48 protein-coding genes (2 of these 48 cut by a window edge) are annotated in these 57671 nt (G+C 38.6%); 24 read left to right on the top strand and 24 right to left on the bottom strand.

Translation table 11 applies throughout. The features are described 5' to 3' along the window. Positions 1-407, top strand: the 3' portion of a protein-coding gene (locus tag CBM24_RS05615) for a DinB family protein (RefSeq protein WP_075991343.1). It extends 67 nt beyond the left edge of the window; only the last 407 of its 474 coding nucleotides appear in the window; its start codon lies beyond the left edge, outside the window; it ends in the stop codon at positions 405-407. Positions 408-411: 4 nt separating this feature from the next. On the opposite strand, the gene CBM24_RS05610 is transcribed toward CBM24_RS05615, so the two are convergent. Then, complete coding sequence (locus CBM24_RS05610) at positions 412-798, bottom strand: winged helix-turn-helix transcriptional regulator (protein ID WP_075994659.1); 387 nt, start codon at positions 796-798, stop codon at positions 412-414. Between the two features lie 158 nt (positions 799-956). On the opposite strand from CBM24_RS05610, the gene CBM24_RS05605 reads away from it, so the two are divergent. The 6 genes from CBM24_RS05605 (at position 957) to CBM24_RS05580 (ending at position 5709) form a co-directional block, all read left to right on the top strand. After that, positions 957-1949 carry a zinc-binding alcohol dehydrogenase family protein gene (locus CBM24_RS05605; RefSeq protein ID WP_088160478.1) on the top strand — a complete coding sequence of 331 codons (993 nt, stop codon included), beginning with the start codon at positions 957-959 and terminating at the stop codon, positions 1947-1949. Then, positions 1946-2413 (top strand): cupin domain-containing protein, encoded by a 468-nt coding sequence (locus CBM24_RS05600; protein WP_088160477.1) that lies wholly within the window; start codon positions 1946-1948, stop codon positions 2411-2413. The genes CBM24_RS05605 and CBM24_RS05600 overlap by 4 nt, the downstream gene beginning before the upstream one ends. A 113-nt stretch (positions 2414-2526) precedes the next feature. Next, complete coding sequence (locus CBM24_RS05595) at positions 2527-3093, top strand: Crp/Fnr family transcriptional regulator (protein WP_075994658.1); 567 nt, start codon at positions 2527-2529, stop codon at positions 3091-3093. 58 nt (positions 3094-3151) lie between these two features. Further along, positions 3152-3733, top strand: a complete 582-nt coding sequence (locus tag CBM24_RS05590; RefSeq protein ID WP_088160476.1) for an NAD(P)H-dependent oxidoreductase — start codon at positions 3152-3154, stop codon at positions 3731-3733. 122 nt (positions 3734-3855) lie between these two features. Then, positions 3856-5130 carry an adenylosuccinate synthase gene (locus CBM24_RS05585; protein WP_088160475.1) on the top strand — a complete coding sequence of 425 codons (1275 nt, stop codon included), beginning with the start codon at positions 3856-3858 and terminating at the stop codon, positions 5128-5130. Between the two features lie 12 nt (positions 5131-5142). After that, on the top strand, positions 5143-5709 hold the full coding sequence (locus tag CBM24_RS05580; RefSeq protein WP_088160474.1) for a Crp/Fnr family transcriptional regulator: 567 nt from the start codon (positions 5143-5145) through the stop codon (positions 5707-5709). Between the two features lie 111 nt (positions 5710-5820). On the opposite strand, the gene CBM24_RS05575 is transcribed toward CBM24_RS05580, so the two are convergent. The 3 genes from CBM24_RS05575 to CBM24_RS05565 all read right to left on the bottom strand — a co-directional run bounded on the left by CBM24_RS05575 (position 5821) and on the right by CBM24_RS05565 (position 12145). Beyond that, complete coding sequence (locus CBM24_RS05575; protein ID WP_075991338.1) at positions 5821-7056, bottom strand: porin; 1236 nt, start codon at positions 7054-7056, stop codon at positions 5821-5823. Positions 7057-7352: 296 nt separating this feature from the next. Then, the gene (locus CBM24_RS05570; RefSeq protein ID WP_088160473.1) at positions 7353-8888 is read right to left on the bottom strand and encodes a RagB/SusD family nutrient uptake outer membrane protein; all 1536 of its coding nucleotides are present in this window, start codon (positions 8886-8888) and stop codon (positions 7353-7355) included. 11 nt (positions 8889-8899) lie between these two features. Then, positions 8900-12145, bottom strand: a complete 3246-nt coding sequence (locus CBM24_RS05565; RefSeq protein WP_088160472.1) for a SusC/RagA family TonB-linked outer membrane protein — start codon at positions 12143-12145, stop codon at positions 8900-8902. Between the two features lie 474 nt (positions 12146-12619). Here CBM24_RS05565 and CBM24_RS05560 point away from each other — a divergent pair, with 474 nt between their 5' ends. Continuing rightward, positions 12620-12979, top strand: coding sequence for a VOC family protein (locus CBM24_RS05560; RefSeq protein WP_088160471.1), 360 nt, complete (start codon positions 12620-12622; stop codon positions 12977-12979). Between the two features lie 55 nt (positions 12980-13034). On the opposite strand, the gene CBM24_RS05555 is transcribed toward CBM24_RS05560, so the two are convergent. From CBM24_RS05555 to CBM24_RS05530, 6 genes are all read right to left on the bottom strand, one after another. Beyond that, a complete protein-coding gene (locus CBM24_RS05555) occupies positions 13035-13727 on the bottom strand; it encodes an energy transducer TonB (RefSeq protein WP_088160470.1) in 693 nt (230 codons plus the stop codon). A 66-nt stretch (positions 13728-13793) separates the two neighbouring features. Next, entirely contained in the window at positions 13794-14654 is an 861-nt protein-coding gene (locus tag CBM24_RS05550) for a DUF1735 domain-containing protein (protein WP_088160469.1), read from the bottom strand. Positions 14655-14666: 12 nt separating this feature from the next. Continuing rightward, positions 14667-16289, bottom strand: coding sequence for a SusD/RagB family nutrient-binding outer membrane lipoprotein (locus CBM24_RS05545; protein ID WP_088160468.1), 1623 nt, complete (start codon positions 16287-16289; stop codon positions 14667-14669). Between the two features lie 11 nt (positions 16290-16300). Beyond that, positions 16301-19438: a SusC/RagA family TonB-linked outer membrane protein gene (locus CBM24_RS05540; protein WP_088160467.1), complete on the bottom strand. Its 3138-nt coding sequence runs from the start codon at positions 19436-19438 to the stop codon at positions 16301-16303. Between the two features lie 465 nt (positions 19439-19903). Beyond that, positions 19904-21157 carry a FecR domain-containing protein gene (locus CBM24_RS05535; RefSeq protein WP_088160466.1) on the bottom strand — a complete coding sequence of 418 codons (1254 nt, stop codon included), beginning with the start codon at positions 21155-21157 and terminating at the stop codon, positions 19904-19906. 11 nt (positions 21158-21168) lie between these two features. Next, entirely contained in the window at positions 21169-21735 is a 567-nt protein-coding gene (locus CBM24_RS05530; RefSeq protein ID WP_088160465.1) for a sigma-70 family RNA polymerase sigma factor, read from the bottom strand. Between the two features lie 291 nt (positions 21736-22026). On the opposite strand from CBM24_RS05530, the gene CBM24_RS05525 reads away from it, so the two are divergent. After that, complete coding sequence (locus CBM24_RS05525) at positions 22027-22584, top strand: MauE/DoxX family redox-associated membrane protein (protein WP_088160464.1); 558 nt, start codon at positions 22027-22029, stop codon at positions 22582-22584. Between the two features lie 167 nt (positions 22585-22751). Then, positions 22752-23075 carry a hypothetical protein gene (locus tag CBM24_RS05520; RefSeq protein ID WP_088160463.1) on the top strand — a complete coding sequence of 108 codons (324 nt, stop codon included), beginning with the start codon at positions 22752-22754 and terminating at the stop codon, positions 23073-23075. Positions 23076-23145: 70 nt separating this feature from the next. On the opposite strand, the gene CBM24_RS05515 is transcribed toward CBM24_RS05520, so the two are convergent. Genes CBM24_RS05515 through CBM24_RS05500 form a run of 4 tightly spaced genes read right to left on the bottom strand, consistent with a single transcriptional unit; the run spans position 23146 to position 30151 of the window. Continuing rightward, the gene (locus CBM24_RS05515; RefSeq protein ID WP_088160462.1) at positions 23146-24489 is read right to left on the bottom strand and encodes a RagB/SusD family nutrient uptake outer membrane protein; all 1344 of its coding nucleotides are present in this window, start codon (positions 24487-24489) and stop codon (positions 23146-23148) included. Between the two features lie 19 nt (positions 24490-24508). Further along, complete coding sequence (locus tag CBM24_RS05510) at positions 24509-27703, bottom strand: SusC/RagA family TonB-linked outer membrane protein (protein WP_088160461.1); 3195 nt, start codon at positions 27701-27703, stop codon at positions 24509-24511. Then, a complete protein-coding gene (locus CBM24_RS05505; protein WP_088160460.1) occupies positions 27696-29762 on the bottom strand; it encodes a TlpA family protein disulfide reductase in 2067 nt (688 codons plus the stop codon). The genes CBM24_RS05510 and CBM24_RS05505 overlap by 8 nt, the downstream gene beginning before the upstream one ends. Positions 29763-29776: 14 nt before the next feature. Further along, positions 29777-30151 carry a hypothetical protein gene (locus CBM24_RS05500; protein ID WP_157698376.1) on the bottom strand — a complete coding sequence of 125 codons (375 nt, stop codon included), beginning with the start codon at positions 30149-30151 and terminating at the stop codon, positions 29777-29779. 670 nt (positions 30152-30821) lie between these two features. Between CBM24_RS05500 and CBM24_RS05495 the strand changes: the two genes are divergently transcribed. The 4 genes from CBM24_RS05495 (at position 30822) to CBM24_RS05480 (ending at position 32760) form a co-directional block, all read left to right on the top strand. Then, the gene (locus tag CBM24_RS05495) at positions 30822-31274 is read left to right on the top strand and encodes a helix-turn-helix domain-containing protein (RefSeq protein ID WP_088160458.1); all 453 of its coding nucleotides are present in this window, start codon (positions 30822-30824) and stop codon (positions 31272-31274) included. 84 nt (positions 31275-31358) lie between these two features. After that, positions 31359-31871 carry a hypothetical protein gene (locus tag CBM24_RS05490; RefSeq protein WP_088160457.1) on the top strand — a complete coding sequence of 171 codons (513 nt, stop codon included), beginning with the start codon at positions 31359-31361 and terminating at the stop codon, positions 31869-31871. Positions 31872-31883: 12 nt separating this feature from the next. Further along, positions 31884-32324 (top strand): helix-turn-helix transcriptional regulator, encoded by a 441-nt coding sequence (locus CBM24_RS05485; protein ID WP_088160456.1) that lies wholly within the window; start codon positions 31884-31886, stop codon positions 32322-32324. 1 nt (position 32325) lies between these two features. Beyond that, positions 32326-32760 carry a hypothetical protein gene (locus tag CBM24_RS05480; RefSeq protein WP_088160455.1) on the top strand — a complete coding sequence of 145 codons (435 nt, stop codon included), beginning with the start codon at positions 32326-32328 and terminating at the stop codon, positions 32758-32760. Positions 32761-33819: 1059 nt separating this feature from the next. Here CBM24_RS05480 and CBM24_RS05470 read toward each other — a convergent pair. The 4 genes from CBM24_RS05470 to CBM24_RS05455 form a co-directional block, all read right to left on the bottom strand. Further along, positions 33820-35277, bottom strand: a complete 1458-nt coding sequence (locus tag CBM24_RS05470; protein WP_088160453.1) for a SusD/RagB family nutrient-binding outer membrane lipoprotein — start codon at positions 35275-35277, stop codon at positions 33820-33822. A gap of 18 nt (positions 35278-35295) precedes the next feature. Further along, on the bottom strand, positions 35296-38529 hold the full coding sequence (locus tag CBM24_RS05465; protein WP_088160452.1) for a SusC/RagA family TonB-linked outer membrane protein: 3234 nt from the start codon (positions 38527-38529) through the stop codon (positions 35296-35298). A gap of 646 nt (positions 38530-39175) precedes the next feature. After that, the gene (gene serS / locus CBM24_RS05460; protein ID WP_088160451.1) at positions 39176-40447 is read right to left on the bottom strand and encodes a serine--tRNA ligase; all 1272 of its coding nucleotides are present in this window, start codon (positions 40445-40447) and stop codon (positions 39176-39178) included. A gap of 311 nt (positions 40448-40758) precedes the next feature. Further along, positions 40759-41832, bottom strand: coding sequence for a class I fructose-bisphosphate aldolase (locus CBM24_RS05455; protein WP_088160450.1), 1074 nt, complete (start codon positions 41830-41832; stop codon positions 40759-40761). A 111-nt stretch (positions 41833-41943) separates the two neighbouring features. Between CBM24_RS05455 and rsmI the strand changes: the two genes are divergently transcribed. The 4 genes from rsmI to CBM24_RS05435 all read left to right on the top strand — a co-directional run bounded on the left by rsmI (position 41944) and on the right by CBM24_RS05435 (position 46353). Then, on the top strand, positions 41944-42609 hold the full coding sequence (gene rsmI, locus CBM24_RS05450) for a 16S rRNA (cytidine(1402)-2'-O)-methyltransferase (RefSeq protein WP_083663502.1): 666 nt from the start codon (positions 41944-41946) through the stop codon (positions 42607-42609). 36 nt (positions 42610-42645) lie between these two features. Next, positions 42646-43353: a PH domain-containing protein gene (locus CBM24_RS05445; protein ID WP_088160449.1), complete on the top strand. Its 708-nt coding sequence runs from the start codon at positions 42646-42648 to the stop codon at positions 43351-43353. Positions 43354-43376: 23 nt separating this feature from the next. After that, the gene (lnt, locus tag CBM24_RS05440; protein ID WP_088160448.1) at positions 43377-44999 is read left to right on the top strand and encodes an apolipoprotein N-acyltransferase; all 1623 of its coding nucleotides are present in this window, start codon (positions 43377-43379) and stop codon (positions 44997-44999) included. 217 nt (positions 45000-45216) lie between these two features. After that, positions 45217-46353 carry a cysteine desulfurase family protein gene (locus CBM24_RS05435; protein ID WP_088160447.1) on the top strand — a complete coding sequence of 379 codons (1137 nt, stop codon included), beginning with the start codon at positions 45217-45219 and terminating at the stop codon, positions 46351-46353. Positions 46354-46447: 94 nt separating this feature from the next. Here CBM24_RS05435 and CBM24_RS27180 read toward each other — a convergent pair whose 3' ends face one another. The 3 genes from CBM24_RS27180 to CBM24_RS05425 form a co-directional block, all read right to left on the bottom strand. Continuing rightward, positions 46448-46630, bottom strand: a complete 183-nt coding sequence (locus CBM24_RS27180) for a hypothetical protein (protein ID WP_157698375.1) — start codon at positions 46628-46630, stop codon at positions 46448-46450. Positions 46631-46922: 292 nt separating this feature from the next. Next, entirely contained in the window at positions 46923-47342 is a 420-nt protein-coding gene (locus CBM24_RS05430) for a copper resistance protein NlpE (protein ID WP_075991319.1), read from the bottom strand. 84 nt (positions 47343-47426) lie between these two features. After that, the gene (locus tag CBM24_RS05425) at positions 47427-47759 is read right to left on the bottom strand and encodes a tetratricopeptide repeat protein (protein WP_088160446.1); all 333 of its coding nucleotides are present in this window, start codon (positions 47757-47759) and stop codon (positions 47427-47429) included. A gap of 401 nt (positions 47760-48160) precedes the next feature. Between CBM24_RS05425 and CBM24_RS05420 the strand changes: the two genes are divergently transcribed. From CBM24_RS05420 to CBM24_RS05400, 5 genes are all read left to right on the top strand, one after another. Then, the gene (locus CBM24_RS05420; RefSeq protein ID WP_088160445.1) at positions 48161-48898 is read left to right on the top strand and encodes an electron transfer flavoprotein subunit beta/FixA family protein; all 738 of its coding nucleotides are present in this window, start codon (positions 48161-48163) and stop codon (positions 48896-48898) included. 20 nt (positions 48899-48918) lie between these two features. Continuing rightward, complete coding sequence (locus CBM24_RS05415) at positions 48919-49893, top strand: electron transfer flavoprotein subunit alpha/FixB family protein (protein WP_075991316.1); 975 nt, start codon at positions 48919-48921, stop codon at positions 49891-49893. Positions 49894-50008: 115 nt separating this feature from the next. After that, complete coding sequence (locus CBM24_RS05410; protein WP_088160444.1) at positions 50009-50635, top strand: bifunctional nuclease domain-containing protein; 627 nt, start codon at positions 50009-50011, stop codon at positions 50633-50635. Between the two features lie 45 nt (positions 50636-50680). After that, positions 50681-52051: a nucleoside permease gene (locus CBM24_RS05405; RefSeq protein WP_075991314.1), complete on the top strand. Its 1371-nt coding sequence runs from the start codon at positions 50681-50683 to the stop codon at positions 52049-52051. A 39-nt stretch (positions 52052-52090) separates the two neighbouring features. Further along, positions 52091-53416 (top strand): mechanosensitive ion channel family protein, encoded by a 1326-nt coding sequence (locus CBM24_RS05400; protein ID WP_088160443.1) that lies wholly within the window; start codon positions 52091-52093, stop codon positions 53414-53416. 387 nt (positions 53417-53803) lie between these two features. Here the strand turns inward: CBM24_RS05400 and CBM24_RS05395 are convergent, their stop codons facing one another. From CBM24_RS05395 to CBM24_RS05385, 3 genes are all read right to left on the bottom strand, one after another. Next, positions 53804-55363 (bottom strand): calcineurin-like phosphoesterase C-terminal domain-containing protein, encoded by a 1560-nt coding sequence (locus tag CBM24_RS05395; RefSeq protein WP_075991312.1) that lies wholly within the window; start codon positions 55361-55363, stop codon positions 53804-53806. A 339-nt stretch (positions 55364-55702) separates the two neighbouring features. Further along, complete coding sequence (locus CBM24_RS05390; protein ID WP_228280036.1) at positions 55703-56206, bottom strand: hypothetical protein; 504 nt, start codon at positions 56204-56206, stop codon at positions 55703-55705. A 91-nt stretch (positions 56207-56297) separates the two neighbouring features. Further along, complete coding sequence (locus CBM24_RS05385) at positions 56298-56870, bottom strand: C40 family peptidase (RefSeq protein ID WP_075991311.1); 573 nt, start codon at positions 56868-56870, stop codon at positions 56298-56300. A 307-nt stretch (positions 56871-57177) separates the two neighbouring features. On the opposite strand from CBM24_RS05385, the gene CBM24_RS05380 reads away from it, so the two are divergent. Continuing rightward, positions 57178-57671: the 5' portion of an EamA family transporter gene (locus CBM24_RS05380; RefSeq protein WP_088160442.1), read on the top strand. The gene runs 403 nt beyond the window's last position; only the first 494 of its 897 coding nucleotides appear in the window; it begins with the start codon at positions 57178-57180; its stop codon lies off the right edge, out of view.

The following is a 57671-nucleotide window of genomic DNA, read 5'->3' as shown; positions in this document are numbered from 1 at the left end:
ACACCAACTATCAGGAACAACTATTGAACACGACCTGGAAACAAGCCATAATCAAAATAAATGATCTGAATTCCATCGCTGCCCTAACCTATCATATCAATTATTACCTCGAGGGGTTACTGATGGCATTTAAACACGGAAAATTGGAAATCAGCGATAAGTATAGCTTTGATATCCCGCCTATCCGATCCAAAGCAGACTGGGATACACTCGTAGATCGATTCCTAAAAAACGCAGCCACATTTGCCAACAGCATTGCCCAATTTGAAGAAAACCTCTTCGACCAGCCATTTATTGATAAAAAGTATGGATCTTACCTCAGAAATATCGAAGCTGTAATCGAACATAGCTATTATCACCTTGGTCAGATTTCACTGATCAAAAAGGTAATTCGTCAATCGGAATAAATTGTTATTTCGCTAGTACAGCGAGTTCCTGTTTCACTTTCTCTCGGTATTCCAAACCCCAACTGACCAAAGATTCGGTGACGGGGAACACACTTTTACCATAGGCCGTAATTTTATAAAACACTTTTACGGGGTCTTCACTTGGCTGGCGGGCGACTAACAAGTTTAATTCAAGGTCTCGAAGTTCTTTTGTCAACACTTTTGCAGAAATTCCCTGAATCTCCCGTTCCATTTTTTTGAAATGGATTTCCTGCAACTCCCGATTAGCCAAATAACGTAATATCATCAATTTCCATTTTCCACCCAAAATATCCAGCGCGTCACGCATAGCGCGCAATTCTTCTGTACAACTCGCCTCCCGCATTTGATTTCCGTCAAAAACTTGTCCCATATTGATTTCTAACAACTAGTTACCACTTGTTAACTACCAACAAATATATAGCAAAGGAAAGGTAGATTTGTCATAACAACTATATAAGATGTAAAATCTATGGATGCAGTGTAAATTATTTTCAATTTGATTTTTCATCCCTTAAAATAGATAGAGTTATGAACGCCGTTATATTAGATCAAGACAATCATTTGATAAATGCCAACGTTGACCTTCCTCCATTGAAGCCCAACGAGGTGAAAATTAAAATAATAGCTTCCGCAATCAATCCCATAGACTACCAAATGCGTGAAAATGAATTTGAACGACGTTATTTATATTCCCCCATACTTGGTAGAGAAGGGGCAGGAATTATTACAGATAAAGGTTCAGAAGTAAGTGAATATGCAATTGGAGATGAAGTGTTTTTTGCCTGTGGTAGCATGGGCAGCAACGGGACCTATGCAGCATACATTCATTTACCAGCCGGCCTCGTTGCCCCTAAGCCAAAAAATATTTCTTTTGAGCAAGCAGCAGCACTTTCTACCGCTGGCATCACCGCATTACAGGTTTTCGACAGAGCAACAATTAATCCGCAAGACCATATTTTCCTAACCGGCGCGTCTGGAGGCGTGGGTCTTTTTGTATTAAAATTACTCCTGGCTAACGGCATTAAAAATATCGTGGCAACTGCAGGAAGTATAAGCAGTATTGAAAAATTACACCAACTAGGACTGCAAAAAGACAGCATCATCAATTATCGAAAAGAGAATTTAACGGAAATAATCAAGCGTAGAAGTAATCAGCAGGGTATTGATGTCGCTATCGATGCGGTGGGTCAGCATCTCTCGGAAGTTGCCGCCGCAGTACTAAAACCCTATGGAACTTATATCGACATCACACATTTTACGACCGCGACAGCAAGAGGCCAACTATTTAGTTCGGCCGCACAGATCATCAATATATCCAACTTTATCCACGCGCAAAAACTAAATTATACCTATTTCAAAAATGGGCTGGATCGGATCAGACACAATATTGAGCAAGAAATTATTCAATCCGCCCCTATTTATCTTATTGGTAAACTGAGCCCCGAAACAATAGAAAAAGGGCATCTAATGTTGAAAAACAACCAGACTCAAGGCAATAAATTAATTATACAAAATCAATGAGAACTATACCTAGACGAATCGTGACAGGCATACGTGCCGGCAAATCCTTTATCGAAGCGGATGCATTGGTCGATAATGTATCGGAGCACTATCCCAATCTCGTTATTTCCGATATCTGGCAAACCAGTCAAATGCCGGCCAAGTTTGAGAAAGAGCATCCCATAGAAAACACTGCTATACCCCAAGTCATCAAAAATGGCACGTACTTCCGCTATGTACAGATCCCACCTGATCGGGACCTTGGTATAGAAACAGCGATTGGCACCTCTCATCCCCTCATGCATCAGACAGCAAGTTTAGATTACATCGTTATTCTTTCAGGGGAGATTTACTTGATTACAGACACAGAAGAAACGCTTTTACAGGCCGGCGATATTGTCATCCAGCGTGGCACGAATCATGCATGGAGCAATCGTTCCGATCAAATGTGCCTGCAATTGGCAATTCTAATCGATGCGAATTAAAACGCGAATTAAAAATCTACCTATTGCTCAATCGGCAAACTAAACATAGCGTCGATTGAATCACATCGAATTTATTTTGCATGAACACCGCAATTTTTCTAAGTTTGGACTTCATGATAGCAGCATATTTTCGGTCTTTGCATCTGTTCGAGGAAGAAGAGATCAATCAAATTGTTCAGCTTTTTGAATACAGAAAGCTGAACAAAAACGACTTTTTTGTTAAAGAGAATCAACCTTGTCATGAGGTTGCTTTTATACAATCAGGGATCTTCCGTTCTTATTATAGCAGTGCAAACAAGGAAGATATTACCTATTGTTTCCGCTTTCCCAATACTTGGATAGCGGCCTACTCCTCCTTTATTACAGGCGGGCCGAGTACGGAGACCATGCAGGCCATCACCCCTGCCGAACTATGGACGATCAAAAAAAACACCATTGATACACTCGCTATAAATAGCCTAAAATGGACAAAGTACCTTAAAATGATTGCCGAGGAACAATATCTTGAGCTTGAAAAGCGCGTCTTTCAATTGCAAAAAGAAACCGCATCACAACGTTATGCCAATTTACTCAAAGATCATCCTGAGTTTATCCAACAACTTCCTTTACAATATCTTGCATCCTATTTGGGCATTACACAACGTCATTTAAGTCGTATTCGCAGCGAAATTTCTTTTTAGACATTTGTCCTATAAAGACGGTGGTTCTATCGCTACTTTTGTGATGTAATACGACATCATGCAGAAAAAAATACTGATTATCAATGGTCACCCGAATCGGGAATCCTTCAATTTTGGCATTGCAAATGCTTATCAAGAAGCTGCGGTAGCGTCCGGAGCTACAGTACGAACAATCCATATTATTGACCTGGACTTCAATCCAAACCTTGAATTTGGTTATCGTAAACGGACAGAACTTGAGCAGGACCTACTTCTTGCCTGGGAGGACATCTTATGGGCCGATCATTTGGTCTGGATACATCCCGTTTGGTGGGGCGGTCTTCCTGCCTTGATGAAGGGCTTTATCGATAGATTATTTTTACCTGGACGGGCCTTTCAATACCGCGAAAATTCTCTTTTTTGGGACAAATTGCTAAAAGGAAAATCTGCCCGAATTATTACAACCCTCGATCAACCAAGTTGGTATTATGCATTAGTTTACGGCAGACCAAGTGTTAATCAACTAAAAAGATCCATCCTTCAATTTTGTGGAATATCGCCCGTTAAAGTCACCTATATCGGAATTATCAAAACTTCCGATCCTATTAAACGGAATAAATGGCTACAAAAAGTACAACAGTTGGGACACAAACAAGCTTAAGCGCAATCTAAACGCATTAAGACTGCTTGTCAAATGATAATGAGGAGCACTTTTTGCCAAATGGCAATTGTCCTCCGCTTTGCAAGCCCTAGCTTTGACCATAAATTCAAGACAAACGCAATATGGACATTCTAATTGGGCTCCAATGGGGAGACGAAGGTAAAGGAAAATTCATTGATCTGATCGGAAGCGACTATGACATTATCGCTCGATTTAATGGAGGCGCGAATGCCGGACATAGTATTTATTATCAAGGTAACAAAATTACGCTTAAACTACTCCCATCGGGAATTTTTTCGTCGCATGTCAAAAACATTATTGGCACCGGTGTGGTGGTTGACCCATTAGCATTCAAAGCGGAAATTGAAGAACTAGCGCACATTATGCCAGATCAAGATCTCTTCAATAGGATTTTGATATCCCAAAAAGCGCATCTCGTTTTACCTACCCATCGCTATTGGGATATCTATATGGAACAGTCTCCATTGTATCGCACGATAGGAACGACCAAAAATGGAATTGCGCCAAGCTATTCCAATAAAATACTAAGACAGAACCTTCGTGTTGGTGATATTCACTCGGATAGTTTTAATACGGACGTATATCAAATTTTAAATCGTCAATACAATGAACTACAGCTTCTCGGGCAAGAAATGCCTGCATTCGAAGAGCTCTATCACGATTTTATTCAAGGATGCACTTCGTTAAAGCAAGTATCAATTATAGATACTGAAATCTTTCTTAACAAGGCTATCCAAGATGGCAAGAAGGTATTGGCGGAAGGTGCGCAGGCAACCCTACTTGACATCGACCATGGAAGTTATCCCTATGTGACCTCATCAAATACGATTGCCTCCGCAGCCTGTGTAAGCTTGGGCGTGTCGCCTAAACTGGTGGACAAAATTTATGGCGTTACAAAAGCCTATTGCACCCGTGTGGGTAATGGCATTTTCCCAACCGAGATCACAGGACAAGCTGCCAATGATTTACGGGAAAAAGGAGCTGAATTCGGTTCCAATACCAAGCGTCCCCGTCGTGTCGGCTGGCTGGATCTTCCAGCATTAAAATATGCCATCATGTTAAATGGAGTCACTCAGCTTGTTCTTACGAAAGCCGACATCTTAAACGAAATGGCTGCCATCCCCGTCTGTACACATTATGAAATAGATGAACAAAAAATTTCCTTAGCATTTCCCCAATCCGCTGAACAAGAAATTAAACCGATCTGGAAATATTTAAAAGGTTGGAATACCGATTTCTCTAATATCAAGCAGGCAAAGTTACTTCCAGAAACCTTTGGTGCATTTATCTCCTTTTTAGAAGAAGAATTACAAGTTCCCATAAAGTATCTTTCAACAGGACCTCAACGTGAAGAATTGATTAACTTAGCGAAGTAATATACAGGTAACATGGAGCAATTACTGGAATACATCCGAAAATTTGGACAGCTCGATTTACGAGAAGAGAACTTAATTCGACAGGCATTCGAAAAAAAGCATATTCCAAAGTCAAGCTATTTTGTCGCTTGCGGTAAAGTAAACAATAGCATTGCTTTTGTGGAATCGGGGGTATTCCGTTCGCTCTATTACAACAGTAAAGGCGATGATTTTACACGTTATTTTATTTATGAAGGTCGTTTTATTGGAGATCTTCAGAGCTTCTTGGATCGAACACCGTCCAATGACTATATAGAATCCCTCACAGATACCGAGATCTGGAGCCTTGATTTTGACAATTTTACGCTCCTTGAAAAGGAAATTAAAGTTTGGCCATTGTTAATGGCCAAACTTTATGGTTTTGTAGTGGAAAGTAAGCTAAAAACGGCAAATACCATGATGAATCTCGATGCCAAAGACCGTTACCTCCTGTTCTTAAAGCTTTACCCTGGTTTGGCCAATCGTGTTCCATTAGCCATGTTAGCATCCTATTTAGGGATTACCGCATCATCCCTGAGCCGGATTCGGAAAAATATCTAATCCCCTCGCAGCATCTAAATTAAATCGCGCCCCCTAATGCATTAGTCACACGAATACGAATCCTTTCGATCAACTCCGATCATTGCGATAAAACCTTAGCCCCGAACCAACTTACCAACGATAAAGCAGTCTTGTTGTGAAGACATTATCTTTCAAATCAGCAGAAAAGTTTGGTAAACTTGTGGTTTCGTTTGTTACATGCTCATTATATACGGTCAATTTTATCCTATTGTTAATCTGATAAGCAAGACCATAGCCCAGCGTACTAAACTTAACATCTCCGTCGGCCGTAAAATTATCGGGCATGCCGATTGTCATGCCACTTGCTTTAGTATTTGGATCATAGACGTCATACGCTAATAGCGCAGTTATACCGGTCTTAGCAATCTCTTGCGTAAACCAAAGGTAATATCCGTTAAATTTCCGCTGATAAAGGTCTGTTGTCGGTTGGGTCGTAAAACTTCTGCTTGCGTAAGGTCCTTTGATATCGGCACCACCCGCTACCCCTGGCTGATCACCAGCAACATATTCTGTTTTAAAGCTGGACTTTCCCAAGCTACTATCAAATTCCAACTGTAAATTGGCGCCATAATAATTCCGACCGATCGCCCTGCCTTCATTCTCGTCGCTGGTATGTGCTGTATAACCATTGCTGTTGGGCGTATAATAAGTTTTCGTATCATTACGAACCGAACCTTTATAGAATGAGCCACCAAATCCCAAATGAAGTTTTTTATCCGCTAGGCTATCAAATTTAAAAGCAAGATTACCGATCAGATCTTTTTTGGAATCATAATCTTTAGCCGAATGGCCACTACCATTAACCAAGGCTAAATCTAAGTTTAAGAATTTAGCTTTACCGCCAGGGTGATAGCTTACCATCCCTCCAAGATCACGTTCGCGTGGCATCAGAGTCTGAAATACACGTGCGCGTTCCGGAAAATCACGATAGCCGGATGAGTACACAATAGAGTATCCAAAAGGTCTATTGAAAAGACCCGCCGTTAAACTTAGGCCTTTTTGACTTGGGTGACGCAATTGAATAAAAGCGTCCATCAGTTGTACACCGTCTTGAGTAGCATCCAATTGAAACACAATACTGGAGTACGTATCCACGCGGTCAATTTTAAGACGCCCTCTGCGGATCATAAATCTGTTATCCGAATTCTTTGAAAAATCACCACCCGAAAAGGAAGTAATTCCGGGAGATTGCGCTTTCTGAAACTGTGTCTGAAGGTACCCAGTAATCTTGATATCATGTGGATCATAGCTGGAGGGCGCATTATTATTTTGCGCAAGCGCTACGACAGGACCTATCAGGGCTAAGAGTAAAAGTGCTTTTTTCATGAGAATTTTAAATAAATTATCTTTTTCGCTTGTGATGATATGATACGAGTAGAATCATTTTTCCATCTTCTATTCCACCATCTTTCAACGGCGTAAAAATAGATTCTCAATATTAAGTTAATATTAATAAATTGTTAGTCTATTAATTTATATACATAAAATTAACGATTTAGTAATATATCTCGTAAGAGATAGGTCAATACAATGGTGACTCTCGCAATGTAGAGGTATCCTTAAAATAAAAAGGCCGATACAAATTGTACCGGCCTTTTAATCCTATTGATTTATACGTTGAATTATTCCAATCCCTTATTATAATCGCTTTCGCGAAGAGGGATAGACCAAGTCCACTTATTTTTATCTTGTGGATTAATTGTAACAGCTAAAGATGTAAGGAAATTACCCCCGTTTGCGTTATTTCTTCTCACAATAGTATCTCCCCAACGTTTCATATCAAACCAATCGAATCCTTCGCCCCATAGTTCAACTGCGCGATAAAGTTTAATTTCATTAAGTAGATCTGTCCCTGTTTTTGTACAAACATAATTCACATTCCTTCCTGAAGTAGCGTTTAATGTGTTAAGCACACCTTGAACTTCGCTTGCTGCTTTATTTTGGAAAAATTTCGCTTCAGCTTCAATGAGGTACATCTCGGAAGCCCTAAAGTGATTTAAGTTTCCAACACCTGGTAGATCATTCGCTTTAAACTTAAAATTCATGTAAGCGTATGGCACAGCGTTAGCCTGTAATTCAGGATATAAAGCAAATGCCCTAGCCTTCATCGTCGCTCCGGCCAATCCTGTAGCTGTTGTATACGCTTCGCCTTTCGGATCTAAGAAAAGATCTCTTCTAATATCTGTTGAAGGAATTTTATCGAACAATTCTCTACTGATACATTTTGGCGCTGTTCTAACAGCACTTGCCGATGAATTATATGCAATATACGATTGAAATGAATAGAAGTATAATGTTTCATCAGACGCACCGTAGCTACTCCAAATCCATTCTCCATTTGGATTTGCAAAGCCACTTTTATACTCCGCATTGTTCATCAATTTATAATTAGCACGCGCTAGAATTGCATATTTCTCAGCATTGACATAATCCTGCTTGTTCAAAGCAGCTCGAGCATAAACCGCATAAGCAACATCTTTATTCACTTGATAATTGGCATTTGGATTACGATTAATTTTTGAAGATTCATATAATGAAATAGCATCATTCAAATCCGCATAGATCAAATCATAAGTCTGGCCCAAGGTAGATAAAGGCATGTCTCCTGTTGACACATCTTTTCTTAAAACCAATCCATTTGTCTGCCCATTATTGGAATCACTCCATCTATTGCCATAGATCTGAGCTAACATCATGTAACTGTAAGCACGGTAAGTCAATGCTTGCGCTTTTATAAATTGTTTGTCGGCTAAGTTTCCATCCGCAGCATCAATATTTTCGACAATTTGATTTGCGTTACCAATGATCTTGTAGTAATAAAACCAAGGATAATACAGGTAAATACTTGTTAAGTTTTGATTATAATTTGCATTAATAATGTCTGCCCAGCCACTTAAGTTGACAAAAAAATTGTTTCCAGGATAGTTCCCATAGTACATTTTGATTGTCCCCTCTCCATTAAAGCCTTGGCTACCTAAATACTGTTGGGTCATCATTTTTGCCAAACCGTTAACGGCTACTTCAGCATTTTTTGTCGTCTCAAATACTTTAGAAAGCTCAACGGAATCTGTAGGACTTGTATTTAGATAGTCTTTTTTGCAAGAAGAAACAAGAATCATTCCTGCTAACAATACTTTTATATATTTATTATTTTTCATTGTTTGATTTCTTATAATCCAATTTTTACACCAAAAGAAATTGTACGTGGAGTAACCCAAGCATTTGTGCTGGTACCATTCCATTGCTGTTGCGGGTTCATTCCTTTACGTTTTGTCATTGTAGACAAGTTTTCAATTCCAGCAACAACTCTCACGGAAGACAAATCTATTTTACTAATCAATGTTTTTGGCAAACTATAACCTACCGCAATATTCTTGATAACCAAATATGATCCATCAGTTAAGAAACGATCACTAGTAGCATAATTATTCATACTACTTTGAGAAAAGTTGATAGAAGGGATACCATTTACATCCAACCTATCCGCCGAGGAGGCTGTCATTCCATCTGGAATACCGTTCCACGATTTCATGATATCCGTGTGCAGCGCACTTGGCGTACCGGACATGGCCATTAAACTAGCATAGGAAGAATCGTATATTTTACCACCGATAGCGTAAGTGAATAACGCTGAGAAGCTGAAGTTTTTATACTCAAAGCTGGTATTGAAACTTCCATTCATTTTAGGAATAACCGATCCAGACCAGCCCCTTAGACCATAGCTAGAAGCATTAGTTACATAGTATTTTCCATTAATTTCAACAAGTTCCGCTGTAGGGATCTCCGCTTTTCCTGGTGCAGAACCATTCACATTAAAACGCTCTGTATCTGCCAGGTAAAGTGAACGACCAGTCATCTGATCTACACCCGCATACTTAAACAACCAGAAGTCATAACGGCTTCCACCTTCAACCCATTTGAAATTACCAGTTACAATTCCGTTCTCCCTATTTTCTTCAGGTAGTGATAATATTTTATTCGTCAACCAAGTTGCATTCGCACCAACATTCCATCTCCATCCATCACCCTTTAACACGTCTACATCAAAAGTTAACTCGAAGCCCCTATTTGACATTGAACCAATATTCCTTGTTACTGTTGAAACTGCACTCGAAGATGATGTTGCTCCAGCAGACAATGGAAGATTAAAATCAAAAATCAAGTTTTGAGACTGCTTGTTAAAGTATTCAAAGCTTAAATTTGCTCGTTTAAATAACCGGGCTTCTACTGCCGCAGAGAACGAACTAGAGGTTTCCCAAATTAAGTCAGGTGAAGGGTTTTGGTTTTTAAATACCGCACCTGCATTCGCATTCTGGCTTAACTCATATAAGGATAAATAAGAATACTTACTTGCACTTTCATCATTACCTACTTCACCGTAAGATGCTCGAACCTTCAAATCATTAACAGTATTCAGCATATCTTTAAAGAAATCCTCTTTAGATACGCTCCAGCTACCGCCTAATGACCAAAAGTTACCCCAACGATTGTCTGGGCTGAATCGAGATGAGCCATCTCTTCTAAAAGATGCTTCCGCAAAATATTTACCCGCGTAATTATAACGAGCGCGAGACAAGAAACTTTCTACACGATAATCTTCTTGATAGTCATAAAGCGACGTGATTTTGGTAAAATTAACCATATCCGTTTGGCCTTCAAAAATTTCATCTGTTTTATAGCCATATAGATAACTCCAGTTGTCAGAATAATTCTCATGTCCTGCCAATATATCCAGATGGTGTAAACCAAAATCTTTGTTCCAAGTCAATAATTGTTGAACTGTATAGTTTTTGTAGCGATAAATATTCCTAGCCGCTCTACCCTGACCTGCACCATCCCCTATTATTGCGTTATTATACGTACGACGTTCTGAATTGCGAAGATTTAAATCACCGTTTAAAGTCAATGTAAAATCTTTCAGAAACTTGAATTCAAGAAAGCCTCTACCATTTACTGTATTACGAATCGTTTGGTCTCTGTTTAATTCATTTTCCCAAATGGTATGTCTTCCTACATATTGCAATCTTGTAGATTCACCGTTATCATACTGTATTTTTCCGGCCTCGTCCAATGCATAAGATCCGTCTGCGTTATGCAAATGAATTGGATAGATTGGTGCTATCGATCTTGCATAGTTATACGGATTAACAAATGAACTTGCATCGTCAGTAGAACCGCTAATTTGATTTGAGATCTGATGTGAACCTGCTAAGTTAAAGCCATACTTGAACCAATCTTTAGCTTGAAGTTCGGCATTTAATCGTCCAGTAAATCTTTTTAAACCCGAATTTTTAATGTATCCTTTCTCGTCCAGGTATCCTGTCGAATAAAAAACCTTTGCTTTATCTGTAGCGGTAGTTCCATCAATGTTATAATTTTGACGATGTCCAACGCGATCTACTTCTTTAAACCAATCCAAGTCGTCTGCATATCCACTTTTTATCTGGGCATCAGAGACAAGCTTTCCATTGGAATCAAATAATTTATCATCAGCTTTATCATAGATGTTTAATTTCAAATAATTGCTCACCAAAGATTTGGTTGCTTCATTATTTGCAGATTGAACTGTTGGATAGGATGCCGAATTGTTAGTTAGTAAACTATTTCTATATCCCTGCCACATGGCTTCCATAAATTGTCTATCATTCACGCGATCGTATTCGGCAATACCTCTCGAGTAGAAACCTTGGTCTGTTGAGATATTAACCTGAGAACGGCCAGCCTTACCCTTCTTGGTGGTAATAATAATAACCCCATTACTAGCCCGACTTCCATAAAGTGCAGATGATGAAGCATCTTTTAACACTGAAATACTTTCCACATCATTGGGGTTGATATCGGAAATATTACCACCAAAAGGTACACCGTCCACGACATACAGCGGGTTGTTAGATCCATTCAATGATGAAAATCCACGTATCCGTATACTAGGTTCTGCACCTGGCATACCAGAAGTATTGTTCAGTTGAATACCAGCAGCAGATCCCTCTAAAGCTGCAAATGCATTGGTAACTGGTCTCTTTTCGATATCTTTAGCAGAGACGGAGGTTACGGATCCAGTCACAGATTCTTTTTTGGCAGTACCATAAGCGACTACGACAACCTCATCTAATGCTGTATTCTGATCCTCTAGTGACACGTTGAATAATGACTGTCCATCTTTAACGATTATAGTCTTATCAGAATGACCGACATACCTGAAAACCATTACTTTACCAACAGGAACTGATAAAGAATATTTTCCATTTGCATCTGTTTGAGTAGCAATGTTTGATCCTTGAACAGCAATTGTAACTCCTACCAACGGTTTCCCGTCAGCGCCAGTTACACGACCGCTTACTTTCTTCTCTTGCGCAAAAGCAACAGACGACAGGATCATACTCCCCACGAAAAAACTGAGTAGTTTGTGTTTCATATGTTTATGTTTGTTTAAATAAGTAGTTTATCTAACTAAATACGATAAAAGCACCGAAGAAACTTTTAATATATGTTTTTCAAAAGTGATGAGCCCAACAGGCTAATACAGTTAGTGTACAAAACCAAACATGAAATGTTAAGGTTTTGTTAAAAGCAAAGATAAAACAATCTTTTAAAGATGCAACAAGAAGTTATAAATAGAATTAAAAAACTGGAAAACAAACGATATAAATCATAGTATTTCACACAAAAAAATAACACACAAAAACACTAAATACCAAACAATTACACAAACAACACACCTTAATCTAAAAAAGTAGCTATTTTTTTTTATGAAGTAACAATAAATACTGTAATATTTTGTATTTTTCATCATAAAACTACCCTTACAATCGATAATAATAAAAAAACACATGTAACTGCTATCAAAAAGACAAAACAATAGTTCGAACCAATAAAAGGCAAAAAAAAGATGAACTACAAAAGCTTAAATCCAATATTATATACAAAAAGCTTAGATCAAACTATTCAGTTCTATGCTGAAAAACTCGGGTTTACATGTGTTGAAAAAAACGAAGCATTGAACTGGGCTCTACTGCGAAGTGGAACCATCGAAATCATGTTTTCGCATCCTGGCGAAAGCATTGCTTTTGAAACAGCACAATTTACCGGGTCCCTTTATTTTAACATAGCGGATGTTGATAATTTATGGGAAAGTTTGAAAGATAATGTCAAAATATGTTATGAAATAGCAACTTTCGAATGGGGAATGCGCGAGTTTGCTATTTATGATAATAATGGATATGTGCTTCAGTTTGGTGAAAAAATATAGAGGCAGCAAAATACTTGCTACCTCTATATTACATAAAAATTCCTTTTTGATCTAACTAGATATGTGTTCTGAATTCTTTCAAATTCAATTTGAATGGAACAACAACAGAAGACTTTACAGCCTCCCCGTTTTGGGTTGCCGGCTTCCACTTACCTGCTCTGTTAAGGGCGCGTTGCGCACTCGTTAATACGCCATAACCAGGATCATCTTTTAATTTAACACCAGTAATTTTCCCATCTTCTTTCACAATAAAATTTAACTCATAGTCACCAGACAAACCTGCTTTCAGTGCTTCAGGTGGATATTGGAAATTTTTATAGAATTTTTCAATGAAAGTAGACATGCCTTCAATTGGTTCTGCTTTTACTATTGCAGCTGAATTTGCAGACTCTTTAAAGCTCAACACTTTGTAAGGAAAACGTACCCAAGAAGCAATCGGTTTTCCATTTTTCGTAGCAGGTTCCCAATCCCCAGACATTTTAACAGCCTTCAACAAACGTATCCCCATCCCTTTTTCAATATCCTTCGCGATATCAGCTGAATCAATTTTTCCAAATTCATTTACACGGATGTCCAATATGATTTCCCCTGAAATATCTTTAGAGATCTCACTATCCGTTAATTTGAAAGAACGATTGACCTGTTTGACAAAACTGTCATATCCTATTTTTGGTAGGGCTGCATTTTCCTGTCCAAAGGAGAATACGCAACTAAGCATTCCGATTAAGCTAAAAATTAGTGGTTTCATATCTTATTGTTTCAGAAAATTCACATTATTTAAAAGGGGAAATTCGACACTTCCCCCTTTCTAAATCTATCTTGATCCAGTGTAAACAAACTTTTCTTCAAACGTTCTGGCTCCACCATTTGACGTCCAGTTAACCGTCAATGTCTTCGTTGCTGGATCATAAACACTGGTGGACTTAGTCGCTATTGGCAGAAGCGAAAACATTTCCACAGTAATTTTATTAGTAGCCTGATCAATTGTATAGTTTACTTGATTTGAATAAGTACCTAACAAGCCAGGGTCCAACATACATTTATTACTTCCGATAGTTACTAACTTAACCGTTTTATTTGCATTAGGTACCAAAGCCGTATTCGCAGATGTCGTATATTTGTAAACACCGTCAAAGAAGTTTTTAGCTCCTAAATTCAATATAATCTTGCCAAAATTTCCCGAAATCTCTCCAGAAGACACTGTCTTTATAGCTAAACCAACAGCATAATCAGCATCAAAAGTAAACTGATCCGGTTTCAAATTAATTGGGACCGCAACTTCTCTTTCACCCTTTTTTATTACCGCTTCAGTTGTACTTAAACTATATTGTGAAGCAGGCATCGCCTCATATTCGGTTTCATTTTCGTCATTATATTTTTCTAGCAATGAGTTGTCAACAGCTATTGTTACTTTAATATCACTTTCTGCTGTTTTAGCTCCAACACATTTCAATTTCAAATTTACTACTCCAGTAGGAGCAATATTAAATGCTAAAGAGTATAAAGGTATAGAACTTGATTCATTAGATATTGGGACAGATACATCCCCAAACTCTATAATATTCGCAACAGCACCATCAGCATCCGGTCCTATTAAGTCTTTATCCTTTAAACAAGACGTTAGCACTAATGGAGAAGCTAACGCTAAGAAAATATATTTTATTATTTTTTTCATGTTAATCTAAATTTATTTAGCCCAAAATATTTTAGAAGAATACTTATTTATATCTGCAGGAACATTTGCTGCATTATAACTAAATTCAGTATTTGGATATAATATTCTAGTTGGTAATTTGTCTTCCGAGGTTGCACGTGACGCTATTGAAACAAACGTCGTTCTAGCATTCGCAGTAGTGTTTAAACCAACATTCTTTGGATATCCACTGCGACGAAATTCATTCCATGCCTCATGGCCAAATAGAAAATTCAAAGCAATATACTTTTGTGTTATGATAGCTTCGCGTTTTTGTTCTTTCCCAGTCTCTTTTCTTTCAGGTTTATTAGGGTTAGACTGATCTAAATAATCTACAAATTTCACTAAATAAGTATCATTATTATCAGTTTCATATTTCGTTAAATAAGCTTGAGCATCAGCTGCACTTTTAGTAGGCGCATCACCTTCATTCATGTATAAGTAGTTATAAGATGCCATTATTCCCTTTCTAAAATAAGTTCGGGATGCTTCATCTCCACCAGAAATAAGTCCGTCTAATGCAGCTTCAGCAGCCAAAAATTGACTTTCTGCAGCTAACATCAATGGTTGACCAGCAGCAGGACCTTTGATAACGCCTAACCCTCTATAATTTGTACCGCTTATCGTACCCGAGACTGGACGCATGACCCAGGCAGATGGCGCAACTCCAGTTGGAGGATTATCAACATTTCCAAGTTGATTTTTATTGGTTGATATTCCATTTGCGAAGACTAATGATGCACGTTCCGAGTCAGATATTTTAAAACCATCGTAGAAAGCCATTATATAATTGGTAGGAATAAATTGGGTTCCCCATGTTCCCACAGCGGCATTATCAGCGCCATAAGCCCAAGTATTCCACATCGGATTTTGCTTACCCGCAATTTTGGTAAATACAGGTTGTACAATTACATCGCTTTCAATAACGCCAATATTATCTATTGTCTTATTAGCAAATGTAGCTTTACTACCAGCTCTTAACACCAACCTCAATTTCAATGTATTAGCAAATTTAGCCCACGAGGTCGTATTACCTTTGAATATAACATCTGCAGTTTTAAAATCATCACTAGCAGTAGCCGATTTAAAGAAAGCCACTGCTGCATCCAATTTTTTAGCAAGATCGACATAGATATCAGCTGCCTTGTCGTATTTAGGAGTTAGCGAAGCAGCGCCCTTTAACGCATCTGAATAAGGAACATCATTATAGGTATCCACAAGATTCGCATAATTATACACTTTCATGACCTCTGCAGCTTGTACAAAAAGGGCTTTCCCTTCGCCTGCTTTTTCTACAACATACTGAAGATCAGTCAATGTATTATATGGAGTACTCCACAAGCCAGTCATAAACCCGGTTGAAAAATCGTAGGTAATCATATCACCCCAACCAGAGACCCCGCCCGATGTAGCATAATAACCTACTAATCGTCCGCCATAGGTATTATATGTTGGAACAGAAAGCGCTGTTGCAACCATAGCTTGAGGCAAAACAAGCTCTGGGGTCGACTGAGTCGGTGAATTTGGATTATCATTGATATCCAAAGCCTTTTTACAGGAAGAAGCTACCAATAAAGTAGACATTGCTATGGATAAATATTTTATTTTATTGTTCATGAGATTCGATATTAAAAAGTTAAACTAACAGAAAAACCAACGTAACGAGACGGCGGTGTTTGACTTAAACCTGTCAAACCAAGCGCATTTCCATTGGATGATCCGTTTCCATCAGAATATTCTGGATCGGTATAAACATTTGTAGCAGGTGTCCATAGAAACAAGTTACGACCTTGTACACTCACTCGAGCCTTCTTAATCACATTTTGACCGGCAAGAAAAGATTTCGGTAAATTATAAGACAATGACATTTCACGGATTTTCCAGAATGCTGCTGAAGTCACATAGGTTTCGTCAATATTTCGTCGTCCAGTAGCCATTGTCCAATAATCAGCTCCACCATCATAAACAGTAATGTTTGTATTTTTTACATAAGAATTTGTTGCTTCATCCCAATAAGATGAATTTGGAATAACAAATCGTTCACGATCGTAAGCAACGGTATTTATTCCTGATCCGGAGAAATCAAACAAATCTGCTCCATTATTAAAGATATAGTTACCTGTACGATACTCAGCACTTGTGTAAAATGTTAGATCTTTATAAGATAATGACAAGTTTAAACCTAGTGTATGCGTTGGAAGCGCTGCTCCCAGCACCTTCAATGTACCATCTGTAGTTGGATATCCTGTAATACGATCCACAATAATACGTCCTTCAGGATCTCTATTATAAGTAGAACCCATGATTACAGGGAAAGCTTCGCCTTTTACTGCGTAAGATCCTGTACCACCTGTGTACGTAGCCAAAGCCAACTGGTCTAAACCTTCTGCAATTTCGACAACCTTATTCTGAATATAAGTAAAATTTCCGCCTAAAGTCAAGTCCCAATCTGCCGTACGGATTGGTGATACGCTTAGTCTCGATTCGATACCTTTACCTGTGGTTGTTCCTGCATTCAGTAAATATTTATTATAACCAGATGCCCAAGAAATATCTGTTGGAACTGTATTGTCTGTTGTTTTATTATTAAAATATGTAACATCTGCAGATACCCTATTATTCCACCATGCAGATTCAAAACCAAATTCAATAGATCGCGTCATTTCCGGCTTTAATCCAGGCTGAACTATCTGATTACCAACTGTATGACCGCCAATTCCATTATATGGATATCCGGAACCTTGGCCAAAAGTAGGTACCGTTGCATAGGCTCCAAAGTTGGATGAGCTACCAACGTTGACTTGACCTACTTTAGATAAACTCCCTCTTAGCTTCAAAAAGTTCAATGGTTGAAAATCTTTTAATGCTTCAATTGCATCAGTTGCAACAAATGAAACAGTTGCCCCTGGATAGAAGAATGAACGATTGTCTGGATCTAAAATTGAAACCCAATCATTACGTCCCGTTAATGTCAAAAATAAATAATTTTTGTAGGCTACATCAATTTTACCAGCTAGACCAAAAGTTCTCGCTAGATAATCCGCTTGGCCTGTAGATGGAGGATTCAAACTATTTCCCTGATTGTAAATACCATCGACAACCAAACCATTAACTGTAGCTGACAAATTCGAAGATTGATTCTGAACATATTGAAATAACGCCGTATAGTCGAATTTGAAATCTCCGTTTGTATGTGTCGCATGTGCATTAAAATCAGACACTATACTTGTAGCATAACTTGCAGCATCAGAGACGCTACCAGTAATATTAGTTCCTTTATATGCACCATGCAAACCAGCAGCATAAGGTGTAAAGGTGAATTTACCAGTCGTATATTTATAGGATTGATTAGAAGTGGTCATACCCACACGTCCCATAAAGTCTAACCAAGACAAAGGTTTAAAATTCAATTCCACATTACCCATGAAATAATCATTCCTAATTTTTTGGCGATTATTTGCGGCAATAAAATAAGGGTTATTATAGTAAGCGTTATAATAACCATTTGGATTTGCAAAAGGATTATTTTGCCAATCTTTATAGCTTGTTAACGGCACCTGACCCGGAGATTGCAAAACCGCATCATAAATATTTGCGTTTGCAGATGTTTGATCGTATCTATTTTGAGCGTAATATGAAGTATAATTAATATTGAGAATATCATTTAATTTTCGACTTCCGTTTACACGAGCAGATGCTCTATTATATTTATCAAAAGGAACGGTACCTGTCGATTTTAAATATTGCCCTGAAAAACGGAAAGAGCTATTCTCATGTTTGGATGCCACGGCCAAATTTGTCATGTTTGTCACTCCTGTTTCCCAAAATTTATCCTTTCCACCATTCCACGAATAAGGTCCTGTTTGTGTTGATCCATCCTCTAGAGGATCACCAATTTGCACTATAGAGCCATCAAAAGCAGGTCCATATTGTTGGTTTTCGTAGGGTACATAAAAGATATCATGCGCCGAATAGCCTGAACCAAAACGTTTTTGAACTTCAGGCAAAAAGTTAACATTCTCAAATGTAGTCGTATTATCGATAGTTACCTCTAATCCATTACTAGCAGCACCTCTTTTCGTTTTAATAATCAAAGCACCGTTAGAAGCTTGCGAACCATATAAGGCAGCCGCGGAAGATCCGTTTAGAACTGTAATATCTTCAACATCGTCTGGGTTTAAATTCCCCAGCATAGAAGATGGAGAAATTACGTTGTCAATAACAATCAATGCTTGGTTATTACCAGTTAACGAACGCATCCCCCTTAACATGACACGGTAATTAGGGTTCACACCCGATCCTACACCTTGTACAGTAAGACCTGCGACTTTACCAGTTAAACCTGTCACGATATTGGTTGGCTTAGCCTGTTGTAAATCCTCCGCTTTAATTGTGGTCTGTGCAGCTCCAATTGAACGACGACTAGCAGTTAACCCCGCACCAGTCACAACGACTTCATCAAGAACAGATTCATTTCCACTAAGTTGTATATTATACAAACTGGAACCTTGTGCAACTGTAATTGTTTTGTCTGAATAGCCTACAGAACGAAAGACTAAAATTTTTCCAGTAGGAACATTAATGGAATAGTTACCGTTTGCATCGGTTTGTGTGGCTTGGTTAGTACCTTGAATAACAATAGTAACGCCTGGCAACCCCTCGCCATTTGTACCTGTCACTCGTCCACTAACCTTCTTTTCTTGGGCGAATGCTACCGAAGTGAGGATAGCACCACCCAATAAAAAACTGAGTAGTTTGTGTTTCATATGTTTATGTTTAATTAAGTATGTTTATTTAAATTCTTGGCAATACAGCACCTTGGCTAGCGAATTTTTTACTTCTCAATAATTATTATATGCGATGTTAGTTAGTCATACATCTTTTAAGTCAACAATGTCAGCTGTTAAAAAATGTTAAATACAAATTTATAACTTTTTTTAACTTTTGCAATGCAAGCATAACTTTGTGATAACATTTATTTCACAATAAATCACAAACATCTGATAAACAGGTTATTATTTTTGATGCAATATTAATTAAAGTAACATTGTTTAAACAAACATATTTATTTGTATTTCCCCTCGAACCATGTTATCCATTCACTTATCTTTCATCAAATTCTATTTATTTATAATAGTATATTTTCCACTGGCGGTAAATCCGACCTTTAAATGAATGATCTCAAACGCTCTATTCATCTGTTCGCTTCAGACTTATAGATAAGGAAATTTTCATTTCATCGCCGTACGACTTTCCTTATGATCTTCAGGGCAAAAACTTATCAACCCTTTTTTCTCATACATCAACACCCCAGCGTCGCGTATTACGGCATAGACCTTTTCCCGATTGGTCCTATAGCAGACAGTCGTACTTATCAACTTGTTCGGTATACATTTCATATTTTTTACTGTAAATCCATGCCAACGGCTCATCTGCCAGACAAATTCTGTCAGTGGGACATCTTTGTATTCACGTACAGCATTCGCCCATTGTGAAGCTTGTTCGAAATCCCCATTCTTTAAATAAAATAGACTATCCTGTCGTACTTTTTCACCCTTCGGTAAATAGGATTTGATAACCACAGCTTCATCCAAACATTGAAGCACCTGTCTTTTGTTTGATCTGCTATCAGAGACAAGCACCTCTCCATGTGATACCGTTGCCCGCGTAAACTGGGCATAAGATGCTAATTCAAATCTTCCGTAATCACTCGAAATTTTTCCATTGCTAGTTTGTATTACCATCACGCTCCCAAATAGTTGACTAGGTATATCTATAAGCGCCTCGCCCTCGATAAACAGATGTGTACTATCTCCTTGCGTCAACGGATAACGAAGAGTTGATTGGGCATTTAGCCGGACCCGCATACCATAAGAGAATTCTATAACACATTGCTGACGAGCAGCTGTTCTGATCACGATAGCCGTATCTTTTGTATTTACCTCCCGCCCGCTGGATGATTTATCAAATTTCAATACCCCCTCGGCGGTCTTGGCGAGCGAAATACCGTTTAAATCAAGCAATACTCCGGTTGCATTCGTATCCAATCGAATGATAGATGAATCAGCAAGCATTATTGTACCTGCAGATTCAGACAATGGTAGCTCCACACCAGACGACATACTAGCACATTCCAGACCGATTTCAGTCCTATAATTCCTGTGTTTTAAGATGACAATTACAGCCGGTAGCAAAAGAAATAAAACTGCTGCTGCAGCACATCCCCACCATAATTGCCGTTTCTTTTTCCTAGCTAACCGATCTCCCGCAGCCCGGATCTTTTCAAAATCAGGCCGCCACTCGATGGACAGTTCGTTTGACCGATTAGTAGACATTTCTTCGATCACCTCGGCAATCATTTCATCAAATTCCTCTTCACTAAAAATTTTCTCGGCTGCTTCTAATTGATCGGATTCTGTAAAACTGATACTCGCGTCCATACGCTTCCTGATCAGTTCTTTTACATATGTTCTGTTGTAAATCATTTCACCTTGTATTAAACAAATAAGCCCATAAGATCTTTCAACTTTTTTCGGATCACCTTCAGTGCCCTAGACAATTTATTTTTCACCGTCTGTTCTGCCATTCCATAGGTTGCCATTAATTCCTTGTTACTCCTACCCTCAAACTTCGATTTAATGACAAGCTCCCGATCCTGGGGAGGTAATTCCTCACAAGCCTCCAAGATCAGCATCTCAAGTTCGTTATAGGCAAATCTATCGTCTGCGCATTGACCACTAGCCATATCCAGACCGTTATCGAGCGAAATCTTATTGTATTTTGCCTCATCTCTAATGTAATAAAGAGCTTTATTTTTCGCTACGCGCTGCATCCAATATACAGGTGCTTCTAGCTTCGCGACCAATTGCCTTTTTTCCCAGATTACGATTAATGTCTCATTTAATACATCTTTGACCAGATCGTCATCATCATAAATAAAACGACGGATATACTTTTCCAGACTCCCGCCATAATGCGCAAAAATCTGCTCAAGCGCCGCATTAGGCTGTGAGTCTAATAATTGAAAAAAGTAACGATCGTACGTATTTGTTTCTTTTGCCATTCGTCTATCCTCTCTAATATCATATTGATGAAATTATAAACTTAAAAATCAGATACTTATAAAAAATACAGCGTATTAGCAGGTACGAACTAGCCTTTATTGCTAGTAGTATATAGAAGAATTAGAAGATTAGATTTTAAATCAGTAATAAAACAAAGATAATAAAAGCTATATAACAAACCAAGAAAAATAATTTACAATATACTGATTTACAAATAGTTGAATTAAAAATTCAACCCAATACTCTTATACTTCTTTTATAGATTAGAAAAGACATTAACAACAAAAAAAATGAACGCAAGAACGGCACATATCGCAATGGAAAGCATCCGAATCGGATTTATGGTCTTTTGGATCTATGTAGCTATAGACAAGCTCATGGAACCCAGCGCATTCCAAGCTGCTCTTCTCCGGCAACCGTTACCAAGCAGCTGGGCAAAACCTCTTTCTTTGACACTTCCTGCTATTGAGCTCGCTACCGGAATCCTTTTAGCCGGTCGGTATAAAAAAATAGGATTACTGCTATCTATAGCTTTATTATCCTCTTTCAGTGTCTATATTGCATTGGGACTACTCAATCTATATCCGCAGAAACCGTGTGGCTGCGCATCCGTATTTGAAAGTTTGTCGTGGGAATGGCATTTGGTGGTAAATATGGTCCTTTTTACGTTATCCATATTGGGATGGTACTTGACTGGCCCAACCAGCCCCATGGAAAGCTACGAGAAAAAGGATCTATCAATTGGCTTTACCTTTACACCGCCCATTCCTTTAGGTATTGTCATACTTTGTCTTTGTCACACTTCTCAAAAACACTTTCCGCGAAAATTTGCACTATTCCCGGCTTAGCCGGTATAGAAATAAATTATGACACGTGATGGACAGCCCGTAAAAATCGATCCCGAGGTATAAAACAGACTGAAACACCTCGTTAAAGCAAAGATTCAGTCATCAATAAAAAAATTGAGTTTTTTGTGGAGGTAAACTTTTTTTGCTCTTATAAAAAAGGCCTCGGTATGAAAGCAATATCTTTCATCAAAAAGCATGCAACGGTGATGTTAGCCGGAGCTGCAATAATTGGATTCTCAAGCTTCAAGGTTGCTGAGAACTATAATAAAGCTGGTTTAATGTGGTACCCTGTAGATTCGTCTGGAAATATCTCCAGTACGGGGAGTACTTCGCCCACGAGCGACTGTAGCGAGGAAGAACTTCCAATTGTCTGTGAAATACAATTGGAATCCAACTCAAATGGCACACCTCCAGCTACGCATATCAATGATACAGAACTGAAAGGAGGTTCTGTCCCATTTAATGATGCAAAATTCCGTAACGAAGATTAATCAATAGCGGATAATCAGCTATCTCCCGCCTCGTAATATGTGGGAGATAGCTGATTAGAAATAATTAATTCTATTCGTACTTACCCAGGTCAACTACAGCTTTTGGAATCGGCATTGCATATCGTTCACTATTCGGTTCCAAGATATAAGTACTGCCTTCAACACTCCTTGTAATTGTTCGCGCAGTTTCTTTATCCAAATTAAGCCGTTTCAGATCCGACCATGCAATACAGCGCAAAAGCAACTCCTTTCTTCTCTCCAAGAGTATCCGCTTCAATAGCTCGGCATTTGGCAAATCCTTTATAGGTTGAAAGTCCGAGTAACGATTTATCAATAAATGATTGAGGTCCGCCAGACTCTTGTCTGCATCACCCGTTCGCAAATATGATTCGGACCGAATGAGATAAAGTTCATCTTTTGCAAGTCCTGCAAAGTAAACACCAGATCCTATATAAGAACCCTTAAAATTGTAAATACCGTTTTTCAGGTTAAAAAAACCTTTCTTGCGAAGGTCATTGTCTTCATAAGTTTTCAACAGTTCTGCGTTTACATCAATACGAGTATCCGAGATAATCTGCGCATAACTCATGGAAGCATAAAAAATCACTTCGGTATTATTTTCTTTAAATGGGTAGGCCAAGGAAAGATTCAATTTGTTGTAATCCAAAAGTGTTCCGTCAATCTTTATGGCCTCGTCACTATGAACTAAAGCTTCCTTATAATCTTGCATAATTAGATTAACTCTTGCTAGCATCATAAGTGCCGACTTCTTATTGGGCTGATAAATGTTTTCAGAGCTTTTATCTAATAAGGATACCGCTTCTTCCAAATCCTTCTTAACCAGCATATAAGTTTGTTCTAGCGTTGAACGGTCTAATTTTACATCGAGATCAGTTCCCTCTCTCAATGGCAGACCACGCTTACTTTTATTCTGTTCGCTGTAAGACATGCAATATACTTGTGCCAATTGAAAGTAAGCCCATGACCGGAAGAATAGTGCCCTGCCGCGAATATTATTAAATTTATTGGTATCGGTGGTTTTATCATTTTTTGACAGGATGTCCAGCGCCAAATTAGCGTAATAGATTTGCTGATAAAAGTTACCCCAGTTTTCCAGCCCAACGTCATCAATAAAAACTTCATCCCGCCAGAGGTAGGCGTTCGCCTGCCATGGAACCAGACTCGACCAATAACTAGGTGGAACCACAAAATCTCCTGCGGCAATATCGCCCAGCGGCGAGGCTCTGCTGGCATTCATGATAGACGTTCTATTAAGAATAGCTTCTGCGTCTACAAGGGTGCTCGGTATGACCAATCCTTTGGATGACCGGATCTCCAACCATTCTTTTTTACATCCCTGCATAAGGATGGAAAAGAAGACGAAGAGTAATGTTAGTGTATTTCTAGCTTTCATGATCTCTGTTCATTTAAGGTTAATAGCTCATTTTAATTCCAAGAGAAAAAATACGTGGAGAAAGGTAATAAGAGGCAGACGGATAATCGGGGTCCAAACCCAGCTTATTTTTGCACCACAAGATTCCGACATTGTTTAAATACCCATAAATTGATAGATCCTTTATCTTGAAGCGATTATGTAGCAATTTAGACAGCGAATAATCTAGTCTGATATCGCGCAGGCGTATATGATCTCCTTTTTCTGCCAATATCTCAGACTGCGTATACACGATATCTCTGTTCGCAATATTTGCAAAAGGATTTGACGGTACATTTGTCACAGCTTCATCACCCGCTTGCTTCCAACGATTGAGATAATCTTCGTGCATGCCTTTGCCATTTGTCATCAGCAAGCTGTATTCCACTGAATTTCGTCTGAAATAGTATCCTAATTTAAAAGCGATATTGAAACTCAGGGTTAGGTCTTTCCATCTAAAATTATTTCTCCAAGCTCCAGTCCAGATGGGCACACTGCTGCCATGGTTAACAAGGTCATTCATTGATAAACTATTTATATATTTGGTATACTCGGTATTCCTTACGCCATCATTGATCACCAAGGGATTGCCGGTAGTATGATCAAGACCGAACCAAGGCAAGCTATACAGCGCATCCAGTGACTTATCTTTTATTGGACGCTTATCCATACCCGTTGTATAGCCCATTACAGTAACAGTGTTGTCACCATAATAATCGGTCACCCGGTTGCTAGTTTTCGATAACCAAAATTCATTGGACCATTTAATTCTGCTGCCTATTTCTCCATAGCCCAAAGTCAGATCCATTCCAGCAGTTTCCATTTTCGCATAATTACGTTTTAACTTAGCCTGAGAACCTCCATAATACACTGTGGGATCGATAAGATCAATACCGATAAGATCATCCGATTTCTTTCGATAGTAATCCAGTGATCCTCTAAATTTTCCTTTGATCCTGAAATCCATTCCCACATTTAACGTCGCCACTCTTTCCCAGCGCAGATTTTGATTACCTGGCGATGTGACCAAGGCCTGCTGTAAATTGGTCGATGAGTTGACACTATATGACACTGTAGGATAGGCAGTCATACTTCGGTCAATATTACCGTTCTTGCCATAGGAAACACGCCATTTCAGTTGCTGAACAACATCGTTTTTAAAGAAATTTTCGTCGCCCATATTCCATGCTAAACCAACAGACCAGAGCGGAATACCCTTTTGGTTGGTATTGACGCCAAACAGATTGGAAGCATCCCAGCGCACACTCCCCGACAACAGGTATTTAGATTTCCAATCATAGCCCAAATTGGCATAATAAGACAGGTATCGATCAATATTTTCTTTAAGCGTACTCATCGGAAAAGGAATTCTTCCGGAAGACTGCGGGCGAAGTGGATAAACCTTAGTATAATCCAGTATCATCTGTGATGTTAACAATTCATCATTATAGCCATACAGTGTGTAATCATCCAGCTTAGTGACCACTTCACGCTGCTCCATCCCTGAAAGAAATACAACACGATGAGATCCAAACTGACGATCGACATCAAGCTGCAGTCTGCCAGACTTAGAGGTCAGTTGCTGCCGGCTCTGACTGAGTATATCTCCATAAGGAAACACCCGGCTCCCATCGGCCTGTGTATAGCGATTAACCAAATTCCGTACATAATAAGCATCCTTTTTCTCCAGATTGCGATAATTGGTCGATGCCATCAATGACTGCAGATTGAGAGACAAGCGTATTCCTTTGACAATTCCATAATTGATCGCTAAAGACCACCTATTCTCATTCATGCCGGAGCGCTTACTTTGAAGATTGAGCTCATCCAATGGTCTATAGTTCCAGTCTAGCAATCCTGAAGTTGGAGCTTCCGCTACATATTCTAAGTTATAATCCCTTAGAACAGGTGCATTTCCGTCCTCCTGCTTCAACGACATATAAGGATAGAGGTAATCAAAATTTCTAAAATCCACCGTGTTAGCCACATTGTTATTTGCAATAAAGCCGTACCCAAAATCAAACTTCAGCTGACTTATCGGATAATAACTGACTGAAGATGAAAAGGTGGTTCTTTTTTGACTATTGCCAATATCATGGAGACGCTGTCCATCCCATCCGCCAGAGAAAAAATAACTGAGATCCGAAGAACCGCCCCGCATATTTAGATTGTATTGCTGCAAAAAGGAAGATCTATAAAGGTACCGCTTCGCCTCATCGCGCAGATCTATCTGTGCGGCACTACTTAATCGCTGGTCCAGATCGGTATTGCTAATCTTATTATTCCTATGCTGATATAGCCATGTAACCACCGGCGACAATGGAGATTTGCTCGCATCGCTATACCGTGCATCATATATTCCCTTTTCAAAAAAAACTTTCTCCAAATCAATATAGTCCTTGGCATTAATAAAATCCTTACCATACGTCAAATCCGGTCGAGGAGAAAAAGAATTAACTGCATTTAGGCTGACTGTCAATGGCTGATCTCTCTTTCCTTTTTTTGAAGTCAGCACAATAACACCATTTGAAGCCCTTGCACCCCATATAGACGTCGCAGCCGCATCTTTAAGCACCGTTATTGATTCAATATCGTTAGGGTTGAGCCCATTGATATCACCGTCATACGGAAAATTATCCAATATGATCAAAGGAGAACCATCGGCATAGATTGTATTGGTACCACGAAGGCGCATAGCAGTCCGGTTATTATCGCTGTTCATCTGACCTATTTTTCTTTTGTCGAACTGAAGTGAAGGAGCAATATCTTCCAATCGTTCCAGTATCGCCGAAGAAGTATTCCGCTGCAATGTCTTGCTATCGATAAAATCAAAGCTACCTGTAGCACGCTCCTTTGGTAATGAATAATAACCGGTACTGATCTGCACCTCCTCTATCATCACCGATTCGGGCATCAGACTGACCAACACATTTTTCTGTTCACGCTTAATAGCAAGCTTTTTTGCTTTATACCCAACCGATGAAATCCAGACCGTATCGTATGTCTTTAAAGAAAAAACAAAAGCACCTTCGCTGTCCGTTTTTGCCAGTACCAACGAATGATCGGCCTTGATAGTAGCCCCTGCAATACCTTTCTGCGTCTTTTCGTCGACAACTCTCCCTTTAATAGATGATTGACCCTTTGCAGTAAATGTAAGTAGAACGAGGAAAGCAAGTATACAATAACGATTAATCATGATCGCCCCTCCTTTCTATCACCAGCATAGGCAAGGCTATTGTATCTCTCTTTATCCCCAGGCCGTAACGTTGCAAAGCAGCATCAACTGCGCAGAGGTTTTTTGTATCAGCGTAAAGATCCATGCTGACATTCCCCGCATAACCAGTAACATCAGTAACAGGCAATTTATCTTTATAATTATTATCGGCTAGATGAGAAACCAAAGATTGCAGAGGTCTATTGACCAAACTAAAATAGCCCTTGTCAGCTTTTATTTTTCCTGTAGCACCACTCTTACTGTAGCATTTTTTGAAGACAGCTGCATCCCGAATATAGAGACACCAAGCTTCTACCCTGCTTGTCGCAACGTAGGATCGGGCATTAAATTTTAGTTCAAGCAATTTAGCTAGATCCAATTTTAATAGATCTGTCTTCTGTTGTTCGTCCAGCATCTCGTTACTTTTAAGATAATAGCAATATAAATTGGAACTTTTCCAAGCTCTTAATGCATTTTCCTTTTCATACTTCTTTGTATTGATAAGCTCTACCGGCAATTCCATCCAATACCGCGTTGAATCTGCTACGTTCCATATGACCCGATTACGCATCCCTACGAAAGGAATTTCTTTACGATTCGCATAAAGCAAAAGACCTAAAACAGAATGATTGTATAAAGTCAGCGAATATTTTGTATCGAATTTTGCAAAAACACTGTATGGCAAAGACTTAGCAAACACACTACTTAATATCACCTGTCCAATTCTATTTGAGTCTATATCCGGCTTAGATAGATTACGTAGTTCCTCGCGACTTATTTCCGCATTCTTTGGCAGCAATTGAACAGGTTTGTTGTGCACCAGTTTATTTATATTGGCAACGGAAGTGAGGTTTCCATCTGTAATATAGGCTACCCGACCATCTTTGATCCAGATCTGATGAGGGACGCTTACATGGGGAAAATATTTTCTCAGGAGAGAATCTGCGTAGATGGAAGAAAAACCAATATTATTCTGTTGTAGTATCCGGCCTGCTGCATGTGCATCGTTTATGGTAACGGGTATGACTACCGCATCAGTATCTATCAGTGTTTGATTGGCCGATAACTCTTTCAGTTTACGAATGCATGGTGCACACCATACTGTCCAGAAATCCAGAATAAGAAGTTTCTTGCCGCGATACTTCTGCAATGTTATTGTTTTTTCAACTTTAGTGTGATCGATAGTCTTCAATGGCATATTCCATAATTGATCTTCAATAATGCTCCCTACTTCCAGCGATTTGATTGAAAGCCCATCGGCCCCGCTGTCCTTGCGGGGCGTCTGAGCTGATAAACTAAACATAGAAACAAAACATAAAAACAAGCATGTCATAATCATGCGATAGGCACGCTTATAATCCGCAACGAATAAAGGACATTTTAAAGCCAGCTGAACAACTGGACCTAGTAATCCAAGCAAAGTGTTAGCTCGAAACAATAAAGCCTTACAGATTGACTTAAAGAACCTTAAAACAGATCGTTCAGATTCTACTCCATAAGTCAATCTAGACTCTCCCAACTGCTGAAAAGCTTGCTTTTGTTGGGTGGGACTTGTGCAATCGTTTAGTTGTCCTTGTGTATAACAAGGGCTTAGCAAGGGTGAACCTAGGGTCGCGCTATAGTCAAGCTTGTGTGTTTCTTGTGCGAACGTATAGTCAACCTTTAAATAACCAATAACTACCGAATTTCTACGTTTCATCGGATTTTCATCGGGTCGGCATCGGGTTTTGATCGGTGTGGCCCGATGAAATCCCGATGAAAACTCGATGCCAATAACATGAAAGGCAGAAGCTGGGGCGAAGTTGGGCAGAAAAAAGTCCGAAGAAGTCTCCATCTTTGTTAGGTTTTGAAAGTCGCTCGTGTAGCGCTTTTTTAGCAGGATCGAAGTACCTTTAAAGTACGTTTTTCCTTGTCTAATTTTCTTGCGCAACAGATGTGTAAATAGTACTATATCTGTGCTTAAGTAGTGCTTGACAGGTACTTGAAAGATATAGGTTATATAAGTCTTTAAAAAGGCTATTAATTTTAGGGTATTCATCATTTTTTTCTTAGTGGCTATTTCGATAACCTACTGAAAAACTCAGCGACTTTTTTGCTCAATTCTAGCTCTTTTCCGATGCGCGCTTTTGCTTCCGCCGACAGCTGTATTTTACTAGGATCGATATGACGATAATTGGTGACACAATAAGCAATCAATACGCGGTACAATACAGTTGCAAATTCCTGCATTTCCTCGTCTTTTAGGCTCTTATTTTCTCCTGTACCACAATCGATATAACTGCTCAACAATTGCAATATATTTGCAGATACTGTTTCTAGCGCATATTCATTCCAGAATGCTTCAATATCCTTAATAGGGTCATAGTCGTCCTTATGGACATCGAAAATTATCAAGTCAAAAGCAAGTTGTAGCGCTAAAATCCTGTTCATTTTCAGTAGATAAACCATAACCGAAAGTACATAGCATGCCCCTTCCGATCGAAATCAGCTTTTTATTGGGAGCCTGATGTTTCTCAGTTCACATTAGTAATAATTAATTCATTCTAGGAGCCAGAGCGCGTTTGAATGAGGGGTCACAAGGTGTATAATATTGGCGTTACGCGCCCCATGGCAGAGAGAAGCCAAATCTTATTTGGCCAAACCAGCCGAGCTACTCGGGGGCTGTGATGATGTTCTTTGATTGTTGTTTTTTGTTCATAACTCGTTTTATAAGATAACGAGTCTCTTGGCAGGTGTTAGATACGGCAATGGCGCGACATCCAACTTACCGTCTGTGCGGCCGTGAGAAGCCGATGGAACGAGTAAGCGGACGCCGCGCCATTGCTGACGGGCGTTTTGATCCACTTAATCGCCTTGCTCCATTTGAAATTTCTCACGTTTCACAGACAAGACTCATAAGTGCAGCCACCTAAGATGGTGCAAATGTATTGTTTTAATAAACTAAAGACAAATAATTTACTTTAAAAGTGGCTTTAAACTAACGATAAAGCTACATTTATCGACAAATAATCGTATCTTTATAACAAAGGTAAGGAACCAATTGTCTAGCGCAAAATGGTAAAATACCGGTAAATTACCGAACTTATTAAAATCTAATAAAATGGGCGTTGCATTTCAAGAAGAGAAAATACACGAAGGAAAAAATCTAAAGAGAATTCGTGAAATCATGGGTATAAAACAGGAGGCTTTAGGACAAAAATGCGAAAGCAAATTTGACCAACGGCGCATTTCTGAGTTTGAAAACTCCTGGACTATTTCAGAGCCAGCCTTAAAGGAGTTGGCTGACGCTTTAGGGGTATCTGTCGAATTTATTCGTGCCTTCAATGAAGAGAAAGCCATATTTAATATCCAAAACAATAACACATTTACCGTTTCGGAAAATTCATTTGGGCTTAGCAATCAACCTAACGTTACCTATAACAGCCTTGGAAAAGTAGAGATGCTTTTAGAAAAACTCGTTCAAGACGATGCTGTTAAAACTAAAGCGATTTTGGATTTGACTAAAGTGGTTGCTGATTTAACGGAGGAGGTGAAAAGGTTGAAGGCCCAATAGATTACACTATACAAAGTACCAGTATCTTATTTTGTTCATCTTTTGTAAAATTCATCAAAAGAAATAAACCTATAAGTTTATTTAATGAAAATTGTTGATATATTTGCCAGTAGACTATTTGCTATTCATTATACTGATCAAAAAGATAATGAATACGATAGATTGATGGATTTGTGGAATGATATTCATTATATAGTACAGTTTTTAAAAGAAAACACACAAGACATTCCTCCGAAATTGGATGTATACCAACTAGCGGAAGATATACTGGATAATCGCGAAGATATTGAAGACAATATATTGTACAATCTAGAACGATTAGACGGTTTTTTCAAACCATTGGATAATAATCAAATTGGTGAATTTGATTTATTAAGAAGTAAGGGAAGAAAAAATGTATTAAGATTGTATGCGCTTAGACTATCAGAAAATGTCTATGTAATTACTGGAGGAGCCATTAAATTACCGCTTCAACACTTGATGCAACATAGAGAACATACACGTATTGAATTGATTAAAATCAACAAATTCAAAGACTATCTGTCTGAACAGGGAATTTTTGATGAAGATGCTTTTTATGAATTTATTAATGAATAATTAACAGTAACGATGAGTGAAGTAAATTTTGACAAGTTTTTAACTATAGTCTCTGATGAAAAAGTTGAAAGTATTGAACGTGCAAAAGCGAGGCAAAAGAGAAGAAAACACTTGCGTGCTTCTCAACGTATAGCACTGCATATTTTGCGACAATTGGATCAATTAGGCTGGTCTCAAAAGAAATTAGCTCAGCAGATGGGCGTTAGTCCGCAATTGGTCAATAAATGGGTGAAAGGAAATGAAAACTTTACCTTGGAGACACTGTATAGTCTAAGCGAGTGTTTGAATATTGAATTAATCGAGATTAAATCTTTAAGAGAAAACAAAGAAATAGCTGATATTTGTTCTATCCCTTCAAGCCATTATGAACGGACTGCAAAGATTATAAAATTTCCGGTGCGGACTTCAATTACGCAGAAATCACCATATACCAATCAATCTATTGCACGATAAAATGAAAAAGAAAGATGAATCATTATCTTTTAAGCTAGTTCGTATTGAGGAGAAACAGTTCTCTGTCTTTGAAGATGGGATTAATTCAGAGCAAATTAACCAAAAGGTCGGTGTCGGATTCAATGTTGATATAAAGAACAATATAATTGCTTCGGCTATACACTACTTATTAGAGGCTGTTGATAAACCATTTATCAATATAGAAGTGGTGTGTTACTTTGAGCTAACAGCAAAAGATTTCAAAAAACTATTAAAATCAGATAAACGTGTTGAGATACCTAGTGGCTTTGCAAAGCATCTTGCGAATATTAGTGCAGGAACAACCCGTGGCATTCTATTCGCAAATACTAAAGACACACCTTTTAACAGCTACTATATGAGCCTCATCAACCTCACAGAATTTATTGAAGACAATATTGAAATAGAGATTGAATGATGTAAGTAAAAATTACTACTTGATCTCTGAATACAAAAATAGATGGCAAAGAAAGAGCATCAGACAGTATTTACATTGAAAGGCTGCGTTAAACCTAAAGAAATCTACAAAAATTCTACAGTAAAATGTGGCTAGTTAACCCCAGGTTTTTACAAAAAATTAAACGGAAAAAATTAAACCTGAACAGTTACTGCTCGGTTTCGCACAGTAAAATTGCGATTCAGTTTAATAGAATATTCGCAAATTCTTATGAATACTACAAACCAACCAATGAAAATTTGATTTCCCCAGGCAACTGCATGAAAAACTCCTTTGATTACGTGACACAGTCGGAAGAGTTTTCGTTCAGTCAACTGATTGTTCAATTGTCCTACCTGGAAAAACTGAACAAACACCAGTAGGTTTTATACTTTTAGGCTAGGAAACTGCAAAGATAAAGAGCGGATTGACAAATCCACCCCGCACATTGCTTATAGCTGGAAATACGATGGACTTTAAATAAATCTTGTCATTGAAAATAAAATTCGACGAGCTCATTATTAAAAAGAAGTATTCTCACCTCCTAATACTCCGAAGCTATAATAAAAGTCTCTTATATCTTTCAAATCAAACATTACAACTTAAATAGTTAACTTATCATAAAAAAACAACTAAAAACACACATTAAAATCAAAAATATTTATATTTAAAATAACCATCAGAAATTCAGAGAATATTTCTATTTCAGGAAATTCAATAGTATTTGGAGGAAATTCTTACTACTTTTTATTATTAAACAATAAAGATATAGTATCTTACTCTTGGTCAGTAACATCAGGCACTATTACCGGAAGTAAAACATCAAATATGGTGGAAATTACACCAAAATCCTATGCTGGCGGTGCAAACGACGGTCTAATGACAGTAAATTGCACAATAACAGATAAATGCGGGATAACAAGAACCATTTCAGAGAATGTAAAAATTAAAGCATGTACGAATTGTCCAAATATTTAAGACAAGAGAGCGGCAATTTCTTTCGAAATTGCCGCTCCCATAAGCATATAATCTAGAAGAAGATTAATTAACGTCCCACCAAACCGGTACTGTAATTGCTTTTGTACCTGGATAGTTTAAGTTAGTTGTCAACTCAGTATTTGGATATAACAAACGTTGTGGCATTTCACCATTAGCCAAGATTGATGCTTTTGATTGAATCAAGAATGTAGGATAACCTGTTCTTCTATATTCGGTCCATGCTTCAAAATTTTGAAAACCATTCATTGCATAGTATTTCTGCGTAATGATTGCTTCTAATTGTTTTGAAGCATCAGTTGGAAATTTACCAGCAGCAGTTAAATAATCAGCTAATCCTTCTGCACCTAAATAGTCAAATGAAGCTGTAACACCTTCATTGTACAACGTTGTAACTGTTCCTGTTCCCCATCCTTTCAAAGCAGCTTCAGCTTGCAAGAATTTGCTTTCGGCAATAGAGAACAATTTTACAGGAGCGATTGCAGAAGCTGTATTTTTCGCATTTGCACCAGTCGCTGGAGAAGGAGCAGAAACTTTCTTCGTATTTTGTCCTCTAAAGTCGCCTTGTATTAGGTACGCTACTGTATCCTGTAAGGTAACGTTGTCAGCTTTGAACAATCTGTTGTACAATGCAAATGATCTTTTATCCTTATTTGCTTCAAATGCTTTAACAGCAGTTCCGCTTGCAACCACGTTCTGAACATAATCTAAACCTACCATTTCTGTATAGAACGGATTCTGGTTACCCCCTGTTGTCGTAAAAGTGATGGAAACGTCTTTATTTAAGAATGTTGGATTTGCAGCATACAATGCTTTGATACCTGCCTGCGCAGTCGCTGCATCCACATTTGAAATACGTAAATAAGCCTTCAATTTCAAGGTATTCGCGAATGCAATCCAAGAAGCCTTATCACCACCAAACAGCATATCTTGTTCACCTGGTGTAGTACCGAGATCGCCTTTCAACAACTCCACGCCTTTATCAATACTCTCGAAAATACTGTTGTATACTTCTTTCTGTGTTTGATATTTTGGATTTAAGTTAGTCGCTCCTTGCAAAGCTTCATCCAACGGAATATCTCCAAAAGCATCAGTTGCTATTTGCAATGTATATGCTTTCAACAAATACGCCATACCAATTGTATAGTTGTTGGCACCTCTCTCTGAATTGATGATTATTTCAGCATTATTTAAAGCACTTCTATAGATTGTTGACCAAATACGATCCGAAGCCGTATTTTTAAGATTATACTGATCAATAGTTTGATACTGTGATGATGAAGGAGCCTGTGTCCAATATTGCGCCCATAAACCACCATACACTTGAAGTTGATTACCAACAATCTGACTTAAAGAAGCTTCAACTGTAGGCAGTAACAGGTTTGGTTCAACTTTTTCTGGATTATTTGGATTGTCGTTAACATCCAAATATTTATTACAACTTGTAAATGCTACGGATCCAACCAATGCAGCAAAAACAAACTTTTTTATATTCTTGTTCATTTTAATATTCTTTATAGTTTAGAAGGATACCTTCACATTAAAACCATAGTTACGTAAAGACGGTTGAGCGGTATAGTCAAAACCTTGTGCATTTCCAGCACCAGCGGAGTTTACTTCTGGATCTGCGTATTTATTTTCGCTTGGAGTCCAGATAAACAGATTATTACCGAATACACCGACAGTTACATCACCAAAAGGAGTATTTTTTAGCATATCTTTTTTGAATTTGTAAGAGATAGCTAAATTGCGTAACTTCACGTAAGAAGCATCTACCACATTCATACCTTGTTCCAAATATGGATAGTAATCCACTTTGTCATAAGTAGCTGTTGTATTTACAACAGAATTACCATTAGCATCCAAATAAACAGAGTTAGGGAAGATTTGACCAAAACGTTCACCCCCTGTTTCAGCAGATGTACCTGTGAATGCCATAATATCTTTAGTACGTGAATAAAATACACCTCCGTGTTTCATATCAAACAGCGCGGTCAATGACCAGCTTTTGTAATTGACAGTCGTTCCTAACGATGCTTGGAATTTAGGATTGTAACTTCCTAAGTATTGTGCTTCCGAAGTCGGTACAGGTAAACCTGTTTTTTGGTTTACAATCGTTCTACCTTCAGCATCAGTTGCATTGGTTACTGCATAAAATTCTCCATAAGGACGGCCCTTTGCCGCAACGATAGACATACCCGAAAAACCACCTAGAGAAACTTGATCAATTCCATCCATCAATTCAACAACTTTATTGTTGTTTTTAGTGAAAGTACCCATCAATTCCCAGCTAAAGTTTTCAGTTTTCACTGGCGTTCCACGCAATGCGAGTTCTATACCTGAGTTTTTAATTTTACCGGCATTAACAACATTGAATCCGTAACCTGTAGAATTCGCAATAGGAATTGCTAAGATTTGATTTTTTGAGTTATTGTTGTAATAGCTAAAATCAACAGTCAAACGATTTCTAAAGAAACCTAATTCAGCACCTACTTCAGCTGATGTGGTAATTTCTGGTTTCAACTCTGCATTTCCTAAAGTGGATCCCGACATGAATGCGGAAACATTACCAAATGGGAAGGTTGTAGTTCCGAATCCACCATTGATTTCACCCCTAGAGAATGTTGTCAACAATTGATATGGGTCAGTATCCGAACCCACTTTTGCGTAATTGGCACGCAATTTACCATAAGAGAGAATGTTCTTAACTTCTGGGCTCAACAACTCAGAAAACACAAATGATCCACTTACACTTGGATAAAAGAATGAATTGTTTTTCTTAGGCAAGGTAGATGACCAGTCATTACGTGCTGTAGCTTGTAAGTACAAGAAGTTTTTATATGACAAGTTCAAGTCTGCATAAACACCAACCAAACGACGTTTTGACCATGAATCTTCGATCAAGTTCAATGGACCATTAGAATTAGCTAAATTGTAATAGCCAGGTTGTACCAAACCTCCGCTTTCGTTAGTTGCTGTACTTAGATTAGAAACATTACGTTGACGAATGTTGTTACCCAACATTAATGATCCTTTAAAATCTTGATTAAATTCATGCGTAGCAGTCACCATGAAATCATGAATAACCTCTGTTACATTATATTGATCGATACGATACTCTCCATTGTTAATAAGATCATTAGCGCTCGAATAATTCCCAGACGTCTTATCGATTGGTGTAAAACTATATTTTGGAGATTCTGAACGTCTGCGGTCTGTATAATGATCTACCCCTACACGTTCTTTGAAATCCAACCACTCAAATGGCTTATAACCTACGTTAAAATTACCCATAATGCGATTTACATTATTGTAGTTGTTATAATTTGCCAATGTCCAATATGGATTCTTTGAATATGCCCCATAATAACCATACTCATTACTATGGTTTAGACCATTTGCGTCTACATAACCATACCCATTATATGGATTATTTAAATCTTTCAGATCAGCGACAGGAATATCACGGGGAGTTTGTAACAAGTTATTGTATACAGACGAATTTCCTTGTCCTCCACCTACGTTGTTCGAGTTAATCTGACTATAGTTAGCTGAAATTCCTGCATAAAATTTATTAGAGAATTCAGTTTGACCATTGAATCGAACACCATATTTATTGTAGTTATCTTTGCTCCCAGGATAAACTCCGTTTGAGTTCAGGGAATTCAGACCTAAATAGAAGGAAGACTTTTCACTACCACCAGAGAAACCTAAATTATTATCTGTCGCAAATCCAGTATTAAAGAAATCTTTTACATTGTTTTTTACGGCCGAGTATGGTTTTGTCTGTCTTACACCATTTATAGCTTGACCCCATTCTTGTGTTTTTCCTGTAAAAGGTGCTCCCCATGACCAATTTTCCTTTGGATCATTGACAAAAACTAGATTTCCATCATCGTCATAGTCAGGATAACCTTGACCATATTCATTTTGAAACTCAGGCAATTTCAAAATGGAAGAAAAAGTATTTGTTGTATTAAAGGTAATATCTGTTTTACCACCGCCTTTTTTACCTGTCTTTGTTGTAATGATCAAGGCTCCATTAGATGCCCGTGATCCATACAATGCAGCAGCAGCAGGGCCTTTCAATACGGTCATCGAAGCGATATCGTCGGGGTTGATATCGTTACCGCGGTTACCAAAATCAACGCTAGATAACGATGAGCCACCACCAATCACGCTGGAATTGTCAATAGGAACACCGTCAACAACAATTAATGCCTGGTTATTTCCTGAAATTGAAGAACCACCACGTAATACTACACGGGATGAGCTACCCGGTGAATTAGATGTTGATGTAATATTCACACCAGCCACCTTACCAGCTAATGCATTGATAGCACTCGAGTTTTGACCTGATCGTAATTCTTCATTACTCAATGTCGGTGCAGAGTAACCCAACGTTCTTTTTTCACGTTTGATTGCATTTGCTGTAACAACAACTTCTTCCAAAGCATTGTCATGATTTACTAAAGAGACATTGAATACAGTACTGTTATTATTAACAATAATAGTTTTATCATCAAAACCAACGGAACGGAATACCACAACTTTGCCTGCAGGCACATTCAATGAATAATTACCATCAGTATCAGTCTGAGTAGCCTGATTAGTACCTTGTACAACTACTGTCACCCCTGGTATTGCTTTACCGTCAGCAGATGTAACACGACCACTAATCTTTTTTTCTTGAGCGAATGCAACCGAAGTCAAAATCATACCGCCAACAAGAAAACTTAGTAATGTTTGTTTCATGTTTTAGTTAGTTAATTTTATTATTTTTTCTAATCCTATATATTGATATAAATTATATCCGTTATCATAACCGTCTAAACATAAATTGCCTAGACAATAAACAGCAAAACATAACATGCTATTGCAGTTTATTCAGTAACAGTTGAAAATATTTTTGGAAAAGCGGGCCCCAGGTAGATGCAGGGTCAGTCCTTAGATAAATATCCAGCTGTAAAATTTGCTCTTTCCAGCATTTACAGTAAATAATAGTTAGTGCGATTTTTATTAGCGGTGTCAAATATAGAAAGCCAAAGTTGCTTTTACAAGTTTTTTAACATAATCTCCAGAAAGCAGGAAATACCGCAATAATAAGTTCACAATTTTACAAATTGTTACAAAAGAATCATTTTAGAATAAAAACTCTTCAAACAATTTTCAAACAGAATTTTATACGGAATGAGCCATAATTAACAAAACATTAACAATGTTATAAGAAAACGTTAACATGTTATTCTATTATTTTTCTGTATTAAAATCGCATGTAATTTATAATGATTCTAAACATTTTAAAATCGAGTTATAACAAAAAAAGACGCTCTACCTTCTCAGGCTGAGCGTCTTTCATATTGAGATTAAATAAGTCTAAAGACGACTTATTTATTGATATTTAATCGATATACTCAAATTTGGTGTACGGCACCAAAACTGCAGGAATCTTAATTCCTTTTTCCGTTTGATTATTCTCCAATATCGCTGCGACAATACGTGGTAAAGCTAATGCCGAACCGTTCAAGGTATGTGCCAGTTGCATCTTGCCATCAGCATTTTTAAAACGGACTTTCAAACGATTCGCTTGATAAGTTTCAAAATTGGAAACGGAAGATACCTCTAACCAACGTTTCTGAGCAGAACTATACACTTCCATATCATAGGTCAATGCAGAAGTAAAGCTCATATCTCCACCGCAAAGGCGCAATACACGGTAAGGAAGCTCTAATTTCTGCAACAGACGCTGCACGTATAAACTCATTTCTTCCAGCACTTCATAAGACTTTTCAGGATGTACAAGCTGTACCGTTTCCACTTTGTCAAATTGGTGTAACCGGTTTAACCCACGTACATGTGCCCCGTATGAACCTGCTTCACGACGGAAACATGGTGTATAAGCACAATGTTTGATTGGAAACTGTGCTTCTTTCACAATCTCGTCTCTATAAATGTTGGTGACCGGAACTTCAGCTGTAGGGATCAAATACAGATTGTCGTTACCCACATAGTACATCTGTCCTTCTTTATCCGGTAATTGTCCCGTAGCAAACGCTGACTCTTCATTGACCAAGATAGGCACCTGTACTTCCTCATATCCTTCTTCTGCTGCCTGATCCAAAAAGAAATTGATCAATGCGCGTTGCAATTTAGCACCTTTACCTTTATAGATAGGAAAACCTGCTCCGGCAACTTTTACACCAAGCTCTAAATCAACAATATCATATTTGTTCAACAATTCCCAATGCGGCAATGCATCTTCCGACAAAGCCGGGATTTCGCCATGGCTCAAAACAACTTCGTTGTCCTCAGCGCTTACACCTGCTGGAACGGATTGATGCGGTAAATTAGGTAATTGCACGATCTTCTCATTCAATTCCGCTTCAATTGTACCCAGTTGATCCAAAAGTTGCTTCACTTGCTCCTTATATCCCGAAGATTTGGATTTAACGGTTTCAGCTTCTTCTTTTTTACCTTGGCGCATCAGATCTCCAATCTGTTTTGCTGCCGCATTAGCCTCTGCCGAAAGTGCGTCAGATTCCGATTGGATCTTACGACGCTCTTCATCTAAACTGATGATTTCGTCGACCAATCCAATTTCCTTGAAATGCTTGACAGCCAATCTTTCGATTACCGTATCCCTGTTCTCACGGATATAATTTAATTGCAACATAATATAAATGTGTTATTTAAAATAGTGAACAAACTTAGATAAATTTGCCTTTATTTACAAGCAATTTTATTCCTAAACCACCATCCAAAAGGCTTTTTGACTACTTTACGGGCTCTATTTTCATTACACCGCATCGGCTAACATCCATCAGCCCATGGAAGACCAATCTTCCATGGAACCGATGTTTATAACCCATGATCCATAGAAAGAGCGTATCCATTAGACGCCTAATCGATACGCTCTATAATTCGATCTATATTCAAAGCCCTGTGCTGAGATTCAACCTGATGAATTCATGTGATGCGCATTTGCTAAGCAATGCTTACCTCATCGCATAAATAAACATCCTGAATGGCATGTAATAATGCGACGCCTTCATTCATTGGCTTTTGAAAAGCCTTACGCCCAGATATCAACCCCGTGCCACCTGCACGCTTGTTGATAACCGCAGTTTTTACAGCTTCCTGGATATCATTCTGTCCCGAAGCTCCACCAGAATTGATCAAGCCAGCCCGACCGGCAAAGCAATTAAGTACCTGGTAGCGGCATAAATCAATAGGGTGATCGGAAGAAAGCTGCGTATACATGCGTTCATCCAGCTTTCCATAACTACTTTTACCCATATTCAATGCTTTAAAGCCACCGTTCAATTCGGGTAGTTTTTGCTTAATAATATCCGCTTTGATCGTTACGCCCAAATGATTGGCCTGTCCGGTAAGATCCGCTGCTAAATGATAATCTTTATCACCTACTTTAAAGGCCGAGTTGCGCAGATAACACCATAATACCGTCGCCATCCCCAAAGAATGTGCTTCTTCAAATGCTTTTGCCACTTCTATAATCTGACGGTCTGATTCCTCAGATCCAAAATAGATGGTCGCCCCTACCGCAACTGCCCCCATATTCCAGGCTTCGCGAATTGTTCCGTACAAGATTTGGTCGGCTCGATTGGGATAGGTCAATAGTTCATTATGATTGATTTTAACCAGAAACGGAATCTTGTGTGCATACTTTCGGGCAACGGCTCCTAAAACACCAAAGGTAGATGCCACGGCATTGCAGTTTCCTTCCAAAGCTAGCCTGACAATATTTTCCGGATCAAAATACTGTGGATTTGGAGCAAAAGAAGCTCCTGCACTGTGTTCGATTCCCTGATCTACAGGCAATATCGAAAGATACCCGGTATTGGCTAACCGTCCCGTTCCAAAAAGTTGCCCCAAACTCCGCAAGACCTGCGGGCTACGGTCACTCGAACTATATACTTGGTCAATAAATGCTGCTTGTGGAAGATGAAGCATTGTTTTGGAAACTGCGGGTTGATCAAATTCTAATAAATAACTCGCTTCTGCACCCAGATGTGCTTGAATTTTTTCAATGTATTGCATAATTTATTTAAAATAAAGTGATGGAGTTTACCATTATCTTTAAAATAAAACTCCAAAAAGCACAGAATGTTTTAGCGCATATTATATAGTAAAAAAAACTTAACTTTGACCATGTTATATTTAGTTCCGACACCTATTGGCAATCTGGAGGACATGACGTTCCGTGCGATCAATGTCCTGAAAGAAGTGGACCTCATCTTAGCAGAGGATACAAGGACCAGCGCTCCGCTTTTGAAGCATTTTGGAATCGACAAAAAAGTATTTGCGCATCATCAGCACAATGAACATAAAGCGGTATCTGAAATCATTAAATTCTTGAAAGAAGGGCAAAACATTGCATTGATTTCAGACGCAGGGACACCGGCGATCTCAGATCCTGGATTTTTGCTGGTGCGTGAAGCCATCAAAGAAGGGCTTGAAGTGCAGTGCTTACCAGGCGCAACAGCTTTCGTGCCAGCGCTTGTCAATTCGGGCCTTCCCAACGACCGTTTTTGCTTTGAAGGTTTTCTACCCGTCAAAAAAGGAAGGCAAACGCGCTTAAAAGCTTTGGCAGAGGAAAAAAGAACGATGATCTTCTACGAGTCGCCACATCGTATTCTCAAAACCATCGAAGAATTTATCACCGTTTTTGGCGCAGAAAGACAAGCTTCGATATCACGTGAACTGAGCAAACTCTATGAAGAAAATGTTCGCGGAACATTAACTGATTTAAAATTACACTTTGAAAACAATCCGATTAAAGGAGAATTTGTATTTTGTGTAGCAGGATTGGAATAAATTTTGACAATCTTTAGGTATTAAAAAGTATTTGACATGAACATGGAACAATTTGCACAGGACGGGCAGGACATAAAAATCATTGAAAAATTGGTTACTAAAGTCCAAGATATGCTTACTCCAGGGGAAAAAATAGATTATATTGCAGTTCAAAAGAAACCTGCAGTTACTATTTTACCAGATAGTATCACCATCAGTAATAAGCGCATATTTATGTGCGAATTTACTAAACTGGGTCTGGCTACTGATTTTGAAATCTTCGGTTGGCAAGATATCAAGGATATTGCCTTTAAGGAAGAAATATTCGGTTCAAAAGTTACAGTTATACCATTTACTGGCGAGAACTTAAGCATAGACTATATCCCTAAAGTTCAGGCTAGGAAATTGTATCAATATATTAAAGCCGCCCTTGAAAACTATAAAAAAGCGGAATTGGCTGCCGAAAAAGAAAAAATAGTCATTGCTCCAACAGTTGCGAAGGAAGTGATTATCGAACGGCCAGAAAATAATACACCGGTTCAGCCAGCAGTTACAGCTCCGGCGGCACCTCAACCTATTGTATCGGCACCAGTAACTCCGCCAGCGCCAACGGTATCAAACATCCCGCCCGCTCCACCCGTTAAAGAAGAGGAAGATGATGAAATTACCTTAAAGCTCAAAAAATTAAAAACGCTCTTCGACAAACAATTGATTACCCAAGAGGAATACGAGAGTAAAAAGAGAGAAGTTTTATCCAGTTTATAATCATAAATGGGAGAAAATATATAGTGAAAAATAACTATTTACTGGCACTTTTAAGTGCCTTTTTATTGTGGTTGGGCTGGCCTCCAATCCCCTATTCCAGTCCCTTATTATTTATTGGTTTTGTTCCTTTGCTGATTGCTGTAGAAAACATTATCCGCAGTGAAACATTCAAAAGAAAAGGCCGTAAAGTATTTCTTACAGCGGGACTCACGGCTGTTGTTTGGAACACGGCTTCCATTTACTGGGTATACAACTCCATCTCGGCAGTTATGCCGCCTTTTGCAGCTGTTGTCATCAGTCTGATACCTTTCTGTCTTGGCGCCGCTTTAATGGCACTGGCTTTCAGGTTATATGGGCAATTACGACGCAAAACGAACATCCTGTTATCCCTTTTCGGGTTAATTGGATTTTGGATAAGCTATGAATTTCTACACGAATCCTGGGATTTAGCCTTCCCTTGGATGACTTTAGGCAATGGTTTCGCAAGTTTCCACCAATTGATCCAATGGTATGACATCACAGGGATCTATGGCGGAACAATATGGATCTGGCTGGTCAATATCTTGGTATTTACACTTTACCTCAATGGAAAAGGACTTTATCCGATCAAACGTAAGATTGTCCCGATTGCCTCTTTGGCGACGATATTACTGGTTCCCAGCACTTACTCGCTGATACGTTACTTCAACTACGAAGAACATCAGAATCCTGCACAGATTGTTGTTGTTCAACCGAATATTGACCCTTATATTAAATTCAATTTAAGTCCCGAGGAACAATTAAACACCTTATTCGCCTTATCAAATTCAGTCGCCAAACCCAATACGGAGTTTTTTATCTGGCCTGAAACTGCACTTTCACAGAACGGCGATTTTGACGAGGAAAACTTTAGGGAAACCTATTCTTACCAGCGCATTTTAAAATTTTTAGATCAATATAAAAATGGTAATGTACTTTCAGGTATTGAAAGCTATCAGTTGTACAACTATGCAAAAACACCTACTGCGCGTGAAATAGCTCCTAATGTATACCAGGATAATTTCAATGCTGCGACATTGATCGATTATTCCTCCAAACTTCAGTTTTACCATAAGTCTAAACTCGTGCCGGGCGTAGAGCAAATGCCTTTTGGCGCAGCGATGAACTTCCTGAAACCTTTATTTAAAGCATTCGGCGGCACGACAGGTGGCTACGGGAAACAGGCCGAACCTTCGGTATTCTATGCCCAAAGCGGTATTGGTGCCGCACCCGTAATCTGTTATGAATCCATTTGGGGCAATTATGTTTCCCAATATGTCAAAAAAGGCGCTCAGTTTATTGCGATCATCACCAACGATGGCTGGTGGGGCAATACTTCGGGTAAAGACCAGCATTTACAGTATGCCAAACTGCGTGCGATTGAAAACAGACGCTGGGTTGCCCGATCGGCAAATACAGGGATTTCAGGCTTTATCAACCAACGTGGCGATATTGTACAACAGACTAAATGGTGGCAGCCTGCAGCCCTAAATCAGGAAATTAATTTAAATGAAGAAATTACTTTCTATACACAAGCCGGTGATATTGCAGCCTATTTGGGGTTGGCGCTCGCAATGGGCGGACTTGTAATACTCATCGTCGTCCGACGAAAAAAAGAACTTATCTAAATTGAACAGTAGCGCCAAACTGAAATAGTAATTTGGCGCTATTTTTTCTGTATCAGAATGGGAAAGCACTAATCCTATACCTTCCTCGGCAAAAAGAACCTAATTCTGATGAACCCCCGGCACGCCAACGCCTATCAGCTATAATTAGGAAAATAAAATGATAAAAATAAGTCATTTAATACCTTTAATTTACTTTGGAGATTTGTAATTTTGCAGCATGCAAGTATATTTTGATAATGCAGCGACTACAGCCTTAGATCCTGAAGTAATAAAAGTAATGGTGGATGTGATGAACAATAACTTTGGAAATCCATCTTCTATCCATAGTCACGGACGACAAGTAAAAACAATTGTAGAAAAAGCACGTAAAACGATTGCCAATCTACTTCATGTATCTCCAGCAGAGATCTTCTTCACATCGGGTGGAACCGAGGCCGACAATATGGCCATCGTTAGGTCAATTGCCGACTTTGGAATAACCCATGCCATCACCTCACCTATCGAGCACCATGCCGTATTACATACTTTAGAGGAGCTTGAGAAATCCGGTAAGGTACACCTCGATCTATTGGAAGTTGACGATAAAGGTAATTTAAATCTCAACCAGCTGGAAGAACTTTTAAGTACCAATCCGCGTACGTTTGTTTCCATTATGCATGCCAATAATGAGATCGGTAATCTCAACGATATTCAACGGATCTCGGAGTTATGCCAAAAGTATAATGCGATATTCCATTCAGATACTGTGCAGACTATGGGTCATTATCCCCATGATCTTGGCAGTCTTAAAATAGATTTTATAACAGGGGCTGCACATAAATTCCATGGCCCAAAAGGAGTCGGTTTTCTTTATATCAATGCCAACAACAAGATTAAACCTTTAATCTATGGTGGAGCACAAGAACGCAACATGCGTGGTGGAACAGAAAATGTCTATGGAATAGCTGGGCTTGCCAAAGCTTTAGAACTTGCCTATGAGCACATGGAAGAACACCACGCTTATATTCAAGGACTCAAATCGTATATGATCGACGAGTTGCAAAAAGCAATCCCCGAGATTGATTTTAATGGTGTTATTGAACCTGATAAATCACTGTATACCGTACTGAATGTTTCTTTCCCTTGCAGTGACCTTGCCGACATGCTTTTATTCAACCTGGATATTGCGGGTATATCCTGCTCTGGTGGCAGTGCCTGCAGTTCAGGAACAGATATAGGCTCGCATGTATTGGGCGCAATAAAATCCAGCTCGGAACGACCTTCAGTTCGTTTTTCATTCTGCAAGCATAACACCAAAGAAGAAGTTGACTTCGTCGTAGCAACGTTAAAAGAACTTTGTGCTAAAAACAACTAATATTTTATAGTTGACAACAGACAACGAATAAGATCGCTCAATGTAGCGCTAATTAAAAATTCAAGCAAGAATTCTTAATTAGCGCTACATTGAGTTAGATCAGTTTAATCTTGCTCCAGCACGCTATCACAGCAGCAAGTTGGAGTAAAAGGACTTCCTCATCCAATAGCAAGTTACACAGCATATTTGTATTCGCTAAACCGTTCTGGATACGTACACCCCCATTTCCGACAACTACCATAATTACCCGAACATATACATCATCATACCAACTCACTCCTAATAACAGTTTTCAATCAGTTTTTAGACAGTGATCAGTCAGTGCTTATTCAGTTCATACTGAGCAAGCACTGAACGAGCACTGAACAATCACTGAACAAGCACTGTTAAAAGAGCCTATTTGATCCTAACTTCCTACGGTTAAAAATTAAAGAGAAGAAGGGAAGAAAACTTTCAGTATAATCCCAATTAAGGATTGCAATACTGGGAAAAGTGAATAATTTCAAAAAAATAAAAAAGCCGAAAATAGATTCGGCTTTTTCATTCTTCATACATCTTTTATGCTAGATTCAATTTTTTGTCAAGACATAATATTTGGAAATATCTCCCGTAATGTCATTTCCGGAAAGATCCAACTGACTGAGTATCCGATTTCCTAATTTGAACTTATAGTCAACGCCGTCCAGTGTAATGATGTTACCATCCAATTTCCATTTTCCTTCACGCATAAACACATCATCACTTTTATTAAGGTATTTAGATGAATATTGGTAGGTATTGTCAGCATGCAGTGAAATAAGTGTTTCTATACCATCACAATCCGCACAAGGCATAACACCTTTGTATTCACCAATCACTACTTCCGCCTTATCCCTACCTTTTAGGTCCTGTAAATTATCTTTATAGACCGCAACACTTTGTTTGGGATTATCACATCCCACCATTCCAATTGTCAACAACAAACCCACAATCCAAATAAACCTTTTCATCTCATTCCAAATTCAAAAAAATCAGCATCTAACAGTTACACCAATAAATTCATAACAAATTAAATACCAAAAATTTAGAAAAGATTAAAAATCATCTTCATCGTCGTCTGTCAAGAATGATAATGCACCTTGTAACTCGCCCAAAGCATGGAAATTACGTGTCTTCCGAGCGATCTCAATTCCGGATCTATAGGTATCAATCGCGGACGCCTGTTTATTTAATTTTTCGTACAATTTGCCCAAATGATAGTAAGTTCCTACATAATCTGGATTTGTATGTACTAAATTCTCAAATCTTAGCATGGCCTCTTGTTCATCTTCCTGCTTGAGGTATTCAGCTGCAATTGCATATTTTAAAAAAGGATCTTCGGGGCTCTCTTTCAAAAATTCATTCAGTTGATCCAATCGTGTCGACATATCTTTTTTATTTCAAACTTAGACAAATTGCATTTTATATGCAATTTAATTGTGTTTCCCCTAAAACAATTCCCCGTCTCTCCATATCACACGAAAGCTCTTTATAAACAGGAACCCCGAATGAGCTGCGATGCTTTCTAAAATTACTATGCTAGCATATAAAATGACAATTTACTGACGCAATAAATCCATTATCAAGAACCGGCTATTTAAAATAAAAAATTACAAAAAAGACAACAAAACACCTAAATATCACATCATATCAAAAAAAATACACGAAAACAACTGGTAAAATTAAAAATTCATCAAAATAACAAGACGACTCTTTAACAGAATTTAAAACGCCTTAGCGCTTTTTAATTGAAAGAAAATATGGTAAGTTTGAGTAAAACCAATCGTATATGAAAATATTAGTTTGTATAAGTAATGTCCCTGACACTACATCCAAAATCACTTTTACAAATGACAACACTGCATTTAATACAGCTGGTGTACAATTCATTATAAACCCTTATGATGAAATTGCTTTATCCAAAGCAGTTGAGTTGGCTGAAGGTGGAAAAGGAACCGTAACTGTCATCAATGTGGGCGATGCATCTACAGATGCAACCATTCGAAAAGCATTGGCAATTGGCGCAGACAATGCTGTACGGATTAACGCCGCTCCACGCGATGCTCGGTTTGTTGCTAATCAGATAGCAAAGTATGCCAAAGACAATGCATTTGACTTAATTTTAACTGGCCGCGAATCCATCGACTATAACGGTGCTCAAGTGGGGGCAATCGTAGGAGAACTGCTGCATATCCCTTCTGTTTCCATTGCCAAAAAAGTTGATATTGCGGGCGACGCAGTCACAGTTGAGCGCGAGATTGAAGGTGGAAAAGAAGTATTGACAGCAAAGCTGCCAATCGTCATTGGTACAGCAGAAGGTGTTGCCGAGCCAAAAATACCTAATATGCGTGGTATTATGAGTGCGCGGACCAAACCATTGGATGTGCTGGAACCTTCCACTATAGACGTTCTTGAACACATTGTCAGCTATGAGACACCTGCTCCGCGCGGTACGGTCAAACTTGTTGACGCTGCCGAGGTAGAAAAATTAGTTTCTCTTCTTCACGACGAAGCTAAAGTTATTTAATCTTTAAACGCTAAAACACCATGTCTATACTCGTATATGTAGAAAATACCGATGGAAAATTCAAAAAATCTGCTTTTGAAGTTGTTTCTTATGCAAAATCCATCGCCGATAACATACAGACTGATCTTGTTGCGATTTCAATTGGAAATGTCGCCGGAGACGAACTTGCTGGCTTGGGCAAGTACGGTGCTTCCAAAGTATTAAATGTCGACAATGAGCGACTCGCTTCTTTTGTAAACCAAGCGTATGCAAGCATCATTGCTGAAGCCGTAAAGAGTACCGGCTCAAAAATACTTGTACTGTCCAACTCATTCTCGGGCAAAGGACTCGCTCCACGTATTGCAGCCAAATTAGAGGCTGGTCTGGCCGATGGCGCACTCGAATTGCCGAAAATCAATGGCGACAAACTGACTGTCAAAAAAACAGCGTTCTCCAATAAAGCGTTCGCTACGCTCGAACTATCCTCGGATATAAAGGTCATCGCACTAAGCCCGAATGCATATGAAACAAAAGAGACCGGTGGTAGCGCAACTGTCGAAACTTTTGCTCCCAATATTGACCAAACAGATTTTACAACGATGGTCAAAGAGATTGTTCGAGCAACAGACAAAGTTTCCCTGCCCGAAGCTGAAATCGTCGTCTCCGCAGGCCGTGGTTTAAAAGGCCCTGAAAACTGGGGTATGGTGGAAGAACTTGCAGACGTCCTTGGTGCAGCTACAGCATGTTCAAAACCCGTATCTGATGCAGGCTGGCGCCCGCATTCGGAGCACGTAGGCCAAACAGGTATTGTTGTTAGCCCCAATCTCTACATTGCTATCGGTATCTCCGGAGCAATACAGCATTTGGCCGGAGTAAGCTCTTCTAAAACAATCGTTGTCATCAACAAAGATCCAGAAGCGCCCTTTTTCAAAGTGGCCGATTATGGAATTGTAGGCGATGCTTTCGACGTCGTTCCGAAATTAACGCAGGCATTGAAGGCTTACAAAGGTATTTAAAGCTTTCTTCCGATATATTCTCCCCATTTATCCAAAATGAATGGGGAGTTTTTATTTGTTATAATTGCATATAAAAGCAAATTTATCTAAGTTTGTAGACCGCTTTGGAATTAAAATGAAGAAAATCAGATTAGATATCGTTGGTTTATCCTATAGTCAAACGCAATCTGGGGCTTATGCTCTTGTATTGGGAGAAGTGGAGGGCAACAGAAGATTGCCCATCATTATCGGCAGCCACGAGGCTCAAGCTATTGCTATTCGGATAGAGAAAATGATTCCTAGTCGTCCGCTGACACACGACCTATTTCAATCTTTTGCAGATTCTTTTGGTATTAAACTCATTGAAGTACTGATCTATAATTTGATTGAAGGGATATTTTATGCTAAAATTATCTGTTCCGACGGCAACAAGATTGTCGAGATTGATGCCCGCACATCCGATGCCGTTGCACTGGCTGTACGGTTTGAAGCTCCGATCTATGCCTACGAATTTATTATGTCCTCTGCTGGAATTATCATTGAGGGACATGAGTTCGCATTTTTGGAAAACCTAGACAAGTCCAACAAAGTTCAGGATCCAAGTGTTGTTGAGATCGAAGAAAAAACACCTTCAAAATCCCCACAAAATCCTTTCTCCACGTTGACAGATGAGCAACTGGAGCAAGCACTTAATCAGGCATTGACCGAAGAAAACTACGAGCAGGCTGCATTGATTAGGGATGAGATTTCCAAAAGAAAATAACTCCTTTCATTAAAGCGAAACAAAAATTTTAAATAACATCGATTTATGTCTATTAAATTAAGATTGACCATTATGAGCTTCTTTCAGTTTTTTGTCTGGGGAGCATGGTTGATTACAATAGCAAACTATTGGTTTGGCACAAAACAATGGGATGGTACACAATTTGGAGCTATTTTTGCAACCATGGGGATCGCTTCTTTATTTATGCCTACCCTGATGGGAATAATCGCCGATCGTTGGATAAATGCCGAGAGATTATATTTTATTCTTCACTTATGTTATGCAGGTGTTTTATTCTATTTACCTCAGGTAAATGATCCAAACACCTTTTTTTATGCGATGCTTGCGGCAATGTGTTTTTATATGCCGACTTTGGCCCTATCCAACTCCATTGCATATACGGCATTAAATGAAAATAACTACGATTTGGTCAAGGCATTCCCCCCCATCCGGGTTTTCGGAACGATAGGCTTTATCGTTGCCATGTGGATCACCAATTTAACAGGCAACAAGGCCACAGCTTATCAATTTTATATCGCCGGAACCGCAGCTTTGGCTTTAAGTCTCTATGCTTTTACATTACCTAAATGTCCACCGAAGAAGTTACAACAGGAAGATGCTTCCTGGACACAACTATTAGGCTTGGAAGCATTTAAACTTTTTGGAAATTATAAAATGGCTTTATTCTTTATTTTTTCCATGTTCTTAGGTGCCGCACTCCAATTGACCAATGCCTACGGTGATGTGTTTTTGGATGAATTTAAATTCTACCCTAAATTTGCAGAATCTTTCGTTGTGAAATATTCGACCATCATTATGTCGATTTCACAGATATCCGAGACACTTTTTATTCTTGCTATTCCATTTTTCCTCAAAAGATTCGGTATAAAAAAGGTCATGCTGATTTCGATGTTTGCCTGGGTATTACGTTTTGGATTATTCTCATTTGGTGACCCTGCAGGCGGACTTTGGATGATTGTATTATCCTGTATCGTCTATGGTATGGCATTTGACTTCTTTAATATCTCAGGTTCTTTATTTGTTGAAACCTCCACAACATCACGCATACGCAGCTCGGCACAAGGCTTATTTATGATGATGACAAACGGTTTCGGTGCCGTTGTAGGCAGTTTTGCATCGGGTTGGATCATTGACCACTACTTTACCAAAAGTTTTCAAAACAGCAAAGATCTCGCACAATACCTGGATACAACAATTGATAATACCCATTTTCTACATTTTTTGCAGGAAAAGAGTATTTCCATATTACCTGACGGCATGTTAAGTGGTAATCTCATGCTAAAAGACTGGCATGACATCTGGCTTGCATTTGCCATCTACACCTTGGTTATAGCAATCTTCTTTGCTGTATTCTTTAGACATAAACACGAGCGTGAACCGCTAAACTCAAAATAACCGAAAGCCGCTAATTGCGGCTTTTTGTATATTTGTAACATGCAAAGCACAGCAACGGAATTATTCAAAGATTCCCAATCCTACATCTATAACTGGACATTTCAATGGATTAAACAACTTGGTCTTGATAATCAGGGGAGCCACTTTGTTAACTCGATCCTTTTACTCTTACTGGTTATCCTGTTTTTGATCGTCATTGACTATTTCACCAAAAGAACGTTACTCCTGTTAACAATCAAAGCCATCAGGCGAAGCACAAATCGCTTTGATGATCTATTGATCCGCAATAAAACGCTGAAACTTATTGCTCATTTTGTTCCGATATTAGTGGCACAATATATCATGCCCATTATCTTCATGGGTTTTCCAACCTGGAAAGAAAACAGCAATAAAATACTTGACATAGCAACGACCGTCGTCAGTTTACTGATTATCCATTCGCTTCTGAAAAGTTTACGGGACATGCTGCGCATGAAGAAATCTTTTGCCGACAAGCCCCTGGAAAGTTATTTACAGGTGTGCCAGATTATCCTATTATTTATCGGTGGGACGATCTGCTTTTCGATATTGACTGGAAAATCCCCTTGGTCCTTCTTATTATCCTTGGGTGCCGCGTCAGCAATCTTGATGTTGGTATTCAAAGACACTATATTGGGATTTGTTGCCAGTATACAAGTTTCGGCCAATGACTCCATCCGTGTCGGCGATTGGATAGAAATGCCTAAATATGGCGCCGATGGAACTGTCAAAGAGATTAACCTCAATAATGTGAAAGTACAGAACTTTGATAAGACTATTACGACGATACCAACACATACGCTATTGTCGGATTCTTTCAAAAATTACAGGGGTATGCAGCAATCGGGCGGGAGGCGCTTAAAGCGAGCCATAAACATCAAAATTTCCACGATCCGTTTTTTGGAAAATGAAGAAATTGAAAGGCTCAAAAATATACAGATTCTGCGGCCTTATATCGAAGAGCGTGCCAAGACAATTGACCAATTCAACACGGAACAGCAGATAGATCAATCAAGTCCCATAAACGGCCGCAAAATGACCAATTTAGGGATGTTCAGAGCTTATACACTCACCTATCTACGTCAAAATCCCAATATTCACAAGACCATGCCCTTGATGGTACGTCAGCTTGCTTCAACCGAACACGGTGTTCCGGTCGAACTTTATTTCTTTGTAAATGATATCCGTTGGGAATATTACGAAGGAATTGTTTCGGATGTATTCGACCACTTATTTGCTGCAACAAAATACTTCGACCTGGAGATCTTTGAAAATCCGGCATCAGATGATTTCCGACAAGTTATCCGACAACAAAACCTTCATGACTTCGCAGACCAACAGCGGTAGAAGCGAACTGAAAGTTCTTTCCCGCCAATAACATCAGTCGCTTTCAGAAAAAAAGCCGCTACCGCACTGACATTCATATACCAGGTTAACAGCTTAACAAAGTTTGTAGCTGCAAACTGGATAAAGTGTATAAAATGGATCGTAGTAGAAGGACTTAAATTTTGGCAGCATAATTTAAAGTGAAAGGTCTAAAAACAGTGAAAGGTAATCTGGGGAGATTACCTTCACTTTAAAAACAAACTAAATTTTCAGACGTGTTTCACAACAGATCTACACATTAACCCTAACTCTTTATGAATCAAAAATTACTCTATACAAATATAGGATGGTTATGTTAAGTGCATCTTAAGCTATCTTTAAACTTAAAACAACTCTACAACCGGTTATTTATCTCACTTCAATAGTCTTCGTTGCCAGGTGTACTCTATTGAAAAGATCAACAGCCTGAACCTCAATCTGATATTTACCAGCTTTTAATTTGGGCAAATTAGCCGTCCACAGATGACTGGATTTTTCAGGGTTTGAAGGTCTACGCGTATTCTTTAATTCAGTTGCTGTATCATACTTAGCCAAAGAATTTAGAAATGCTGGATCGTTTTCATTGACAAAATCCATTTCCTTCCATTCGCCCTGATTGATTCTATACGTTACCTTGTCACCTTCCTTTCCAATAAAAAAATTAGCGTATATCGGATATCTCTTTGTGTATTTTTCTGGAACGACCGATGCTCCGTATAAATCGATCTGATACGTTGCCGGCTTACCTACAACCTTATAATCAAAACTGTATTGGTTGCCCTCGATTTTTAAAATGGCATACCCTTTTGGTGTACCGTCCCGCATTGTGGAAACAGGAATTCCCTTTTCATTCAACTCGCCCGAATACCAGTCACCAGAAGTTGTACCTACATTATATTCGTGATGTGGCTTTTCTTGTTTCCATCCGTCCTTTTGTCCATAAAAATATTGGCGCTGAAAGTGTGTATGCGCGGACAAAGATAAGGTATGCTTAAATGGAGCCAAAATATCAAACAGACGTTGTCTATCTTCGTTACGAAAGACATCTGAGTTTTGATGATATAAAGGAATATGAAATGCCAATACAATCAATTTATCTTTAGCTACGTTTTTTAAGTCATTTTCCACAAAATCAAGCTGATCTTTACGGAATCCACCTAAATAACCTTTACCTGTCCGTGGATTCGGGTAAATGATATTATCAAGAATGATAAAATGCGTGTTTCCATAATTGAACGCAAAGTTATTGGGACCAAAAGTCTGCTCGAACGATTCATCGGAGAGGCTATCCTCTTTGGCATCATAGTTCATATCGTGGTTTCCCATGACATTATACCACGGCAATCCCATCGTGGAAATCACCGATTTATACTTTGGCTGTAGTGAAAGATCATCTCCCACTAAGTCGCCTAAGCTTATTCCAAATTTCGCAATTGTCTTATCTGAAATTTCATTGATCACACCATTTTTGAAATAGGCCAGTTCTTCCACTGTGTAAGCCTGTGGATCACCAAAAACAAAAGCTGAAAAGTTAGGATCTTCATCTTGTTGGTACAATGCAAAATTTACAGCAGCCGGAATTTTCCCTGTAGCAGCAACAGCAGGATATTTTGAAGCTGGACTACCATTTAACTTATGGATATAATAAAATTTTGGATGGTTATTTTCATCCAAAGGCAAAGCGTAGCCTGTCGGTTTAACCACGAAAATGATGTTGTCATTTCCAACAGGCAACTGATAATTGCCATCTTTATCGGTTGTCGTCACCTCACGCCCGTTACTAACAGCAACGGAAGCAACGCCTCTTTCGTTTTTATCCAATTTTCCGTTTTTGTTTATGTCTAGATAAACTTTTCCTTTCGCAAAATCTTGGGCCTGCACCGCGTTTACGAATGCCCAGGAAATTGCTAATGCCAAAAATGCTTTCATATGAAATTTTGTTTTGGCGCTAAAGTATTCGATTCAGGTTAAACGAGTATAAAGAGAACATCAAGAATTCATCAAAAAACAGAAAGAACGATATAACATCAATGTATTAGTTAACCCATATTTAACAGTATAATCACAGGGATTTCATACATCTTTCATGGGGTTTCATCCAAATGAGGCCCCTTCAGGTTCCCATTAGCTTCCTATTCCCCCTATCAGTATGTATGTTGTTAGCTGATAAATCGATCTTCTTGCCCTTGCTCCCTGACGAATATTGGGCACAAAAAAAGAGAAACCAATTGCTTGATTTCTCTCTTACCCTTGGGGTTTATTTCTTAACTATCGGGCTTGCGCGGTTGCCAACATACGGTTGACTTCATCGATCATTGATTTTGCTGCGTCGTGCATACGCGGGTTGCCTGCAAAATCTGCATCTAAAGTAATATGCTTGGATTTATCTTTATAGTTGTACTCTAAATAAAAACGTGGAACTTTAGAATGTGTTGAATCCTGCTGCCATTCAGGTCCAGTCATATCGGTATCCAAGTTCCAAAAGCCGAGCTCCATTGCTTTGCGGTGCAGGTACAATAAATCGTCTTTTGTAAATTTTACAGTATCGGTAATTAAAGAATCTTTTTTGTCTAAATACTTATAGATGCGTGTTTTTGAATTGTATTCGTTGACCATGTGGTTCGGCTCGCCGTATTTGAATTCAATGGATTCAAAATCAGCAAAACGAAAAGGGGCATTTTTGATCATATTACTATAGTAATAAACACAATACATCAAAAACGGTACAATAATACATAGGCCCAAAAAAATCTTCTTACTCTTGATTGTCATTTCTATAAAATTTTGACAAAAATAAGGATTTATATAGGGTATAAAAGTTTATATCAAGATATGACATAAAACCTACATGAAATTCACGCATTTAGATATTTGGAGAGCCCGCATCAACAAAGGTCTTAGCATACCAGCTGTCAGAAAGATCAGAGATAATAACGCCTTTCCGTGTCGAAACATGAACAAACTTATTATTATGCAGGTATACACCTACATGATCTATCCCATTTCGTCCGAAAGAAAAAAACACGAGATCTCCTTCTTCAAGTTTATCGACCTTTTTTCTCTTTACTATTCCTTCCATGTCACGCGAAGTCCGGGGCAAATTCCCTTTGTATACTTCAATATAGAGCAAATTAACAAACCCAGAACAATCTACCCCCGATTTGGTCTGTCCACCCATACGATGCGGTATGCCCATCCAATCGTCAATAAATGAATAAAGGTGCGGATTTAGTTTTTTTGTACTCACATTGAGTAAGTCTGCATAATTGTCCAGTCGGGATCCGGAAAAGGTTTTTCCGCGCGCTGAGCTCGCATCTGTCAATACCGCGCCATTGGAAGAATGTGTGTTGGAGCTAAGTACCTTTTTCTTCGTTGAACAACTGCTCAAAAATAGAACTGCACCTAAAAAGAAGATAAAATAAGATCTGACACTCATGCTGTTCGATTTACGTTCTTGCTTAACAAACTTACTTGCCTAACAAACTTAATTAAATTGCTGTTTATATCCAATAAATTTGCCCACTGCTAAAAAACAATTTACCCCTATGACCGCTGCTATAAAGCCGTCCCCTGCAACATGCTACGACGAACAGCAATGTTTCCAGTCGATGAATTTCACCTGTTGGATGCATTTACTCCTTACTGTTAAGCTTGTCCCCGAAGATTGCTTTTCTTGATAAGAACGTTAGATAAGAAAAAGAATTGTTCAGAAATCGTAACTTTGACGCCTAATTTATTTGAGAATGGAAAAATTAAAAGGTGCATTAGCTGTCTTTTTAGGTGCGAGTAGTTTTGGGATACTATCAACGTTTGTTAAAAAAGCCTACGGTAAAGGGTTGACTTTAGGAGAGGTAACGGGAATTCAGGTATTGTTTGGCATGCTTATACTGTGGCTTATCTATATTATCATCAAACTCTTTTCTGCAAAGTCATTTCACTCTTCAAGCAAGAAATCTTCATGGATCAAGATATTAATCAGTGGTACCTCTACCGGTTTGGTGAGTATCCTCTATTACAAATGTGTACAGCTTGTTCCGGCTTCGTTGGCCATTGTACTGTTGATGCAGTATATCTGGATCGGTGTGCTGATTGAATTTATCTTTTTCAAGGCAAAACCTTCAAAAAACAACCTGATTGGCATCGGCATTGTACTCATTGCAACATTATTAGCGACTGGACTTATTGAAAAAGGCTTACAACAGCTCAACTTAACAGGTGTCTTATTTGGTCTTTTAGC

It is taken from the genome of Sphingobacterium sp. G1-14 (assembly GCF_002196555.1).
In the GTDB taxonomy this organism is placed as follows: domain Bacteria; phylum Bacteroidota; class Bacteroidia; order Sphingobacteriales; family Sphingobacteriaceae; genus Sphingobacterium; species Sphingobacterium siyangense.
Note: the sequence above shows the minus strand (reverse complement) of the source record. Positions and strands in the feature narration are given on the sequence as shown.

Bases quoted from the DNA above. Each gene is read 5' to 3' on its own strand.
- CBM24_RS05610 (WP_075994659.1), bottom strand. From the start codon at position 798: ATGGGACAAGTTTTTGACGGAAATCAAATGCGGGAGGCGAGTTGTACA.
- CBM24_RS05605 (WP_088160478.1), top strand. From the start codon at position 957: ATGAACGCCGTTATATTAGATCAAGACAATCATTTGATAAATGCCAAC.
- CBM24_RS05600 (WP_088160477.1), top strand. From the start codon at position 1,946: ATGAGAACTATACCTAGACGAATCGTGACAGGCATACGTGCCGGCAAA.
- CBM24_RS05595 (WP_075994658.1), top strand. From the start codon at position 2,527: ATGATAGCAGCATATTTTCGGTCTTTGCATCTGTTCGAGGAAGAAGAG.
- CBM24_RS05590 (WP_088160476.1), top strand. From the start codon at position 3,152: ATGCAGAAAAAAATACTGATTATCAATGGTCACCCGAATCGGGAATCC.
- CBM24_RS05585 (WP_088160475.1), top strand. From the start codon at position 3,856: ATGGACATTCTAATTGGGCTCCAATGGGGAGACGAAGGTAAAGGAAAA.
- CBM24_RS05580 (WP_088160474.1), top strand. From the start codon at position 5,143: ATGGAGCAATTACTGGAATACATCCGAAAATTTGGACAGCTCGATTTA.
- CBM24_RS05575 (WP_075991338.1), bottom strand. From the start codon at position 7,056: ATGAAAAAAGCACTTTTACTCTTAGCCCTGATAGGTCCTGTCGTAGCG.
- CBM24_RS05570 (WP_088160473.1), bottom strand. From the start codon at position 8,888: ATGAAAAATAATAAATATATAAAAGTATTGTTAGCAGGAATGATTCTT.
- CBM24_RS05565 (WP_088160472.1), bottom strand. From the start codon at position 12,145: ATGAAACACAAACTACTCAGTTTTTTCGTGGGGAGTATGATCCTGTCG.
- CBM24_RS05560 (WP_088160471.1), top strand. From the start codon at position 12,620: ATGAACTACAAAAGCTTAAATCCAATATTATATACAAAAAGCTTAGAT.
- CBM24_RS05555 (WP_088160470.1), bottom strand. From the start codon at position 13,727: ATGAAACCACTAATTTTTAGCTTAATCGGAATGCTTAGTTGCGTATTC.
- CBM24_RS05550 (WP_088160469.1), bottom strand. From the start codon at position 14,654: ATGAAAAAAATAATAAAATATATTTTCTTAGCGTTAGCTTCTCCATTA.
- CBM24_RS05545 (WP_088160468.1), bottom strand. From the start codon at position 16,289: ATGAACAATAAAATAAAATATTTATCCATAGCAATGTCTACTTTATTG.
- CBM24_RS05540 (WP_088160467.1), bottom strand. From the start codon at position 19,438: ATGAAACACAAACTACTCAGTTTTTTATTGGGTGGTGCTATCCTCACT.
- CBM24_RS05535 (WP_088160466.1), bottom strand. From the start codon at position 21,157: ATGATTTACAACAGAACATATGTAAAAGAACTGATCAGGAAGCGTATG.
- CBM24_RS05530 (WP_088160465.1), bottom strand. From the start codon at position 21,735: ATGGCAAAAGAAACAAATACGTACGATCGTTACTTTTTTCAATTATTA.
- CBM24_RS05525 (WP_088160464.1), top strand. From the start codon at position 22,027: ATGAACGCAAGAACGGCACATATCGCAATGGAAAGCATCCGAATCGGA.
- CBM24_RS05520 (WP_088160463.1), top strand. From the start codon at position 22,752: ATGAAAGCAATATCTTTCATCAAAAAGCATGCAACGGTGATGTTAGCC.
- CBM24_RS05515 (WP_088160462.1), bottom strand. From the start codon at position 24,489: ATGAAAGCTAGAAATACACTAACATTACTCTTCGTCTTCTTTTCCATC.
- CBM24_RS05510 (WP_088160461.1), bottom strand. From the start codon at position 27,703: ATGATTAATCGTTATTGTATACTTGCTTTCCTCGTTCTACTTACATTT.
- CBM24_RS05505 (WP_088160460.1), bottom strand. From the start codon at position 29,762: ATGATGAATACCCTAAAATTAATAGCCTTTTTAAAGACTTATATAACC.
- CBM24_RS05500 (WP_157698376.1), bottom strand. From the start codon at position 30,151: ATGAACAGGATTTTAGCGCTACAACTTGCTTTTGACTTGATAATTTTC.
- CBM24_RS05495 (WP_088160458.1), top strand. From the start codon at position 30,822: ATGGGCGTTGCATTTCAAGAAGAGAAAATACACGAAGGAAAAAATCTA.
- CBM24_RS05490 (WP_088160457.1), top strand. From the start codon at position 31,359: ATGAAAATTGTTGATATATTTGCCAGTAGACTATTTGCTATTCATTAT.
- CBM24_RS05485 (WP_088160456.1), top strand. From the start codon at position 31,884: ATGAGTGAAGTAAATTTTGACAAGTTTTTAACTATAGTCTCTGATGAA.
- CBM24_RS05480 (WP_088160455.1), top strand. From the start codon at position 32,326: ATGAAAAAGAAAGATGAATCATTATCTTTTAAGCTAGTTCGTATTGAG.
- CBM24_RS05470 (WP_088160453.1), bottom strand. From the start codon at position 35,277: ATGAACAAGAATATAAAAAAGTTTGTTTTTGCTGCATTGGTTGGATCC.
- CBM24_RS05465 (WP_088160452.1), bottom strand. From the start codon at position 38,529: ATGAAACAAACATTACTAAGTTTTCTTGTTGGCGGTATGATTTTGACT.
- serS (WP_088160451.1), bottom strand. From the start codon at position 40,447: ATGTTGCAATTAAATTATATCCGTGAGAACAGGGATACGGTAATCGAA.
- CBM24_RS05455 (WP_088160450.1), bottom strand. From the start codon at position 41,832: ATGCAATACATTGAAAAAATTCAAGCACATCTGGGTGCAGAAGCGAGT.
- rsmI (WP_083663502.1), top strand. From the start codon at position 41,944: ATGTTATATTTAGTTCCGACACCTATTGGCAATCTGGAGGACATGACG.
- CBM24_RS05445 (WP_088160449.1), top strand. From the start codon at position 42,646: ATGAACATGGAACAATTTGCACAGGACGGGCAGGACATAAAAATCATT.
- CBM24_RS05435 (WP_088160447.1), top strand. From the start codon at position 45,217: ATGCAAGTATATTTTGATAATGCAGCGACTACAGCCTTAGATCCTGAA.
- CBM24_RS05430 (WP_075991319.1), bottom strand. From the start codon at position 47,342: ATGAAAAGGTTTATTTGGATTGTGGGTTTGTTGTTGACAATTGGAATG.
- CBM24_RS05425 (WP_088160446.1), bottom strand. From the start codon at position 47,759: ATGTCGACACGATTGGATCAACTGAATGAATTTTTGAAAGAGAGCCCC.
- CBM24_RS05420 (WP_088160445.1), top strand. From the start codon at position 48,161: ATGAAAATATTAGTTTGTATAAGTAATGTCCCTGACACTACATCCAAA.
- CBM24_RS05415 (WP_075991316.1), top strand. From the start codon at position 48,919: ATGTCTATACTCGTATATGTAGAAAATACCGATGGAAAATTCAAAAAA.
- CBM24_RS05410 (WP_088160444.1), top strand. From the start codon at position 50,009: ATGAAGAAAATCAGATTAGATATCGTTGGTTTATCCTATAGTCAAACG.
- CBM24_RS05405 (WP_075991314.1), top strand. From the start codon at position 50,681: ATGTCTATTAAATTAAGATTGACCATTATGAGCTTCTTTCAGTTTTTT.
- CBM24_RS05400 (WP_088160443.1), top strand. From the start codon at position 52,091: ATGCAAAGCACAGCAACGGAATTATTCAAAGATTCCCAATCCTACATC.
- CBM24_RS05395 (WP_075991312.1), bottom strand. From the start codon at position 55,363: ATGAAAGCATTTTTGGCATTAGCAATTTCCTGGGCATTCGTAAACGCG.
- CBM24_RS05390 (WP_228280036.1), bottom strand. From the start codon at position 56,206: ATGACAATCAAGAGTAAGAAGATTTTTTTGGGCCTATGTATTATTGTA.
- CBM24_RS05385 (WP_075991311.1), bottom strand. From the start codon at position 56,870: ATGAGTGTCAGATCTTATTTTATCTTCTTTTTAGGTGCAGTTCTATTT.